At 32.9% G+C, this 57,671-nt stretch carries 51 protein-coding genes and 1 tRNA gene (1 of these 52 running past the window's edge); 24 read left to right on the top strand and 28 right to left on the bottom strand.

Features of this window, described 5'->3' with window-relative positions:
- On the bottom strand, positions 1-465 hold the 5' portion of the coding sequence (locus G3A47_RS18610) for an efflux RND transporter periplasmic adaptor subunit (protein WP_166925109.1). The gene continues 594 nt to the left of window position 1, outside the view; 465 of the gene's 1,059 nt are visible here — the first part of the coding sequence; it begins with the start codon at positions 463-465; its stop codon lies off the left edge, out of view.
- Between the two features lie 608 nt (positions 466-1,073).
- Here G3A47_RS18610 and G3A47_RS18605 point away from each other — a divergent pair.
- The 4 genes from G3A47_RS18605 (at position 1,074) to G3A47_RS18590 (ending at position 4,009) form a co-directional block, all read left to right on the top strand.
- Entirely contained in the window at positions 1,074-1,673 is a 600-nt protein-coding gene (locus G3A47_RS18605; protein WP_166925107.1) for a DUF6436 domain-containing protein, read from the top strand.
- A gap of 31 nt (positions 1,674-1,704) precedes the next feature.
- Complete coding sequence (locus tag G3A47_RS18600) at positions 1,705-2,562, top strand: hypothetical protein (RefSeq protein ID WP_166925105.1); 858 nt, start codon at positions 1,705-1,707, stop codon at positions 2,560-2,562.
- A 225-nt stretch (positions 2,563-2,787) separates the two neighbouring features.
- A complete protein-coding gene (locus G3A47_RS18595; protein ID WP_166925103.1) occupies positions 2,788-3,129 on the top strand; it encodes a hypothetical protein in 342 nt (113 codons plus the stop codon).
- A 277-nt stretch (positions 3,130-3,406) separates the two neighbouring features.
- A complete protein-coding gene (locus tag G3A47_RS18590) occupies positions 3,407-4,009 on the top strand; it encodes a PAS domain-containing protein (protein WP_166925101.1) in 603 nt (200 codons plus the stop codon).
- Positions 4,010-4,245: 236 nt separating this feature from the next.
- Here G3A47_RS18590 and recG read toward each other — a convergent pair whose 3' ends face one another.
- A complete protein-coding gene (recG, locus tag G3A47_RS18585; RefSeq protein ID WP_166925099.1) occupies positions 4,246-6,354 on the bottom strand; it encodes an ATP-dependent DNA helicase RecG in 2,109 nt (702 codons plus the stop codon).
- Positions 6,355-6,764: 410 nt separating this feature from the next.
- Between recG and G3A47_RS18580 the strand changes: the two genes are divergently transcribed.
- Positions 6,765-7,319 carry a DUF1697 domain-containing protein gene (locus G3A47_RS18580; protein WP_166925097.1) on the top strand — a complete coding sequence of 185 codons (555 nt, stop codon included), beginning with the start codon at positions 6,765-6,767 and terminating at the stop codon, positions 7,317-7,319.
- Positions 7,316-7,798, top strand: a complete 483-nt coding sequence (locus G3A47_RS18575; protein ID WP_166925095.1) for a DUF4348 domain-containing protein — start codon at positions 7,316-7,318, stop codon at positions 7,796-7,798. Before G3A47_RS18580 ends, G3A47_RS18575 begins: the two co-directional genes overlap by 4 nt.
- A 10-nt stretch (positions 7,799-7,808) precedes the next feature.
- Here the strand turns inward: G3A47_RS18575 and G3A47_RS18570 are convergent, their stop codons facing one another.
- The 3 genes from G3A47_RS18570 to G3A47_RS18560 all read right to left on the bottom strand — a co-directional run bounded on the left by G3A47_RS18570 (position 7,809) and on the right by G3A47_RS18560 (position 9,942).
- Positions 7,809-8,204, bottom strand: a complete 396-nt coding sequence (locus G3A47_RS18570) for a hypothetical protein (protein ID WP_243860509.1) — start codon at positions 8,202-8,204, stop codon at positions 7,809-7,811.
- A gap of 31 nt (positions 8,205-8,235) precedes the next feature.
- On the bottom strand, positions 8,236-8,934 hold the full coding sequence (locus G3A47_RS18565) for an aspartyl/asparaginyl beta-hydroxylase domain-containing protein (RefSeq protein WP_166925093.1): 699 nt from the start codon (positions 8,932-8,934) through the stop codon (positions 8,236-8,238).
- Positions 8,935-9,171: 237 nt separating this feature from the next.
- Positions 9,172-9,942: a Dph6-related ATP pyrophosphatase gene (locus tag G3A47_RS18560; protein WP_166925091.1), complete on the bottom strand. Its 771-nt coding sequence runs from the start codon at positions 9,940-9,942 to the stop codon at positions 9,172-9,174.
- Positions 9,943-10,054: 112 nt separating this feature from the next.
- Here G3A47_RS18560 and G3A47_RS18555 point away from each other — a divergent pair, with 112 nt between their 5' ends.
- Both G3A47_RS18555 and G3A47_RS18550 read left to right on the top strand, forming a co-directional pair.
- Positions 10,055-12,115: a M1 family metallopeptidase gene (locus tag G3A47_RS18555; RefSeq protein ID WP_166925089.1), complete on the top strand. Its 2,061-nt coding sequence runs from the start codon at positions 10,055-10,057 to the stop codon at positions 12,113-12,115.
- A 110-nt stretch (positions 12,116-12,225) separates the two neighbouring features.
- The gene (locus G3A47_RS18550) at positions 12,226-13,125 is read left to right on the top strand and encodes a patatin-like phospholipase family protein (protein WP_166925087.1); all 900 of its coding nucleotides are present in this window, start codon (positions 12,226-12,228) and stop codon (positions 13,123-13,125) included.
- Between the two features lie 531 nt (positions 13,126-13,656).
- Here the strand turns inward: G3A47_RS18550 and G3A47_RS18545 are convergent.
- From G3A47_RS18545 to G3A47_RS18530, 4 genes are all read right to left on the bottom strand, one after another.
- Complete coding sequence (locus G3A47_RS18545; protein ID WP_166925085.1) at positions 13,657-14,889, bottom strand: lanthionine synthetase LanC family protein; 1,233 nt, start codon at positions 14,887-14,889, stop codon at positions 13,657-13,659.
- Positions 14,890-14,900: 11 nt separating this feature from the next.
- Positions 14,901-15,866 (bottom strand): T3SS effector HopA1 family protein, encoded by a 966-nt coding sequence (locus G3A47_RS18540; protein WP_166925083.1) that lies wholly within the window; start codon positions 15,864-15,866, stop codon positions 14,901-14,903.
- The gene (locus tag G3A47_RS18535; protein WP_166925081.1) at positions 15,853-16,956 is read right to left on the bottom strand and encodes a phosphotransferase; all 1,104 of its coding nucleotides are present in this window, start codon (positions 16,954-16,956) and stop codon (positions 15,853-15,855) included. The genes G3A47_RS18540 and G3A47_RS18535 overlap by 14 nt, the downstream gene beginning before the upstream one ends.
- 71 nt (positions 16,957-17,027) lie before the next feature.
- A complete protein-coding gene (locus G3A47_RS18530; RefSeq protein ID WP_166925079.1) occupies positions 17,028-18,803 on the bottom strand; it encodes a hypothetical protein in 1,776 nt (591 codons plus the stop codon).
- 287 nt (positions 18,804-19,090) lie between these two features.
- Between G3A47_RS18530 and G3A47_RS23960 the strand changes: the two genes are divergently transcribed.
- On the top strand, positions 19,091-19,219 hold the full coding sequence (locus G3A47_RS23960; RefSeq protein WP_256371226.1) for a hypothetical protein: 129 nt from the start codon (positions 19,091-19,093) through the stop codon (positions 19,217-19,219).
- 32 nt (positions 19,220-19,251) lie between these two features.
- Here G3A47_RS23960 and G3A47_RS18525 read toward each other — a convergent pair whose 3' ends face one another.
- Positions 19,252-19,773 carry a DUF7935 family protein gene (locus tag G3A47_RS18525; RefSeq protein ID WP_166925077.1) on the bottom strand — a complete coding sequence of 174 codons (522 nt, stop codon included), beginning with the start codon at positions 19,771-19,773 and terminating at the stop codon, positions 19,252-19,254.
- A 123-nt stretch (positions 19,774-19,896) separates the two neighbouring features.
- Between G3A47_RS18525 and G3A47_RS18520 the strand changes: the two genes are divergently transcribed.
- Positions 19,897-20,664 carry a sulfite exporter TauE/SafE family protein gene (locus G3A47_RS18520; RefSeq protein WP_166925075.1) on the top strand — a complete coding sequence of 256 codons (768 nt, stop codon included), beginning with the start codon at positions 19,897-19,899 and terminating at the stop codon, positions 20,662-20,664.
- Positions 20,665-20,796: 132 nt separating this feature from the next.
- On the opposite strand, the gene G3A47_RS18515 is transcribed toward G3A47_RS18520, so the two are convergent.
- A complete protein-coding gene (locus G3A47_RS18515) occupies positions 20,797-23,505 on the bottom strand; it encodes a T9SS type A sorting domain-containing protein (protein ID WP_166925066.1) in 2,709 nt (902 codons plus the stop codon).
- Positions 23,506-23,866: 361 nt separating this feature from the next.
- Here G3A47_RS18515 and G3A47_RS18510 point away from each other — a divergent pair, with 361 nt between their 5' ends.
- Complete coding sequence (locus G3A47_RS18510) at positions 23,867-26,203, top strand: ATP-dependent helicase (RefSeq protein ID WP_166925057.1); 2,337 nt, start codon at positions 23,867-23,869, stop codon at positions 26,201-26,203.
- Between the two features lie 87 nt (positions 26,204-26,290).
- The gene (locus G3A47_RS18505) at positions 26,291-26,911 is read left to right on the top strand and encodes an L-threonylcarbamoyladenylate synthase (protein WP_131426238.1); all 621 of its coding nucleotides are present in this window, start codon (positions 26,291-26,293) and stop codon (positions 26,909-26,911) included.
- A 388-nt stretch (positions 26,912-27,299) separates the two neighbouring features.
- On the opposite strand, the gene G3A47_RS18500 is transcribed toward G3A47_RS18505, so the two are convergent.
- From G3A47_RS18500 to G3A47_RS18490, 3 genes are read right to left on the bottom strand one after another with little or no spacing between them, the layout of a single operon-like run.
- On the bottom strand, positions 27,300-28,133 hold the full coding sequence (locus G3A47_RS18500) for an OmpA/MotB family protein (protein ID WP_166925055.1): 834 nt from the start codon (positions 28,131-28,133) through the stop codon (positions 27,300-27,302).
- Between the two features lie 32 nt (positions 28,134-28,165).
- Positions 28,166-29,185, bottom strand: coding sequence for a glycosyltransferase family 2 protein (locus tag G3A47_RS18495; protein WP_166925053.1), 1,020 nt, complete (start codon positions 29,183-29,185; stop codon positions 28,166-28,168).
- Positions 29,186-29,205: 20 nt separating this feature from the next.
- Positions 29,206-29,655 (bottom strand): type I restriction enzyme HsdR N-terminal domain-containing protein, encoded by a 450-nt coding sequence (locus G3A47_RS18490; protein WP_166925051.1) that lies wholly within the window; start codon positions 29,653-29,655, stop codon positions 29,206-29,208.
- Between the two features lie 88 nt (positions 29,656-29,743).
- On the opposite strand from G3A47_RS18490, the gene holA reads away from it, so the two are divergent.
- The 3 genes from holA to G3A47_RS18475 all read left to right on the top strand — a co-directional run bounded on the left by holA (position 29,744) and on the right by G3A47_RS18475 (position 32,106).
- The gene (gene holA / locus G3A47_RS18485; protein WP_166925049.1) at positions 29,744-30,748 is read left to right on the top strand and encodes a DNA polymerase III subunit delta; all 1,005 of its coding nucleotides are present in this window, start codon (positions 29,744-29,746) and stop codon (positions 30,746-30,748) included.
- 78 nt (positions 30,749-30,826) lie between these two features.
- Complete coding sequence (locus G3A47_RS18480) at positions 30,827-31,003, top strand: CAL67264 family membrane protein (protein WP_243860511.1); 177 nt, start codon at positions 30,827-30,829, stop codon at positions 31,001-31,003.
- A gap of 413 nt (positions 31,004-31,416) precedes the next feature.
- Entirely contained in the window at positions 31,417-32,106 is a 690-nt protein-coding gene (locus G3A47_RS18475; protein WP_166925045.1) for a hypothetical protein, read from the top strand.
- A gap of 14 nt (positions 32,107-32,120) precedes the next feature.
- Here the strand turns inward: G3A47_RS18475 and G3A47_RS18470 are convergent, their stop codons facing one another.
- Entirely contained in the window at positions 32,121-32,717 is a 597-nt protein-coding gene (locus G3A47_RS18470) for a recombinase family protein (RefSeq protein ID WP_166925043.1), read from the bottom strand.
- A 434-nt stretch (positions 32,718-33,151) separates the two neighbouring features.
- Between G3A47_RS18470 and drt3a the strand changes: the two genes are divergently transcribed.
- Positions 33,152-34,657 (top strand): antiviral reverse transcriptase Drt3a, encoded by a 1,506-nt coding sequence (drt3a, locus tag G3A47_RS18465; protein ID WP_166925041.1) that lies wholly within the window; start codon positions 33,152-33,154, stop codon positions 34,655-34,657.
- A 2-nt stretch (positions 34,658-34,659) separates the two neighbouring features.
- Positions 34,660-36,990: an antiviral reverse transcriptase Drt3b gene (gene drt3b, locus G3A47_RS18460; protein WP_166925039.1), complete on the top strand. Its 2,331-nt coding sequence runs from the start codon at positions 34,660-34,662 to the stop codon at positions 36,988-36,990.
- Between the two features lie 200 nt (positions 36,991-37,190).
- Here drt3b and G3A47_RS18455 read toward each other — a convergent pair whose 3' ends face one another.
- Both G3A47_RS18455 and G3A47_RS18450 read right to left on the bottom strand, forming a co-directional pair.
- Positions 37,191-37,769 (bottom strand): hypothetical protein, encoded by a 579-nt coding sequence (locus G3A47_RS18455; RefSeq protein WP_166925037.1) that lies wholly within the window; start codon positions 37,767-37,769, stop codon positions 37,191-37,193.
- Between the two features lie 142 nt (positions 37,770-37,911).
- Positions 37,912-38,148, bottom strand: coding sequence for a helix-turn-helix domain-containing protein (locus G3A47_RS18450; protein ID WP_243860508.1), 237 nt, complete (start codon positions 38,146-38,148; stop codon positions 37,912-37,914).
- Positions 38,149-38,270: 122 nt separating this feature from the next.
- On the opposite strand from G3A47_RS18450, the gene G3A47_RS18445 reads away from it, so the two are divergent.
- From G3A47_RS18445 to G3A47_RS18430, 4 genes are all read left to right on the top strand, one after another.
- Entirely contained in the window at positions 38,271-39,104 is an 834-nt protein-coding gene (locus G3A47_RS18445) for a hypothetical protein (RefSeq protein WP_166925035.1), read from the top strand.
- A 78-nt stretch (positions 39,105-39,182) separates the two neighbouring features.
- Positions 39,183-39,608 carry a hypothetical protein gene (locus tag G3A47_RS18440; RefSeq protein ID WP_166925033.1) on the top strand — a complete coding sequence of 142 codons (426 nt, stop codon included), beginning with the start codon at positions 39,183-39,185 and terminating at the stop codon, positions 39,606-39,608.
- 77 nt (positions 39,609-39,685) lie between these two features.
- Positions 39,686-39,985, top strand: a complete 300-nt coding sequence (locus G3A47_RS18435) for a hypothetical protein (RefSeq protein ID WP_166925031.1) — start codon at positions 39,686-39,688, stop codon at positions 39,983-39,985.
- Between the two features lie 251 nt (positions 39,986-40,236).
- Positions 40,237-40,791, top strand: coding sequence for a hypothetical protein (locus G3A47_RS18430; protein WP_166925029.1), 555 nt, complete (start codon positions 40,237-40,239; stop codon positions 40,789-40,791).
- A gap of 170 nt (positions 40,792-40,961) precedes the next feature.
- On the opposite strand, the gene G3A47_RS18425 is transcribed toward G3A47_RS18430, so the two are convergent.
- The 4 genes from G3A47_RS18425 to G3A47_RS18410 form a co-directional block, all read right to left on the bottom strand.
- On the bottom strand, positions 40,962-41,447 hold the full coding sequence (locus G3A47_RS18425) for a hypothetical protein (protein WP_166925027.1): 486 nt from the start codon (positions 41,445-41,447) through the stop codon (positions 40,962-40,964).
- 136 nt (positions 41,448-41,583) lie between these two features.
- On the bottom strand, positions 41,584-41,736 hold the full coding sequence (locus G3A47_RS18420) for a hypothetical protein (RefSeq protein WP_166925026.1): 153 nt from the start codon (positions 41,734-41,736) through the stop codon (positions 41,584-41,586).
- 180 nt (positions 41,737-41,916) lie between these two features.
- Positions 41,917-42,198 (bottom strand): hypothetical protein, encoded by a 282-nt coding sequence (locus G3A47_RS18415; RefSeq protein WP_166925024.1) that lies wholly within the window; start codon positions 42,196-42,198, stop codon positions 41,917-41,919.
- 435 nt (positions 42,199-42,633) lie between these two features.
- Positions 42,634-44,217 carry a tyrosine-type recombinase/integrase gene (locus G3A47_RS18410; protein ID WP_166925022.1) on the bottom strand — a complete coding sequence of 528 codons (1,584 nt, stop codon included), beginning with the start codon at positions 44,215-44,217 and terminating at the stop codon, positions 42,634-42,636.
- A gap of 165 nt (positions 44,218-44,382) precedes the next feature.
- On the opposite strand from G3A47_RS18410, the gene ettA reads away from it, so the two are divergent.
- Positions 44,383-46,077, top strand: coding sequence for an energy-dependent translational throttle protein EttA (gene ettA, locus G3A47_RS18405; RefSeq protein WP_166925020.1), 1,695 nt, complete (start codon positions 44,383-44,385; stop codon positions 46,075-46,077).
- Between the two features lie 182 nt (positions 46,078-46,259).
- Here the strand turns inward: ettA and recQ are convergent, their stop codons facing one another.
- The 5 genes from recQ to aroB all read right to left on the bottom strand — a co-directional run bounded on the left by recQ (position 46,260) and on the right by aroB (position 52,760).
- On the bottom strand, positions 46,260-48,374 hold the full coding sequence (gene recQ / locus G3A47_RS18400) for a DNA helicase RecQ (protein WP_166925018.1): 2,115 nt from the start codon (positions 48,372-48,374) through the stop codon (positions 46,260-46,262).
- 126 nt (positions 48,375-48,500) lie between these two features.
- A complete protein-coding gene (locus tag G3A47_RS18395) occupies positions 48,501-48,905 on the bottom strand; it encodes a DNA primase (RefSeq protein WP_166925016.1) in 405 nt (134 codons plus the stop codon).
- Between the two features lie 8 nt (positions 48,906-48,913).
- Positions 48,914-49,882 (bottom strand): deoxyhypusine synthase family protein, encoded by a 969-nt coding sequence (locus G3A47_RS18390; protein WP_068840722.1) that lies wholly within the window; start codon positions 49,880-49,882, stop codon positions 48,914-48,916.
- A 107-nt stretch (positions 49,883-49,989) separates the two neighbouring features.
- A complete protein-coding gene (locus tag G3A47_RS18385; protein WP_166925014.1) occupies positions 49,990-51,393 on the bottom strand; it encodes a type III PLP-dependent enzyme domain-containing protein in 1,404 nt (467 codons plus the stop codon).
- Positions 51,394-51,692: 299 nt separating this feature from the next.
- On the bottom strand, positions 51,693-52,760 hold the full coding sequence (aroB, locus tag G3A47_RS18380; protein WP_166925012.1) for a 3-dehydroquinate synthase: 1,068 nt from the start codon (positions 52,758-52,760) through the stop codon (positions 51,693-51,695).
- A gap of 91 nt (positions 52,761-52,851) precedes the next feature.
- Between aroB and G3A47_RS18375 the strand changes: the two genes are divergently transcribed.
- Positions 52,852-54,021 carry a proline dehydrogenase family protein gene (locus tag G3A47_RS18375; protein ID WP_166925010.1) on the top strand — a complete coding sequence of 390 codons (1,170 nt, stop codon included), beginning with the start codon at positions 52,852-52,854 and terminating at the stop codon, positions 54,019-54,021.
- A gap of 174 nt (positions 54,022-54,195) precedes the next feature.
- Here G3A47_RS18375 and G3A47_RS18370 read toward each other — a convergent pair whose 3' ends face one another.
- Together G3A47_RS18370 and G3A47_RS18365 are read right to left on the bottom strand one after the other, a co-directional pair.
- Positions 54,196-55,509 carry a porin family protein gene (locus tag G3A47_RS18370; protein ID WP_166925008.1) on the bottom strand — a complete coding sequence of 438 codons (1,314 nt, stop codon included), beginning with the start codon at positions 55,507-55,509 and terminating at the stop codon, positions 54,196-54,198.
- Positions 55,510-55,547: 38 nt separating this feature from the next.
- Complete coding sequence (locus tag G3A47_RS18365; protein WP_166925006.1) at positions 55,548-57,332, bottom strand: ABC transporter ATP-binding protein; 1,785 nt, start codon at positions 57,330-57,332, stop codon at positions 55,548-55,550.
- A gap of 263 nt (positions 57,333-57,595) precedes the next feature.
- Between G3A47_RS18365 and G3A47_RS18360 the strand changes: the two genes are divergently transcribed.
- Positions 57,596-57,670, top strand: a tRNA-Val gene (locus tag G3A47_RS18360).
- Position 57,671: the final 1 nt, after the last annotated feature.

Genomic DNA, 57,671 nt, shown 5'->3' with positions numbered 1-57,671 from the left:
GCTTTGCGCTTGTGCTGACGCATAATCGGCATTGGCAACATCAAATTCTTCCTGACTTATGGCTTCTTTCTGAAGCAATAATTTAGCTCTTCTTTCGTTTTCGGCAGCTAATTTTTCTCTGGTAACAGCTTGTCTCAATTGCGCTTTTAACTCAATATCATTTACCTTAAAAAGGATCTGACCTTTATTTACGTACGTACCCTCGTTAAAATAAATATTCTCCACAATTCCTGAAACTTCACTGCGAATTTCTATTTGTTCATTGGCTTCAATAGAGCCAGATAACGATAGATTGTTATCAAAAGTGGTAGTTTTCACCACTATTCCGGCCACCGTTGTCGGATTGTCTTTGTCACCGAACTTTTTAGACTCTTCGTTTTTGTTTTTGTTGGAGACAACTCTGTAGGCAATGAACCCTCCGAGTCCGATAATCAAAAGGGCGTAAACTAGGTTTTTTACTTTCATAAAATTGAGGTAAATGGATTTTTTTGGGTAAGTGATTTTAGTAAGTGTACAAATTTAACATTTGTATGTACAAGTTTTAATATTCAAAATCAAACATTTAAAAATCAACAACTTACTACTTGTTTAATTTCAAAATTAAAATTCTTAAGGCAGTTTTCCGAGATTTTTAGATGATATAACATTAATACAGCTGTTTATAGTTTCAACATTTTAGATGTTGCTTTTGATTATTGGTTTAATCTCTTAACTAAAATAATGTGTTTTTTAACAAAACTTTTAGAAACACCTTAAAACACTCTTGTTTTTGAAGGTTTTTACGCACGTAGTTTTACGCAAAGACAAAAATTAAAGTAAAACAATTCTTACTTAATTTGTGATATTTGCATTTTAACGGATTTTTTTTGTTGTTTATCGATTTTATTCGTAACATTGATAAGCTTAAACAAAATGATGTTTTTTTTGTGACAATATTAATGTTTTTAGGGGTTAAGCGTTAAAATGTGTAGGTTTTTTAGTTGTTATTGCGTTAAAACTAGTGCTTAATAGAATTATTTAATTAACAGTTGTTTATACATTATTAAAGTTTCGTACCCAAAACTACTTTCTTTATGGCAAAAAAAATACTCCTAGGCTTATGGTTTTCTTTATTGCTCTCTGCAATACTTTATTTATTCTGGCAAAACGAGTTCAAATACAGTCTTCCGACTCCTGTTCCTAAAAATTATCATGCCGTTGCTATGGGCTCCCGAATTGATTTGGGAAAATGCTGGGTCACCAATAACAAACCCGTTTTTATTCATTTTTTTAATCCGGATTGTCCTTGTTCCCGTTTCAATATACCACACGTTAGCGGACTAATAAAAGAATATGGAGATCGTATTAATTTTAAAATTGTAGTCTTAAACAAACATAAAAATTTCACAATTGAAGAGATACAGAAAAAATTCGATGCTCAAATTCCGGTCTATTTTGATGAAGCAATGGCTAAAAAATGCGGTGTTTTTTCAACTCCACAGGCCGTTATAATCGATCCTGTACAAAATTTATACTATCGAGGGAATTACAATAAAACCAGGTATTGTACTAATGCCGACAGTAATTATGCACAAATGGCAATAGATGCTTTGCTAAAACAAACCAAGACCCCGGCATTTGATGCTTTAGCCCTGAGAGCTTATGGATGTTCGTTACCAAAATGCACTAAATAAATCTAACCCTCAACCTAAATTACCAAAAATTATGAAAACAAAAGCAAGCTTGAATGAACAAGATTACCTGCACAGTTTTATGTCAACTATGACACAAAAATCAGACACCATTATCAACTATGTACTTGCCATCTATTTTCTTCTTGGAATCGCCCTGGCCTTTAAGTACGATACGTTTGAAATTGGGGTTGGAGTAGGTGTCATTAACCTACTACTGTATTATTCGGCAAAATTCTTCTTTAAAAAATCGAACTTTTATCAGTATGTTTTGTCAATAGTGTTGGCGATTTTTATGGCGCAATATATTTACCAGATGCATGGTTTGTTTGAGATGCATTTTACCGTATTTATAGCCAGTACAATTCTGATTATTTACCAAAACTGGAAACTGCAAATTCCGCTTACGCTTTTGGTGGTAGTGCATCACGGAGTTTTGGCCTATATGCAAAATTTCATCTTCAGCGATCCAAAAGGCTTACAATTGTACTTTTCTCAGGTCAATTTTGATCTGGAGACATTTATTATTCATGTGGTCCTGGCAGCTGTTGTATTTATTATGAATGGATATTGGGCGTACTATTTTAAAGAACACAGTCAAAATCACATTTCTAAAATATCGGACGAGTACGAATTGGAAAACATGAAGTTAGCTTCTGCAAAATACAGCACATTATCGTCTAATAATGAATTTAATGTTTTTGTTTACAGAACAGCACAGGATTTAAAACTTCCGGTAGATTCCGTTTTAAAACTCATTGATGCGTCAAAAGGACATACAGACAATGACCAACTATTGAATTACCTTGAGATGATGCGCGAAAGTGCTAAAAAAATTGATGATCTGGTTAATGATATTCACGGAAAATCAGCTACGAGAGTTTCGAATTAACCTAAAGAAGCGCTATATGATAGCCATTGGACGTGATTTCTTTTACACAACGATAGAGAATTATTAAAATAGAGAAAGATTTTCATTTATCTAAATCCTTGCAGTTTGAGAATATGACAGAGCTGTATTCCTTCTTGCAAGTATAATTGATGTTTTTAATGAATTATATCTAACGGTTTTGATAAAGTCTATTAAATCAATTTGTTCTAATTTAAATTTTATTTTATGTCGAAATATGACTTTGAATCAACAAATGCAATGCTGGATTCTTTAAAAAAATCATTTGACAGTTTTCTTCAGGAGGATGTGGCTGTAAATTCATTTGAGAAAATTACAGAAACTGATTTCGGGAAGGAAGTGGCCCGAATTTTTAGCCATCACAGTGATAATCATAATGCGAAAAATTTAGATTTTCAGTATAAGAAAATAATTCACATTGCAAATGATATTCAACATTTGAAACTGGCCAACGACAATACTTTACCGGATTGGTTAGAGGATGAGCTGGAAACTGTATTTAAGAAAACAAAAGGGCTCTTAATAATTCTAAAAGAAGAACTCAACTAAAAATAACCCGTTACATACAATTAGTAAAAATTATATTTAACACATAGAAACATAGGCTTTACTTATGAAAAAGAGTATAAAAAAGAAACATATTTCTATCACATAGTCAAACTATGAGCATTTAAACAAGTGAAACGCCTTTTTTCGTTTTGAAAACTATGTTTCTATGTGTTAAAAAATACTAACACCCGACAAGTTAAAAATACTATTTTAATACGCAGCGCACTTATTTATGCACAATAACGGAATTGCATACTAATTTTAAAATACGAGATTTATGGATACCAGAATTACCCGCCCAAATCCATCAGACAGAGAAGTTGATTGGAATAAAACCAAAGTATTATTAAGCAAAACAGATACAAAAGGAACTATTTTGTATGCCAATGAAGCTTTTATAGATGTATCGGGCTACGATGAGTTTGAGCTTATCGGACAGCCGCACAACGTTATCCGCCATCCGGATATGCCAAAAGTTATTTTTAAAATTTTATGGGATAGTATCAAAGGGAATCGAAACATACATGCTATTATCAAGAACATGTCTAAAACCGGGAGATACTATTGGGTAATAACAGATTTTAAAATTATTTCGGATTCAGACGGAGAAATTGTTGGCTATTTCGGAACCCGAAAATCTGTTCCGGAGCAGGTTATCGTTAAGTTTATTGAGCCACTTTACAAAAAACTGATACATATAGAAGAGGCGAGTGGTGTTCATGCTTCTGAAGAGTATTTAATTGGTTTTCTGGAAGAACGTAAAAAAACATACACCGAATATGTTGATCATTTGGTAGCCACCGGAAAAGACGACAAAAATAAAGTGAGTAAAGGATTTTTTAACGGTTTTTTTGAAAAGAAAGACGGAACTAAAAAATAGAATACACGTAAACTATATGCTTCATTGTATCAGTTCTAAAATAGGTATGCTTTTTAGCCCCAAATCTATCATGCTTACTAATTTATTTAACTATTTTAGACTTAAATCTCGACCGTTTAAGATGATACTTTGAAGTATATATTAAAAAAAAATCAAAAGGAAAAAATCCCAAATCCCAAGAATTTCGAAATCTTAGAAACTTAGCAACTCAGAACCTTAGGTACTCTAAAAAAAAATCAACTAATATAATTCCAGATATTCTTTTTCTTTGTTAGCTCTATGAAAACCGCTTTCAGAATAGCATGTTCGGGTTTTTGAAGGGCAGAATCTTCTTTAAGGATTTTCATGGCGTAGTTTCTTCCTAAAGACAATATATCACGGTCTCGTACTATATCCGCAATTTGAAGATTTAAAACCCCGCTTTGCTGTGTTCCCATTAAATCCCCGGGGCCTCGAAGTTTAAGATCCACTTCAGCGATTTCAAAACCGTCATTGGTTTGCACCATGGTTTCCATACGGGTTTTACTGTCGGCACTTAGCTTGTGACTTGTCATTAATATACAATAACTTTGCTCTGCACCACGTCCTACACGACCACGGAGCTGATGCAACTGAGACAGCCCGAAACGTTCCGCACTTTCAATAATCATCACACTCGCATTAGGTACATTAACACCTACTTCAATCACAGTAGTCGCCACCATGATATTGGTTTTTCCTTCAGAAAAACGTTTCATTTCGGCGTCTTTATCTGCGGGTTTCATTTTTCCATGTAAAATCGAAATCGAATACTGTGGCAATGGAAAATCACGAGAAATACTCTCATAACCATCCATTAAGTCTTTGTAATCCATCTTTTCAGATTCTTGTATCAACGGATAAACAATATAAATTTGTCTTCCAAGTGCAATTTCGTCCCGAAGAAATTTCCATACCTTCAGACGATTACTGTCAAATCGATGTACCGTTTGAATGGGTTTTCTTCCGGGTGGCAATTCATCAATTACCGATATATCCAGATCCCCGTAAAGACTCATAGCAAGCGTTCTAGGAATAGGAGTGGCGGTCATTACTAAAACATGTGGCGGAATCTCATTCTTCTTCCATAATTTAGAACGTTGCTCTACACCAAAACGATGTTGTTCATCAATTACCGCTAAACCTAAATTTTTAAATTTCACTTTGTCTTCCAACAAAGCGTGTGTACCAATCAAAATATGCAAACTGCCGTTTTCGAGTTCCTCATGAAGAATTCTTCGGGCAGCGGTTTTGGTTGAACCGGTTAATATTTTGATGTTAATATTTAAAGTTTTAGCCAATTCAGATAAGCCAATAAAGTGCTGGTTCGCCAAAATTTCTGTAGGTGCCATTAAACAAGCCTGAAAACCGTTATCCATAGCCAAAAGCATGCTCATAAAAGCCACAATAGTTTTTCCGGATCCCACATCACCCTGTAACAATCGGTTCATTTGAGCATTACTGCCCATGTCGGAACGGATTTCTTTGATAACCCTTTTTTGCGCATTGGTCAAGTCAAAAGGCAGGTGATTTTGGTAGAATTCATTAAAAAATTCGCCGACTTTTGTAAATGGATGCCCCTTTATTTTATGTTTTCGAATTAGGTTTTTGGTAATTAATTGCAGTTGAATAAAAAACAATTCTTCAAACTTCAGTCTAAACTGCGCTTTCGCCAAAGCATCAGCACTTTTAGGAAAATGAATATTGAATAAGGCCGCTTTTTTGGATATCAATTTCAATTCTTCAATTAAATAAGAAGGAAATGTTTCTGTAAACAAAGCTTGTGTTTCTATAAACAACTGCTCCATTAACTTATTGACCGTCCGATTAGAAATACCGCGATTTGTAAGCGTTTCTGTCGAAGGATAAACCGGTTGCATAGCAGAACGAAGACTTTTCTCGTGTTCGTTTAAAGGCTCGATTTCTGGATGCGCCATACTAAACTGACTTCCGTATAGCGAACATTTTCCAAAAATCACACAAACTTCATTCAGTTTTAAGCTTTCGCGAATCCATTTGTGTCCCTGAAACCAATTTAAATCTATTTGCCCTGTATCATCAACGAAGGTAGCAACAAGACGCTTTTTGTTTTTTGCAAATTCAACCGTTTTTATATTGATGATTTTTCCAACAATCTGAACTTCGGAACCGGTATTTTGAAGTTCATTTATTTTATAGTATCGCGTTCTGTCAATATAACGGTTTGGAAAAAAATTAAGTAAATCTCCGTATTTATGAATCCCTAATTCCTTACGAAGCAATTGGCCACGATTGGGACCAACACCTTTTAAATATTCGATAGGAGTTTCAAGGAGATTATTAGACATTTTTAGATTTTTTGGCCTTTAGAGTTACAATAAAGAGGATAGATTTCAAGGAATAGATTTTAGTTTTCTTCTACATTCTATTCCAATTTTTCTTTTCTCTCTTTGAAAACACGAAGATAGATTTTAATTGGGAATTTTGAAAATGTGCTTCTTTTGTTTCCCTATAAATTTTCAGAGCAATCATTATCCGGATGTATAGATTATAAAACAATATGAGTTCATTTTAAAATTGGAGGCAATTCAAATAAAGCACAAGTTGTTTCTATCAAGATTACAGTTAAACAATTCAATCAACTAACAATTAAAATTTATTAGATACTATATTTTTACTTTAAACATAAAATCATATTTGATCAGAGTTTAATCTTTATTAGCAGTGAATTTTTATCTTTGAACAAAATTTTTAAGAAATGACAACACATCTGGTACTTTTACGCGGCATAAATGTTTCGGGACATAATATGATGAAAATGGAAGCATTAAAAACAATGCTTGAAAATTTAGGCTTCCAAAATGTCAGAACTTATCTACAGTCCGGAAATGTCTTTGTCGATACTGAAGAAACAAGTGCATCAGCTGTTGGCTTTATGATTAAACAAGAAATTTTTAAGGTATTCGGACATGATGTCCCTACCGTGGTAATCACGAAAGAAGATCTTAACGCTTGTTTTAAAAACAACCCTTTCCTGAAAGAAAAAGAAGTAGATACTAAAAAACTGTATGTTGCTTTTGTCTCAATTGTTTTAAAAAGCGAAAACATCAATGATCTTAAAATTAGTCAGTTTAAACCTGACGAGGCAAGTATTGATGGAAACAGGATTTTTATAAAATACGCCATTGGAGCAGGAAAAACAAGATTCGACCAAAAATATATTGAGAAAAAACTAAACGTAACCGCCACGATCAGAAACTGGAATACGGTAACTAACCTGTTGAAAATGTACGAAGAAGAACAAAACGCATGAAAATAACTCAACCGTTAACCATTGTAATTCTAGTTCTGTTTTTAGCGAGTTGCAAAAAGAATCCTGAACTGCAAAATGATCTTATTTTAAAACAGGAGACAAAAAATAGGGTTGCAAATCAGGCCACAAAACCAAAAGCTGTAACTAATAAAAACGAACAAGAAGACTTTAACGAGTTCTTTAAATTGTTTAATCAGGACACAATTTTTCAGTTAAGCAGAATTCAATTTCCGTTGACCATAAAGATCAATAATGCCGATTTAGAAGAGGTTGATTATATTATCTACAAAGAAAAATACACAGCCATTAACTTAGATAAAGAGCCGGAAAGCAGAGATTATAAACAACATCTGATTTTAAAAAAGGATCAAGCCATAATCCAGCAACGTGGAACTAACAACGGGATTTTTATTGATTATTTTTTTGAAAAGAAAGAGGGTAAGTGGCAATTAATAACCTGGGTTGATTTGTCAACTTGAAAGGAATAGACTAGGGTATGGGATTGACTGCTTTTTTCAGATAAATAGTATCTGCATGATGAATGGTTCCTTTTCTTAACCCGCCACCGAAAGAATTGTACAACGTTATCGTTTCTTTTTCGTATCCGTCTTTAAAAACAGTCTCATTGACAGCGATTGGTGGTGCTTCATAGCCAAAAAAAGTAAACTGAGAGTATCTTTTTTCTTTTAAATTAAAATACCCCATTTCATTGGTAAGTGCTTCTCCGACTTTACAATTTGTTACTGGACTATTGGTATTTTTATCATAAATATAACCGGTAATCTGCGGTCTTTCACATCTACTTACCAGACAACTTTGGCATAAAAAGGTTGTAAAAATCAAAAGAAACAGTACTCCAATATTTTTAAAATTATTTAGATTCATTTAAGTATATTCTTGAAGCAAATCAACTGATTTATTGCTCTAAATTTTTAATCATTTCATTTGCGACAGCAGTATTCATGAGACGTAACTCGGCAATTACAAGTTGTTTCTTCTCTTCGCTCATCACGGTCTCCGGCTTTGTAAATTGATTTTCGGGTGCTTCTTTATAAAAAAGAGCATCTGTCCAGTCGTTTCGTATTCCGTCTATCACAAGATGTATGCGATCTTGATTTCCACGGTTAGCGACAGAATGCTCAAAGTTAGCATCGATGTACCAGCATTCCCCTTCACCCATGATCAATCGTTGTCCGTCGAGAATAAATTCGACATCAGGATTGGTGATGATTGGGATATGCAATCGAAACGAACCGTCTTCGTACCCCAAACAATGATCAGAATGTGGTTTGATTTCTGCACCAACAGCCAGTTGCAATAGGCGTACAGCAGTTTTTTCAAAATGAAAACCATCTAAAATCTCTTTAAAATAAACACAGGAATCTAGAATTTCAGTAGCTTTAATTGTATCGTTGGCATTAGCATTAGATAATGCAAAAATAGTATCTGATTTCCCATCTATAGACATCAAGGCAACCGAAGTCCATTTTCCGGAATAATCGTTTGTATTGTAATGTGCTACCCACTTTTCGCTCATTATTTTAGAAAGATCACTTTTGAGCTTAGCAACATCAAAAGCAAGTGGAAATTTTATAAAGCGTATTAATGTATCCATAGTTTATTTTTGTTTAATAAAGGGAAAATGATTTTTTTGTAAAGTATAATTACTACGTCAATTCGTTTCACTCGGATCGCAAAATTATATTTAACACATAGAAACATAGGTTTCTGGCTTAAAAAAAGAACTCAAAAGAGAAACACATTTCTACCACATAGTCCAACTATGTTTATTTCAATGACAGAAACGACTTTTACACATTCCTAAAAGCTATGTTTCTATGTGTTAAAAAAATTACCTGGGAATCAAATCACAATACCAAAATCCAAAGTCAAAAGCGTCTGTAGCATTAGTATCACAAGCTGTATTTGATGTGTTTTCGTTTTTAGGCCTTTCATATTTGCGATAAACGATTTCGCCGATTTCAAAATCAATTGGTTCAGAAAAAAGCGGACCATCAAATGTAAAAGTATGAAACTCGCCATTTTCTCCACATAGGTCTACATTCTCCGGCAAATCATCTAAAAAATCCTGATCGATAATGCGTCCTACGAAACTTTTGTCTAAATACTTTTCATTTACACACACTACGATCGTTTTAAATCCCAGTTGCATGAATTCCTGAATTAGTTCGTTTGTCGGAATGTTCCAAAGCGGGAAAATGCCTTTAAAACCAATTTTGGCTAATTGGTCTTCACGATACTTTCTCAAATCCTCCAGAAATATATCTCCAAAAACCGAATGCGTAATGCCCTTATTTTTTAATTCATTTAAAGCTTGGGTCATTACATTTTCATACACTTCCATTGTTGGCATTTCCGGAACCTGTATGACTTTTAGTGGTAAACCTATGCTTTTTGCCTGCGATTGTAGCAGTTCAGTACGCACACCATGCATAGAAATACGCTGGTATTTTTCGTTGACACTCGTTAGCAAACATTCAATCTTGTAATCCGGATTCTGTAAAATTTTGTATAAACTGAGAGCAGAATCTTTTCCGCTACTCCAGTTAAATAAGGCTTTTATGGGTTCTGACACTTTGTTGTAATTTTCTGTAGTAAACATACAAAATTCATTCGATTTGTTGGTGAAAGCTTTGTAACTTTGAGAAAATCTACCATTACATAAAAAACAACCCTAAAAACTGGGATAATGATCCTGTAAATTCAATTTTTAAATGAAATATTTTGCTCTTTTTATTACCAGCTTCGCTTTTGCACAGCAGACTCAATTTGTTGATTTTAAATCTGTTTCAGCACAATTAAAACTAAATGCGAAAGAGAAATCGGTATCCGGTAATGTGAACTACGAATTTGATGTATTGCAACCTACCGATACGATTAAAATTGATGCAAAAAACATGGAATTTACCGACGTTAAACTCAACGGTAACGAAGTTGCTTTTTTAAACACAGGCAAACAATTGCAAATCATTGCTAAATTTATAAAAAGTAAAAATCAACTACACTTTAATTATTTGGTTAAGCCGAAACAGGCATTGTATTTTATCCCTATTGAAAATTCAGAAATACAAATCTGGACGCAGGGCCAGGGTAGATATACCAGTAATTGGTTTCCGAGTTTTGATGATGTAAACGAAAAAGTAATTTTTAATGTGGAAGTTGCTTATGAAAAAGGATATCAGGCAATCTCAAATGGAGTTTTGAAAAGCAAAACGGAGCATAACAACGAAATTCATTGGCAATACCAAATGAAAAAACCAATGAGTTCTTATTTATTAATGCTTGCCATTGGAAAATTTGACAAAAAAGAATTCAAATCAAAATCGAATATCCCTTTAGAATATTATCTGGAAAATAAAGATTTGGCTCGTTTTGAACCTACTTATCGCTATTCGAAACGCATTTTTGATTTTCTCGAAAAAGAAATAGGCGTGGGTTATCCGTGGGGAGTTTATAGAGAAATTCCTGTTCGTGATTTTTTATATGCCGGAATGGAAAATACAACAACCACACTTTTTGCGACGCGATACGTCAATGATTCTATTGGTTTTGAAGATCGCAGTTACACCAATGTTGACGCACATGAGCTTGCACATCATTGGTTTGGTGATTTAATTACTGCCGAAAGCAGTACCCATCATTGGCTTCAGGAAGGTTTTGCAACTTATTATGCGCTACTAGCCGAAAGATCGATTTATGGTGATGATTATTTTTATTCGAAATTATACGAAACCGCACAGCAATTAAAATTTGCATCAAGAACAGATACGATTCCGGTTTTAAATGCCAAGGCAAGTTCTTTGACTTTTTATGAAAAAGGAGCATGGGCTTTGTTTGTCCTGCATGAATCCATTGGTGACAAAGCCTTTAAAAAGGCAATTAAAAGCTACCTGAAAAAGTACACATATCAGAATGTAAATACTCAAAATTTCTTTGATGAAATTAAAAAAGTCTCCAATTTTGATTTAGATAAATTTCAAAAAACATGGCTGGAATCAACTGCTTTTGATACTCCAACCGCCAATGCTTTATTGAGTAAAAACAAAGCCATTCAGGTTCGTTTGGAAGTAGATAAACTAAAGAAAACACCTTTACCGGAAAAGAAAGATTTTTTAATTAAAACTTTAAATTCTACTGTTTATCACACTGTAAAAGAAGCTATTATTAATCAGATTACAAATGAAAAATACGAAGCTAAAAAGGAGTTGTTACAGATTGCTTTGAACTCTAACTATCTCCAGCTACGTCAGGCGGTTGCAGCTAATTTTAATCAAATTCCGGAAGATTTCAGAACAGCATATGAAACTTTACTTGATGATAAATCCTATCAAACTCAGGAAATGGCGCTTTATGTTTTATGGAAGAGCTTTCCGGATCAACAGACTAAATACCTTGATAAATCTAAGAACTGGATAGGTTTTAACGATTATAATCTTCGCACCTTATGGCTTTCATTGGCATTATCTACAACCGATTACACTGCAGAACCACAAGCTTTAATTGAAGAACTGATTGGTTTTTCATCGACAAAATACGAAGCAACAACAAGACAGAATGCATTAGAAAAATTAGTAGCTTTTAAATTGATAAACGATACCGTTTTAGTCAATCTGGTAAGTGCAACAACGCATCATATGTGGCAGTTTTCAAAATTCGGAAGAGATACGATTAGAATTTTATTAAAAAATTCAGAAATCCGTGTCTCGTTTGAAAGAATTTTGCCTAATTTGACACCTGATGAACAGTTTCAGTTGAATCGTTTATTAAAAGAGTAAAAAAATGAAAAATTTGTGTAGAAAATTATCCCGGGAGACCTTGTATCCTCTAGCTTTTTTCTTCCGGTTTTCATTTCCCAAAACTAAAAAATAATACCTAGATTAAATTTATGAAAGCATTGGTTATTTCGGGTGGAGGCAGTAAAGGAGCATTTGCAGGTGGTGTAGCACAATATTTAATAGAAGAAAAAAAGAGGGAATACGACCTGTTTTTGGGCACTTCGACAGGCAGTTTGTTAATTCCACATCTGGCTCTTGGCCATATAAAGAAAATCCACTGGGTTTACACCAATGTTACCATGTCGAAAATTTTTAATATTTGTCCGTTTCTGGTAAAAGTCAAAGACGGAATTGACATAGTAACAATCAATCACTTTAACGTTTTACGCCAGTTTTTTAGAGGAAAAAGAACTTTTGGAGAAAGTAAAGGTTTGCAAAAGTACATCAAAAGCAATTTCTCTATTGCAGACTTCAACAAACTCAAAAAACTCAAAAGCGACGTTGTTGTCACCGTTACAAATTTAACTAAAAATGAAGCTGAGTATAAATCTGTTAAAGATTGTACCTACGAAGAATTTTGCGACTGGACTTGGATTTCGAGCAATTATATTCCGTTTATGAGCTTAGTTACTAAGAACAATTACGAGTATGGAGACGGAGGCTTTTCGAGTTTAGTACCTATTCGGGAAGCCATAAATCGTGGCGCAACCGAAATTGATGTAATTGTTCTTGAAACCGAAGTCAACATGAGCAAAATGGTTATTGGCAAAAATCCGTTTTCACTGATGATTGATTTATTTCGAATCGCTTTAGATCAGGTAGAAAAACACGATATTACCATCGGGAAGTTGATGGCCACTAATAAAAATGTAAAACTGAATTTATACTACACACCAACAAAACTGACAAATAACGCTTTGATTTTCAATAAAGAAGTCATGAAAGTATGGTGGGAGCAAGGGTATGAGTACGCTCAGAATAAATCTGAAATTATGAGCGATAATAAGTAATTAGCTAAATTGGTGGTAAAAAGCCTTGCCACAACCCGAGCGATAGCGAACAGGCGAAGCAATTGCACGAATTTTCAAGAATTAAATTTTAAAACCTATAAATAATCAGTTTAATCGAATTAATCTGTGGCAAAAAAAGCCACAGATTTTACTGATTAGAGGGATTTTTATCTAGTTTATACGTACTTCCTAGTTATCGAGTTTAGGTTTAGAATAATTGATTAACTCAAGTTACTACTTGATTACTTTGTTTAATAGTAATCCGAATACAAGAAATATAATTTTTTTTTGAATTGCCTCCAGTTTTAACTGGAGGTCATTAAGAAAGACACAAAGGCTTTAGCCTAACCTTCAAACAGTTCGGCTAAAGCCTATTTATTATTAATCAAGCCTTTACCTCCAGTTAAAACTGGAGGCAACTAATATCGATCGGTAAAAAAACTCGCAATTTTCAAATCAAAAAAAAGATCGAAAATCAATTGAATTTCGATCTCTTCAGGTTAGTTTTAGTTGATTTTTTTTTTTAATTTTCTATGCAAGTCCAAGTTGTGGTACCAATACGCTTTTATGTTTGTCTTTATTCAGCAAGCGTAGATAAAAATATCCGGTACCCGCAACTCCCATCATAAGACCAGGTGTATATTGTCCCGTACTTAATCCTGTTGGCCATTGTATGGTATTGTTTTGATATTTGTGAATACCGGCGTTTCCAACTGCTTCTGCCAGCTCTTGATATTCTTTTCCACCGCAATCCATAATAATATCCGCATTTCCGGCTATACCATGACAGATAGAGTAGTTCGTATTTGTTAAGTTTTCCATTAAACTTTGATAGACAGAATTGGTGGTAGTCGTGAGCGCAATACCCATTTCACTTACAAAAACAGGATCCGGATGCAGTTGATTGGCCTTTAATCGGGATATCGTAATACCCGGAGCACCGTGGCACCAGGCCAATCCGCATACATTTGTTGCTGTACTGGCAACCACATCATCTCTAAAATCCGGCCAGTTTTGCTGGGTATTATCAAAGGACTGACGTTCGTAATTAAAACCTCCTTCAGCAGCTTCCAGAAACATAGAATCTCCTGTTTCCTGATACAATTGTAATAATGCTAAAGCGATTCCGGATGAACCATGAGAGAAACCGGTTAGATTTTTCTGCGAAGGAACCGTTGCCCACGACCAAACTTTCTCGTTTTTAACGGCAGCACCACACAATAAGCGCCCTAACGCAATAGCTTTGGTAAGGAGCTCCGGTTTTTTAAACGTGTTGTGAACATCTAATAGTACAGGTATCGTTCCGGCAGCACCGCTTATAATATCAATTTCATAAGATTGAAGTGACTCAGAAGGAATGCTGTCAAGCAGATCAAGTCCAGCTTGTATCCAATTCGGTCGGTTTAATTCTTTTCCGATTTTGATTAATGTTGCTGCTATTCCGGGCTTACCAGCATAAAATCCGTGGTTAATCGCATCGTACATCGTGCTTTTCATCTGCTCAACACTTCCTTCGATCGTTTTTAGAAGAATCGGATCTTCTCTTTCAGAATATAGCGCAGTCAAAAACAAGGCAATACCTGCAGTACCGGAATATACATCAGGACCAAAGCTTCGAATAACAGGCTGGTACGTACCATTTAAAGGTTCAAATGAATATCCCTGCCAAGTACAGGATTTATCATGCCAAATGCTACTTTTCAATAAACTTGTTCCGATATTCCATGCGGTTTCGAGGAAAATATTTTTATTGGTCTGATCCATAATGTCTTTTTTTAATTGAATAGTATTTTTGTTCCTTTATTAAGGAAAGTTGTTTTGGGGTCTATTCCTCTTTGTGCAAAAGCTCCGGCAATTTCATTTACAACATCAGTTGCAACTAGCTTATTATATGTGGCTTGAAATAGTGTTTGAGCTAAAATTGTTACTCTGTTCATTCCAAAACTTTCATGTCCATTTGGGCTTTCAGCTATACCAACTCCTTTTGCATAGGCAAACGCAAAAAGTGGAACATCTTCTTCTAGGTATTCTTCCATTTCATTGCAAATATCAGGAAGTAACATTTTGATTATAGGAATCATAGTGTCTTCTATATAAAGTACTGCTGCATCTCTTCTGAAATATAAATCAGGATGATTAAGGCATTTAAAAATAAAAGGAACCTTGTAATAATTCAGTTTCTCTGTAATGATTTTGATAAGTTTTGGAGCACCTTCACTAGTGCAATTCCAATATATTCGGGTGAAATTTTGAAACGAATTTATAGATTGATCGCTAAACACATAATAAAAAGTAGGCTGCCTGTGTTTGTCTTCTTTCGCAAATAAAACAGAGACAATTTGTCCAACTTCCGCAACTGATCCTGACGGAATATCCAATAAGTTGGAAACATGTACAACCTGAAGTTGCGTTTGTTTTGTTATTTCTACATACCCGTTCGAATGAACGGTTTTTACAATCCAGTCATTTTCTGTTTTGGTTTTACTTAAATTATTTTCAGACAGTAATTCCAAAAAGGATTCATTAGAACTCGTAAAGTCAAGAGCCCTTTCTTTCTGACCCGACTGATAGCTTTCTTTTAAAGCATAACATTCTGAATACAATATAGCAACAAGGCTGCTCATTGCATTTTCGGGAGTAATCGCGTACTGTTTCTCTCTAAATACCAAATGGGAGTCAGAAATATGAAGCTGGCTGATTAGCCGCGTAAGCTCTTTAACTATGGTTTTATCCTGGAACATACTCTTGTTGTAGTTTTATATTAAACAAATCGTGTAATGCCGTAAAAGGGTCATTCATGATATTGAACGCCAATTGAATGCAGCGCATACTATTGGCTTCTATTTTTGAATTATAGGTTATTCCTTCTAAGCTTGTTTGAATAATTCTGGCAGCTGTTAGTTGTATAATTTTCACTAAAATAGCACTGTACAATGATTTGGGATAATTCTGTATGGACATATATTCGTTAAGAAAAGCCATTGCAGAAGATTGCGTATTTTTGATATCATAAGGCTGCATGTATTCCGGTAATTGGTAGCCGGCAGGATCATTGTTGTCAAACCCCAGTAGCCACACACTGATATACGATTGCAATAATCCGGCAACATCCCACATCGGATCTCCAATATCAGCGAGTTCCCAATCGATAAGTTTTTGTGTAAAACCTTTTTCATTTTGGGTAGCCATAAAGTTTATCCATTTAATATCACCATGTATCAAATGGGTGTAATTCCACGATACAGCCAGGTTAATTAAAGTGTTTTGCAATACCTGATTCTCTTTTATCAAGCTTATGATCGAGGTACTTGCCTCATTGTTTACAAAAAATTGATCTGCATTGTATTTATCCAATTGTAATACCCACGGTAGTGCTTTTGGAAACATTGAAGTATCTGTTTTCGCATCAGGTACAACATGGCATGCAGCTAATATAGCGGCTTGCTCGCGAGCAAGATTTAAGTCGAAGTTTTTGGTAAGCATATAGTGCTCGTATAAGTTTTTTGCATCATATAAGAGTTCTGTTACCATTATATTAGCAGTATCATCATAATCCAAAAGTTTAGGAACAAGAGCTGCAATTGATGAAAACTCACTATTGTTCTTAAACAAAGTATATGCCTTTATTTCTCTCTGAAACAAACCGTCACTAACCGGATCTTTCCCCATTTGTTTTACAAATAGAGAATTCTCTGGACGGACTATTATTTTCAGGATCGTATTTCTGGTTTTTACGGGGTGTACCATAAAATTGCCTTTAATCACTGCCTCTTCATCAATAAGTTGACGTTTGTGTAAGTATTGATAGACGGTTTCTGGAGTTAATTGCATGGCGTAAGATTTAAGGATTAAAAACAATCGCAGGATTTTTTAGATCCTGCGATTGTTAAAATTAAACAGTATTAACAAATAAACGGTATTCCGGTACACGATGCCGTTGGTATACAAGACAACGTCGGTACACAAGATACAGTAGGAACACATTGATTAACTGGCAATGTTGGCACTCCGGTTACCGGTGGTAATGTAGGCAGTACAGTATTTACCTGATTGGCAGCTCCCAAATGTCTACAAAATGAAGGATTAGTCGGCGCACAAAACATTGTTGGAAATCCCTGTTGTGCATGCACAGGATTTCCTGCTTGAGCAGCCACACCATTACAAATAAATGGTATTCCGGTACAAGATGCCGTCGGTATACAAGACAACGTTGGCACGCAAGATACAGTAGGAACACATTGATTTACCGGCAATGTTGGTATTGCTGCTGCATTAGCATCACTGGCAACTCCGCTTGGTCTGCATAGCTGTGGCAATGTTGGAAAACACAATACAGTATGTGGAGGTCCGGCATTTAAATTTCCGGTACTTTGAACCGCATCATTGCATATAAAAGGTATTCCTGTACAAGATGCTGTTGGTATACAAGACAATGTTGGCACACATGATACAGTAGGAACACATTGATTTACAGGCAGCGTAGGTATTGCTGCGGCATTTGCAGTACTCGGTCCTTGCAACGCAGCACTACTACAAACAATTGGTATTCCGGTACAAGACGCCGTTGGTATACAAGACAACGTTGGCACGCAAGACACAGTAGGAATACATTGATTTACAGGCAATGTTGGTATTGCTGCAGCATTCGCAGTATTTGCTCCTTGTAACGCTGCACTATTGCAAACAAATGGTATTCCTGTACACGATACAGTCGGAATACAAGATACTGTAGGAATGCAAGACACAGTAGGAACACATTGATTTACCGGTAATGTTGGTATAGCAGCCGCATTAGCACTTGCATCAGCACTACTTAACGATCTGCATACCGGAGGAAATGTTGGAAAACAAACTAATGTTCGTGCCTCCACATTTGCACCAACTCCCGATTGAAGTGCCGCACTATTACAAACAAACGGTATTCCCGTACATGATACAGTAGGAATACAAGATACCGTAGGAATGCATGACACTGTAGGCACACATTGATTTACCGGTAATGTTGGTATAGCTGCATTTGGATTTGCTTCCGCATCTTGTTGTGTCAGACAAATAGGAGATATACCTGTTACACAAGAAGTAACAGTCGGAATACATTGTACAGTTGGTATCGGAATACATTTCGTAACCGGTACAGTTGGAAATGCAGCCTGACTACTTAGATAGTTGTTGTAAATATCCCCTTTTAGTAAAGGAGTAGCGGTATCATCACACTGACATCCTTCATGCAAAGCACCGCTCGCATGCAAAGTTAACAAACTTGTAAAATGGGTATCGTCAATTTCACTTTGAATACCTGCAACTAATACCGGTACAGTGAAGGTGTGACTGAAGTTAAAGCATTTCCATCCAATAAAAGGAACTTGGATGCAAGGATTCAGACCCAGATCAAAACTAAAAACACCGCCGTCTTCATTGAAGTTAGCGATGCTTACTGTAACTTTGAACTTACTAAAAGGCTGCCAGGTAAAACTTGTATTGGTATTAAAACTAAAGCTTTTGGATACATTTCCGAAAGGAGTTCGTAATTCTATAGTGATCGTAACCTGACCCTTTATAGCACTGGCTGAGACGCAAGCGCTACAACCCAGAAATGATGGGGTGCACCACTGCGAGGCAGCAAGACTGTCGTACCCTTCGTACACAGCCCCGTTTTCTACGTTAGAAATTTTAGTCATAACTCATTGGTTGATTTGTTTGCCTACTCTTTTTTAGGGTTTTTCGGCTTTCTTCCCTGTTCTTTGGTTGATTTGCTTATTGTCTGAAATAGATATGGACGATAACTTTCTTCGATTGCATGTAAACACATGTTGGTTTTTATTGCCATATAACATTCTGGTAATAAGATAAATAACATTTGACGCATGCTTTTCATCTGCTATTAAGGAATAAAATTACCAAGCTTATAAACCTGCTGTAGAACAAATGACATGAGTAGGAGAATTTATGTCATGAAAGAAGAAAAATGAAGCACAAAAAAACTCCTTCAGGTCGTGAAGGAGTTTATGTAGGTTTAAAACCAGAAAAACAACGTAAGTTGTTGTATGTAAAACAATTAACTTATTCAAAATTAAGCCATTTTGTTTCCAATTAGATTAGAAAAAAGAAAATTCAACCCTTAGGATTCTACCAAAGTTCGGCAACCTCACTTTTTATATAGCTTAAAGCTGCATTACTAGGAGATTGTTTTTCCAATAAGTCATTTAAAATGACTTCACGCAATTTATCAGCGTTCTCAACACGATCACTCATGGCAGCCTTACGGATAATTTGTATGGTTGAATTTTTGGCAGTTGTTATAATCGTCCAACATTCATCAGACATATAAATTTGCTGCGTTAGATTGTGTTCAAATTCCTGTTCGATCTGATCGATTATAAAATTCTCATAATCGTGCTTTTCATTAGAAATTGGAGCAATTCGAATCAATAATTTAGTGAGATTAATGCGTTCTAAGTATAAGGTCATACGTTCGTAAGCCTGCAAACGAATTGGCAATGATTCTTTATGCGCCTGTTTGTTTAACAAAAAAGCACGTTTTCTATCGTTGTTTTTAATATGTAATTCAAAAAAGCTGTAGGCCACAAATCCGGTCACAATAGCCGGTAAAGTATAACTTGCCAATTCTATAATTCGGGTAAAATCCATTTTTGTAATTTTTCAACAAAAATATACTTTTTGAGGAGAAATCCACTTTAAAATTATTGTAATAAACAAAATGGAAGTCTACTTTTGTGCCTCATTTGCTAAACCTCCTGATACCCAACAGAAATGGAATCTTACATCATTATTTTACTTTGTTTAGCCGCTTTTGCCGCGGGATTTATCGACGCCATTGTTGGAGGAGGAGGGCTGATTCAGACTCCGATGGGTTTAATTTTATTGCCTAATTTATCGGTATCTACTGTAATCGGAACTTTAAAGATTCCGGCTTTTAGCGGAACAGCTGTTGCTGCTTTTCAATATTTAAAAAACGTTGTCATTCAGTGGCGTTTATTAATAATCATGATGTGTTTGGCAGTTCCGTCAGCATTTTTGGGTTCAACTATTCTGACTCTTGTGAGTAATGATTTTATGAAACCGCTTTTACTGATCGTATTATCGTTATTGTTTATTTATACCTATGTAAAGAAAAATTTTGGTCAGCACGTTGCCAAAGACCATTCTCCGGTAACTCAAATCATGTATGCTGTTGGAATAAGTATAATTATTGGTTTCTATGACGGATTTATCGGCCCCGGGACAGGGAGCTTTCTGGTAGTGGCTTTTATAGCGCTTTTAGGCTTTGATTTTCTTCACGCTTCCGCGAATGCCAAAATGGTAAATCTGGCCACAAATTTTGGTTCAATTTGCCTGTTTATGATAAAAGGAAAAATCATTTGGACCATTGCAATTCCAATGGCAATTTGCAATGGAATAGGGGGTTGGGCCGGTGCTAAACTGGCTATCAATAAAGGAAACGGATTTATTAGAATCTTTTTCCTCGTTGTGGTTATCGGAACGCTGATCCGATTTGCTTACGATGTATTTTATAAGTAAAGATGCTAAGATAAATAAGGCTCTGAGTTTCTAAGTTTTTAATCTTAGTTACTCAGAGCCTTTCAAAATCTCCTATCCAAAACTATAATTTCAGTAAATTACTCCGAAACCTTTTTGTTTTAAGGTTAAGTTTTAGTTTTTGATGACTTTAGTGGTTCCCTTTTTGTTTCCGGAATAAACGCTAACAAAATACAAACCTGCTTTTAAACTTGTGAAATCTATCTTAACATTGTTTTCGTTAAATGTCTTGCTAAACTGAAGTTGTCCCAAAATATTATAAACCTGTACTTCTTTAATTTCTTCTGTATTTGAAATCGTATAAAAATCTTTTACAGGATTCGGATAGGTTACCAAATTAGGAAGTTCATTCTCTTTTAACCCAAGAGTAGCGGAATATACCGTTATAGGTAGCCTGTAGCTGCTTTCTGCACCATTAATACTTTGCGAAGCATAATAAGTCGTTCCGTTTACAAGAAGGGTTGTTGAAGGTAAAATGGTCTCAGAATCAACATTCCCTTTGTTCGTCATTTTGTTATTAATACCGCAATTACTTTGAGCTGTATACCATTTTATATCAGTTCCGGCAACTTTAAGATCTGCCAAAGTTTGTCCCTTTGTAAAAGGTTGGTAGATTTCGCCCGCAGGATTTGAGCCAGAAGCACTACTTGATGTTTTATAGCGAACCAAACCTCCTTTAGCTGCACCTTCGATTTCTTCAAAATATCCATAAAATATCAGATCTTCGCAATTTTGAATGTCAAAGTTATAGGCACATTTATATACAGTTGTATTCAGTAATGTTCCTTCTGAACTAAGAGTTAATTTTGAAGTAGTACTTGTCGAATAAGTAGAGAAAAACAGATTAATTTGCCCATTTTGATAATAGTTAAAACGATCATACTTATTATCATACGTTTTAGCTATTGAATACGGAGCAAAGGATGTATCCGTAGAACCATCCAGATTTATTCTCGTGATTTTTTGATCGATAATAGCCAGCAATTTACCATCCTTCAACTCCTTAACATTGTAATAAGGTATAAATCCGGATTTAAAAGTAGCGTCTTTTGTCCCATCTGCGTTAAATCTTATAGCTGCCTCATAACCGTAGACATTATTTTCTCTGTAAAAAGAGATTAGGATTTTTTTATTCGATAGCTCCGTAACACTTACAGGTTTTTGATTGAATGCTCCATTAAAACCAGTGTCAATAGATCCATCCGAATTAAGTCGAAGAATTGAATTTACATTGGTTTTATACTCTCCGGCTTTAACAAAAATACCGCTGCTTCCCATCAATAAAATTTTCCCGTTTTCTAAAAGTTTAACATCCGTAATTCTGCTGCTGTAATCCTGAAAATTAAAACCGGTATCTAAACTACCATCACTATTCAATCGAATTAAACTTTTAAAGTTACCATTTATTGCGATGGCATTATTATGAACTAACAGAATCTTCCCATCAAGTTGCGGTACTACGATATAGCCGTTTTGAGAGCTTTGGGCATATATTTTAACTGTTGGATCTAACTTAAAAGTGGAGTCAAATTCACCATTTTGATCGATACGGCACATATTACTGACCGGCTTATCGCTGTAGGTCGTAAAATCTCCAACTAGAAGCACTTTTTGATCCAATAGCACTTTTGATGCAAATTCATACCCAATATTAGAATCCCATTCGTCAAAATACAAATTTGGACCTGCATGCGGATTAAAAGTCATATCAAGGCTTCCATCTGTATTAATTCTATGAATTTCAGATCTTGTAATTCCCTGACTGTCTTTAAAATCAGCACTAATAATCATTTTATCCCCTTGAAAGTAAAACCTTCCCTTATTAAGCAAAGATACTTTATTCTCGTATTTAAAAGTAGGATCTATAGCTCCATCAGTGTTCAAACGAATAAACTTACTGCTATTTAGGTTCAGTATAATTTTGTTATCTTTCTGCAAATAAACTTTATCGACATTTTCACTTCGACTGTCTAATGATTTAAATGTAGTATCTCTAGTACCGTCGGCATTCAATCTCACAATATAGTACGCAACGGTTTTACCGTTTTCTACATAATTGCATCCCACGACAATTACTTTTCCGTCAGGTTGTACCGCAATGTCATTAATTGAACTGTTATTTGCAGTCTCGAAACCATTGGTTACAAAATATTGCTTAGGATCTACTGTGGCAATTACCTTAAAACTAGTATCCAATTTTCCGTCAGCAAGATATCTTGTTGGAGTTGATCTGCTTACTGCAACATATTTTCCATCATTTTGTATCACAATTTTTTTACCCGCAGATTTCCATTTAAAAGTTCGGTCAACACTTCCATCCGCATTTAAGCGCACAAAACCTACTGCGTAGACATCATTAAAAGTATCAAATGCACCATAAATAATAACTTTACCGTCATCTTGGTAAATTATATCATTTACCCGATAAGTATCAGGATTAGTATTTTTTATAGTTGTAATTGTAAAAGCAGAATTAAGCGTTCCATCCGGATGAAATGCCTTTAATTTCCCATCGTAAGTAAGCGTTAAAAAACCACCATCCGATTTCGCAAATATTCGAGTTTCGGTTCCTGAGAAAGAATCTTTAGTATTAAAAGCTCTGTCCGGGCTTCCGTCTGCATTTAAAAGTAATACATTATATTCAACAACCCCTTTTTTGTAACACGTTAGTATTTTATTGTTTGGAAGTACAACTCCGCCCATTCCAATATTTTGCTGAAAAACCCCATTGTCTTTTACATTAAAAGTAGGATCCGGCTCCGGGTTTTGAGCCAATAATTTTAAACTTAAGAATAATAGTAATAATAAGTAGAATTTCTTCATAGACATGTTTTTTTATTTGCGATAAAATTAGAGTTTTATTCCAATTTATCTGATTATTTTTTCTAAAGTTTTAACATTTTTTCAACCCTTTTCAGAAACACTGGCCACCAATTGCACGAATTATCACGAATTATTTTTTTAGACCAAGAAATAATCGATTTGATTCTTTTAATCTGTGACAAACTAAAAAGAAGCGGACACAGATTTCACTGATTCAATGATTTTTTTTCGAATTCAATAATCAAATTCAATTTATAAGAAATAAAGTTTTTTCTTCACTTAGTCACTCAATATCTTAGAAACTTAGTTCCTTTCTTTTTCCATCTTTAATTCTTATTTTTGCATAAACAGAAAAAAATTCATGCAAAATTATATTGACCAGCTAAACGAAGCGCAACGACAACCCGTTCTACAAAAAGACGGGCCAATGATCATTATTGCTGGTGCAGGTTCAGGAAAAACCCGTGTTCTAACGATCAGGATTGCTTATCTGATGCATCAGGGGATTGATGCTTTTAATATTTTGTCTTTGACTTTTACGAACAAAGCAGCTCGTGAAATGAAACACAGAATCTCTGATATTGTAGGATCTTCCGAAGCAAAAAATCTTTGGATGGGAACATTTCACTCTATTTTTGCGCGTATTCTTCGTGCCGAATCAGATCATTTGGGATACCCTTCAAATTTTACGATCTATGACTCGCAGGACTCTGCAAGGCTGATTTCATCGATCATTAAGGAGATGCAATTGGATCGTGATGTCTATAAACCAAAGCAAGTTTTAGGTAGAATTTCAAACTATAAAAACAGTTTGATTACGGTAAAAGCATATTTTAATGATCCGGAATTGCAAGAAGCCGATGCCATGGCTAAAAGACCAAGACTAGGAGAAATTTACCAGCAATATGTAGAAAGGTGTTTCAAAGCAGGAGCAATGGATTTTGATGATTTGTTATTGAAAACTAATGAGCTATTAACTCGTTTTCCTGAAGTTCTGGCGAAATATCAAAACCGTTTTCGATACATTTTGGTTGATGAGTACCAGGATACCAATCACTCTCAATATCTTATTGTTAGGGCATTATCAGACAAGTTTCAGAATATTTGTGTGGTTGGAGATGATGCGCAGAGTATATATGCTTTCCGTGGAGCAAACATCAATAACATTCTGAATTTCCAAAAGGATTACGAAGGTGTAAAAATGTTCCGTTTGGAACAAAATTATCGTTCCACCCGAAATATTGTGGAAGCGGCAAATACCATCATTGACAAAAATAAAACCAAACTGGATAAAATTGTTTGGACGGCAAATGATTTTGGACCAAAGATAAAAGTACACCGAAGTTTAACAGATGCCGAAGAAGGTCGTTTTGTTGCCAGTACGATTTTCGAACAAAAAATGCAGAATCAGTTGCACAATGGTTCGTTCGCGATTCTATATCGTACCAATGCCCAATCACGTGCTATGGAGGATGCTTTAAGAAAGCGAGATATTCCATACAGAATTTATGGCGGTTTGTCTTTCTACCAACGCAAAGAAATCAAGGATGTTTTGTGTTATTTGAGATTGGTTATTAATCCTAAAGATGAAGAGGCATTGATTCGTGTGATCAATTACCCGGCTCGTGGAATTGGAGACACTACAGTTGAAAAATTAACCATTGCAGCCAATCATTACAAAAGATCGATTTGGGAAGTAATGGTCAATATCGATAAAATCGATTTGAAACTGAATGCCGGTACAAAAAACAAACTGAAAGATTTTGTGACCATGATTCAGAGTTTTCAGGTGATTGATCAAAATCAGGATGCTTTTTATATCACAGATCACGTAGCCAAAAAAACAGGTTTGGTTCAGGAGCTTAAAAAAGATGCTACTCCGGAAGGAATGGCGAAAATTCAAAATATAGAAGAACTTTTAAATGGTATAAAAGACTTCACAGAAGGCCAAAGAGAGATTGACGGTGCAAGAGGAGCCTTGTCAGAATTTATGCAGGATGTTGCTCTTGCTACAGATCTGGATAACGATACAACCGATGAAGATCGTGTAGCTTTAATGACCATTCACTTAGCAAAAGGACTGGAATTCCCTCATGTTTTTGCGGTAGGAATGGAAGAAGATTTGTTCCCGAGTGCGATGAGTATGAGTACCAGAAGTGAACTCGAAGAAGAACGACGTTTGTTTTATGTAGCCTTAACGCGTGCTGAGCACCAAGCTTACTTGACTTACGCACAATCGCGTTACCGTTGGGGAAAACTTACCGATAGCGAACCTTCGAGATTCATTGAAGAAATTGATCCGCAATACCTGGAGTATTTAACACCTGCAGAAACCAGTTACCGCTACAAACCGGCGATTGACAGTGATATTTTCGGAGATATTGACAAGTCGAAATTGCGATTAGCAAAACCCATTGGCAGTGCGCCACCTAAACAGCATACGAATAATGATCCCAGAATGGATTCAAATATTCGCAAATTAAAACCGGTCGCAGGAACAAATCCAAATAATAGTGCTCCGAATCTGTTTGATAATAAGCTAACAATCGGAAATGTCGTAATGCACGAGCGTTTCGGAAAAGGAGAAGTAATCAATTTGGAAGGAGTAGGGCCGGATAAAAAAGCCGAAATCAAGTTTGAAGTAGGCGGAATCAAGAAATTGTTATTAAGATTTGCTAAATTAGATGTTGTAGGGTAACAAAAAAATGTTTCAAGTTTCAGGTTTCAGGTTTTTCGCAACGAAACTCAAACTTGAAACTTGAAACAAAAAAAAACAAAAATTAAGATGGCAGAATTTATAAAAATATACCCAGATAAACCAAGTGAAGCTGCAATTGCCAAAGTGGTAAAAGTGCTTCAGAATGGTGGTTTGGTCATTTATCCAACTGATACTGTTTATGGATTAGGTTGTGATATTACCAATTCCCGTGCATTAGAAAAGATAGCGAAAATAAAAGGAGTAAAACTCGAGAAAGCAAATTTCTCATTTATTTGCCACGATTTAAGCAATCTTTCAGACTACGTGAGACAGATTGATACCTCGACATTTAAAATCCTGAAACGTGCCTTGCCGGGGCCTTATACTTTTATCTTACCCGGAAATAATAATTTACCAAAAGAGTTTAAAAAGAAAACCACGGTAGGTATTCGTGTACCGGATAACAATATTGTATTAGAAATTGTAAGGCAGTTAGGCAACCCAATTGTTTCTACTTCTATCCGTGATGAAGACGATGTAATTGAATACACCACAGACCCTGAACTTATTTTTGAGAAATGGCAAAATCTGGTAGACCTTGTTATCGATGGCGGATATGGTGACAATGTTGGCTCAACTATTATCGATTTATCTGAACACGAACCTGTTATTGTTAGGGAAGGAAAAGGAGATATAGATATTTTATAAAACAATTGTTTTACGGTGCAAAAAAGAAGTATCTAATTCCTTTTTACTGAATTTAACATCCGTTTCTGTTTTTAACTGTTTTTTTCACAAAGCCAATTGCTATAGCAGCGTCCAAAAAACAACGCTAAAACAATTAAATACAGAAATAAAAAAATCATATACAGTTATAAATTACATCCCCACAGGTGCTTTTGTAAAAAAAAACTTAAAACGCATCGTATTTTAAAAATAATAACTAACTTTAATATCAGTTAAAATTTAGTTAGTTAATTAAAAATAATGCTATTCTTGATTTATATTTAATTGGTTATTAAACAAAGTTAAGAATACATAAAAGCAGGTCGTCAGACCTGCTTTTTCTGTTTTAAAACGATATGGAAACAAAGAATTATTTCTGTTGTTTTTTCATTTCTTTTTCAATCATATCATAGAATTGATCGATTTTTGGCATCACCACAATACGAGTTCTTCTGTTACGAGATTTGTTCTCAGGGCTGTCATTTGCTACCAATGGCACATATGAACTTCTACCTGCAGCAATTAATTTCGCCGGATTCACACCTAAATCATTTGTTAATACACGTACGATAGAAGTAGAACGTTTCACACTTAAATCCCAGTTGTCTAAGATAATTCCGTTGCTTTTGTAAGGAACATCATCTGTGTGACCTTCAACCATACATTCAAAGTCCGGTTTGTCATTTACAACTTTAGCCACTTTAGCTAAAACTGATTTTGCTTTATCACTTACGTCATAACTACCGCTTTTGAATAATAATTTATCTGCAATAGAGATAAATACAACTCCTTTTTCAACATTGATTTCGATATCCGGATCGTTGATTCCAACCGCTCCTTTTAAGCTTGTTACTAAAGCCAACGTTACACTGTCTTTTTTAGTTAATGCATCTTGAAGTCTTGATATTTTTAAATCTTTCTCTTTTAAACTTTCTAATGATTTTTCAAGATTTTCAGCTCCTTTTGTCGTTAATACAGTCAAATCTTTTGAACTGTTAATTAAATCCTGATTATGTGCTTTATAACTTTCAGCTGTAGCAGCCAAGCCTGCTTTTTCTTCCAAACACGAATTAAGTTTTACAGTACAAGAATTTAATAAGTCCTGAATCTCCTTGTTTTTAGCCTCCAAAGCAGCATATTGTTTCTTTGAAACGCACGATGTTAAAGCCATTAGTACCGATAGTGCAATTACTATTTTTCTCATAATTTTAATTTAATTAGACGTTATTTACAAATTTAGTTTTTAATATATTGATTTCTGTTAAAGATTTCTTTAAATAATGTCAATTTTTCTACGTAATACAAGTAAACGATACTTTTAATGTTATAGTATTGTTGTAGTCGAAAATCTTTTCTTTTTCTTTTATACTCAAAAAACAGGCCATAAAAAGAAAAATGTGCTTTTAAAATAGCAGCTGTATGCCCAAACTTTCCTTGAAGAAAAAAACGAACTCCTGCAATTCCGTCCAAAACCATTCGAATGAAAAGAATTGACAACAAACCTTTCTTTGGCAGGTTTTTCACAAGCATTAGCAATGAATTTCTAAAATTCAGATACGTTTTTCTTGGATTGCCCTGTTGTAAAGTCGCACCTCCCACATGATACACTATTGATTGCGAATTGTACTTAATAACATGCCCTTCATTTAAAGCACGCCAGCACAAATCTATTTCTTCCTGATGCGCAAAAAAAGTTTCATCAAAACCTTCTAATTCATGATAAACACTGCTTCTTATAAAAAAACAAGCCCCGGAAGCCCACGATAATTCGCAATTGTCATCATACTGACCATTGTCTTTTTCAATGGTTTCAAAAATACGTCCACGACAGTACGGATATCCGTATTTATCAATAAAACCACCTGCTGCACCGGCATACTCGAAGTACTCCTTATTTTTAAAATCAAGAATTTTAGGTTGAATTATGGCTGTCTCCTTTTCTGTGTCAAATGTTTCAATAATAGGTTTTAGCCAGTTTTCCGTTACTTCGATATCAGAATTAACTAAAGCGTATAATTCCGCATCAATATGTTGTAAAGCATCATTATATCCTTTTGCAAAACCATGATTGCCATTATTTTGGACAATCTTTATGGTTGGGAAATTTTCTTTGATGAAATTTATTGAATGGTCCGTTGAAGCATTATCCGCAACATAAATAGTGGCTCCTGCCGAAAATTGAACTACAGAGGGTAAAAATTGCTCTAACAATTTTACTCCATTCCAATTTAAAATGACGACTGCTATTTTATCCAAAGGTATTTTTTTATAGTTTATTAAATTTGTTTGTAATCCGGGAGCGATGGTAAAAACGTATATTTTTCGTTTTCAAAGTCCATTTGACAATAATAATGATTCAGACCGTTCGTAACATTCAAAAACCGTGCCTCCATTGTCATATTGTAACGAGCAATCTGGTCAAAAGTTGCTTGCGAAATTTTTACTTCCGGTGCTTTGCACTCTACTAATATATGTATAGAACCATCAGAATTAAAGACAACAACATCATAACGCTTTCGCAATCCATTCACCATCAATACCTTTTCTACATTTATAAGTGATTTAGGGTATTTTTTTTCATTGATCAGAAAATGAACCACATGCTGACGCACCCATTCTTCGGGAGTAAGAATGATGAATTTTTTCCTGATTTCATCAAAAATAGACACTTTATTTTCGCTATTTTTGAATCGGAAAGTATAAGTAGGGAAATTTAATCTTTGCATAAAACAAAAATATAAAATAGTTTCAGGTTTCAGGTTTAAAGTTGCAATAACTTGAAAGCTGAAACCTGAAACTTGTAGCAGAAAACATATGGATGAAGTTGTAAAAATTGTAAATGATATAAAAGCCGGAAATATTAAGCCAATTTATTTTTTAATGGGGGAAGAGCCTTATTATATTGATAAGTTAGCCGAGTACATGGAACAAAATTTACTTGCAGAAGAGGAGAAGGGATTCAACCAGACTGTTTTATACGGAAGAGATGTTTCTGTAGAAGATATTGTTTCAACCGCTAAACGATACCCAATGATGGCAGATCGTCAGGTTGTTATCGTAAAGGAAGCACAGGATTTATCCAGAAATATTGACAAAATAGAATCTTACGTAGGTAATCCGATGGAATCAACGGTATTGGTTTTTTGCTATAAATACAAAACACTTGATAAACGTAAAAAAGTAACCAAATTATTAGCGCAAAAAGGAGTTGTTTTCGAAAGCAAAAAATTATACGAAAACCAGGTTGGTGACTGGATCAAAAGGGTTTTAGCAGGAAAAAAATATACAATTGATCCTAAAGCCAATGCTATGCTGGTCGAATTTTTAGGTACCGATTTGAGCAAAATCAATAATGAATTAGAGAAATTACAAATCATTTTACCGCAAGGTACCGTAATTACACCACAACATATTGAAGAAAATATTGGTTTTAGTAAAGATTACAATGTTTTCGAATTAAGAAAGGCAATCGGAGAACGCAATCAGATTAAAGCTTATAAGATCGCAGAAAATTTTGCTCACAACCCCAAAGAATACCCACTGGTGATGACAACCGGATTGGTTTTTGGCTTTTTTATACAGCTTTTAAAATATCACGGACTTAAGGATAAAAACCCTAAAAATGTAGCTACCGCTATTGGAGTAAATCCTTATTTCTTAAAGGAATACGATCTTGCAATAAAAAATTACCCGATGCGAAAAGTGAGTCAGATAGTAGGAGCATTGCGCGATATTGATGTAAAAAGCAAAGGTGTTGGAGCCAATGCGCTTTCCCAATCGGATTTGTTAAAAGAAATGCTTTACAAAATATTTAATTAAGCCGTGAAAATTCACGATATTTGCATTTCCAAAAATATAATATATAATCTAGATTAAAAAATATTCACAATTATGGGAATGAATAAAAATACTGTTTTAGGATGGGCAACTTTTATAATGGTACTTATGGGATTGCTACTAATAGGTCTTGGCGCTTTTAGATATAGTGATGTTTCAGGCTGGGGATTTGGCGCCGTAGGTGTTGGTTTCTTTGCTAATGCATGGGTTTTTAACGCTTTAAAAGGAAGGGTTTAAACTTGTCCTATGGCAATGGCAAAATTCAATTCAACCGCAAAAATCAATTGTGATAAATAGTTTATACAAATAGAATAATTCAAATAAAACATAATAGAGATGTCAGACGATAAGAAAGTAATTTGTATTTTTTAATATATTGTTTTTCATATGATTATGTTTTTATTGATTAAAAAGTGGGAACATTGATTGAAAAAGTGGGAATATTTTTTTTGAATAAAATAAAAGCCATTACAAAACTGTAATGGCTTTTATTTTACAATTATTGAAACTAATAATCTACTCTTGATTCGATTTATTTGGTATCTTTTTAAAATTTCGTGGCAAGAAAAAAAGACTTGACAAATATTAAACATACATTTATTAATTATTTGACGCATATTGTAATTAGTTAAAACTAAACCAAATTATTTATGAATGATTATTTAGCAGATATTTCTTCAGTGGGTTCTTCTATTGTTTCAGGAATCGTTTCTGGTTTAATAGCCTCATTTATATTCTATTTATATCAAAAGAAGAAGGAGAAGGAAGAAAAGTTAATAGTTGATATTTCTCCGAACTTAAAATCAGTTCCAAATAATATATTAGATTACGTTAGACCTGGACTCTCAATTGAAAAAATGAGGGAAATATTAGGTGTTCCTAACTATATTTATGATAAGGAATATTATGAAGAAAATTTAATATTGATAAACAAATATGAATATCGATTTAAAAATTTATTCATAACTATTGTATCTGAAGATGGTATATCAATTGATTCGGTTGATGCATTTACTCGGGAATATATGGACTTTAATGTTGAATTTAGTATTAATCCGTCAGATAAGGAAGGTAGAGGAATCATAGGGAAGGAGCTGATCAAGTCTGAATTAATAGGAGGTACTTTTAAAATCGAAAGCGCTTCTGTAGATAGAGTGCCTATGCATAAAATTATTACATATCATGGACGATATGGGCATTTTAATCAATATTCATTTTTTTGTTATTCTGTGATTAATCTGGAGGAAGATATTTTGAAAAACATAGACAATCCAGATGAATTGATAGGAAAAACAATTCTTGGTTTTCGGATGAGTAGAAATGAAGATTTCATTTTTTAAAAGTTAGTGATATTTTATATTTCAGTTAATGTTTTTCTAATCTTTACAACTGTGTTATTTGATAAGTTGGTTATTGAGGCGAGTTTTCTAATTGAATAGTTTTCATCTTTTATTAATTCTAAATGTGATTGATTGTACTTAGATAAAAATTGTTCAGTTGTTTCATTTGTATTCATTTGGCGCCCTTTGTAAGTTCCTTTTGCTTTCGCTATTAAAATTCCTTCTCTTTGTCTTTCCAACAAAGAACTTCTTTCCATTTCAGCTACATTACTCAATACATCCGTAATCATTTTGAATATGCTATTAGGTTTGTTTTCAATCATAGAGTATAAACCAATATTTTCTACATAGACATTTATGTTAAGGTTATTTAGTGTGTTTAAGGTTGTTTGAATATCATAAGCATTACGTCCTAATCTATCAATAGAATGAACGTGTAAAGTTTCGACTTTTTTGGCTGATATATCGTTCAATAATTTAATTGCGCTTGGACGCTCGTTAAATGGAATAGAACCGGAACATTTATCAATATAAGTTTTGTGTGTAGTGTTTTCTTGTCTTAAAGTTGATTGGTCGTTTGTGCTAGCTCTAATATATTTTGCGATTTTCATTATTCTTTGCTTTTTGATTAAAACAAAGATAAGGAACCTTTTTAGTTGTACCTAATTTAGGGTTGTTATTTTTGATACTATAAAAAGTCAATAAAACCGAATAAAGTTCCGTGTTAATGGTAACCTGATATAAGTATAGTTTAATTTTGATACAAGTTTGAATGATATATATATTATTGGTTTTAGAATTATGTTTTTAAATTAAATATATTTTAAGAAGTTATAATTTTTTGCATCGATTTTCTGCTTAGACACCCTTAAGTTTTATTATAAAAGCCATAGGAATTTATTTATATTAAAAAAGTATATTTGTTAAAAGTAAAAAACTACAAATAAGTTAAAGGACACTTTTTTACAAAAGAGAAAGCAAGAATAAAGCATCACAAAAGTTTCTCTTTGAAATATTTTTTTAAGATTTTTTAAATATTTTAACTATGCTTGACCAATCTTTCTCTTATGAGAATTTCCGTATTATACTTGATGTTGAAAACAGAAAAGGCAGATATTTAGAGGATGAAAAATTCTTTAAAACGGATGATATATTTCAAGATTCTAGACTAATAACTGATAAAATTATAGATATTAACAAAGTAATCAATGAAGAATATGAGCGACTTAAAAAGATTAGTTCAAAAACTTCAGAAGACTTTGAAAAATATGATGAATTATTAAGTCAAAAAGAAAAACTTAAAGATGAAAGAGAAGAATTAAGACTTGGGATATTATCTTTATTAAGCGAGAAAACGAATAGTGATGATTATAGAATTCAAATAACTAAAGGTCAAATAAAGTTTGAAAGCCAATTATACGTTGTCGAAGATAAGCCAGAACATTATTTTGTTCTTAAACAATTACAAAGAAATATTTATAAAACATTTAAAGTTAAACAAGCTGATAGAAAAAGTATTATCTCTCAATTAAAAATACTTTTTGACGATGGGTTTCCTAAAGTAATTATTCGAACAGATATTAAAAGTTTTTATGAAACCATACCTCATAAACAACTTTTGTCCAAAATAGAGGAAAATAGTTTACTTAGTTATCCATCCAAACGAATAATTAGGGATATTTTAAACCAGTATTGGAAAATATTAATTACTGATGGAGTAAAAAAAGTTACAGATGAAAGAGTTGGCATCCCAAGAGGAATTGGAATAAGCGCATATCTTTCTGAGCTTTATATGAGAGATTTTGACAGAAAAATATCTACCTATGATGATGTAACATATTTTTCCAGATATGTTGATGATATAATTATAATAATTACTCCAAAAATAAGAAACGAAAATATTTCAACTTCAAAATATAGAAATGAAATAAAATCTATTTTATTTAAGACTTTAAGTTTAAATCTGAACTTAGAGAAAACATTTTCAATTGATTTAAGAAAAGAAAAAAAAGAAAGAAAGAGTTCTATCAAATACATTTTGACTTACTTGGGATATCAATTTATTATTGGTTATGAAAAAAAGAATGAAACAAGAGAGGGTAAAAAAAAGGAATGGGTAGAGAAACTACCTCTTAAGATTTTAATGTCTGAAAACAAACTAGAAAGGTATACGAATAAAATTACTACTGCTTTTGAAAGTTTTGAATTAGAAAAAATTAAATATGCTGGCAGAGAAAATAGTATAAACAGACTTTTGCTTTTAAGAATAAAATTTTTAACTAATAATTTTCAATTGTTTAGGAGAAAGAAAAATGTTTTTGTAGGAATCTATTTTTCAAACGAGTTTCTAAATGCAAATGAGGATTTAAAAAGTTTAGATAAAATATTAAGAGAAGAAATTAGGAAAATTGACACTCCAAATAATGCTAAATTAGTTGAAAAATTAAGAAAATTATCATTCGAAAAAGGTTTTACCGAAAAACGTTTTCTAAATTTCAACTTTAAATCTTTTCAGAATAGTAAAGTATTAGGGATTTGGAAAAAATTATAACTATGAGGAAAAAGATACCTATAATAGATTGTAAGGAACGAGTTGTTCTGTCTGATGTTTTGCCATATGAAACTCCACTTTTGTTTTCAAATAGATACTTTTATAAATATTTATTGAAACGACAAAGAAGTATTAAAAATCCTGATTATAAAAGTAAACAAAACAAAGCTTTTACAGAGATTGAAGGGATTTTGTTTCGTCCTGAAGAAGCAACACGACCTTTTATATTTAATATAAGTCATAAAATAAATGACTTTAGAAAGTTAAGTCTAATTCATCCCAATAACCAAGTTAAAGTTTTAGAGTTTTATGATAAATATAGAAGTCTAATGCTCTACTATTGTTCAATTAGTCCATTTTCGATTAGAAAGCCTGCTCGTATTGCCAAATTTACATTTTATAATGATTTGCTACACAAAAAAAATAAAGATGGTGATTTAGAACATTCTCAAATTGAACAGGATGAAAGTGAATATGAAAATTTAAAATCATATTTTACTTATCAGAAATATAGCAATATTCATAAATTTTTCGAATCATATCAGTTTCATAGATGCGAAAAAAAGTATAAAAAACTTTTGAAAATTGATATATCTAAATGTTTTGATAGTGTTTATACACATACTATTTCTTGGGCAATCTTTAATAAATCAATTGTTAAAGATAATGTTCAACATTCACTAGATACTTTTCCTGGTGAGTTTGATAATTTAATGCAGAAATTAAATGCAAATGAAACTAACGGTATTGTAATTGGGCCCGAATTATCTCGAATTTTCGCAGAATTAATCCTTCAACAAATCGATAAAAACATATATGACAAACTAAAGATTGAGGATGAAAATTGTAAAAATCTAATTCATAAAATCGATTATGAAATCTTTAGATATGTAGATGATTACTTTATCTTCTATAATGATGATACAGATTCGAAAAGAATATTAAAGGAATTCAAACTCTCTCTTGGTGAATATAAAATGTATATAAATGAAAATAAGTCAGTTGTTTACGAGAAACCCATAATAACAGAGATAAGTTTAGCGAAACAAAAGATTAGCGATTTGTTTAATGAGCATTTGAAGTTAAAAGAGAATAAGAAAACAGATGAAAATGAAGAAAAAAGTTCCGAAATATACTTTTCATCAAATAATGTAATTACAAGGTTTAAGTCGATTATAAAAGAAACTGGAGTAGAATATAAAGACATAATGAATTATAGTCTTGCAGTGTTAGATAAAAAAACTGCAAAACTTATAAATAAATTCAAAAAAGAGAAAAATGACAATCTAGAACTAAGCGAGAAGGAATTCGAGAAAGGATTTTTAGAAATTTTAGATGTTGCATTTTTCTTATATTCAGTATCACCACGGGTTAATTCAACAATTAAACTATGTCTAATAGTTGATAAAATAATATGTTTTTTAAAGAGAAATAAAACTAATGAATATATCGAACCTTTTTCATCTAATTACAAACACAACATTTTTAAAAAAATTTCTGATGAAATCTTTTTAATACTTCAAAAAAATAAAACAAGTAAAGAAACCCAAGTTGAAACATTATATCTATTAATTGCATTAAGTCAACTTGGTAGAGAATACAGATTAAATGTAAAAGTTCTATGTTCATATTTCAATATAAAAATTCATTCAGACAACACTTTTGAAATCGTTCATCCACTTAATTATTTTTCTATAACAGTTCTTTTGTTTTATATTAAAAATGTTCATGAGTATAATCAAATTAAATTGATACTCAAACAATATATTTTAGGAAAATTCAGGAATGCTATTATCGATAAAAAATGGAAAAATGACACAGAGTTGATATTGCTATTAATGGATGTTTTGAGCTGTCCTTATTTGAATAATACGATAGAACGAATTGAGAAAGAAAATTTATTTCTAGAAATTGAAGAGTTAGAAAAAGCAGTATTAAAAACGACAACTAACGCAGGTTTGATTAAACATATGTCAAATATTGATAAAACACTAAAAAGAATTAACTCACTCAATTCGATGAAATATTTGGAAAGAAAAATATTAAAAAAACTTTCATCATTGGTAGAAAATTATCTTACAGAATTGCAAAAAAACTGTCCATCTGATGTTTACATTTTAGAAGATAAATTAATTAAATTTATTATATATTTGAAAAATAATTTTAGTGTTCATATTGATAAATATAAGTTCAAAAAAGAATTATTGACTTTAGTAGGTATTGATTCAAATCAAGAAAATCTAATTAAACAAGAAAAATTTTGGTTTATCAAGTGGACTGAATTTGATTTTAGAATGGAATTGCAAGCGAAAAGAAGTCAAGAAGTTTATTGAAAATATTGCTACCACCGACAGCCAGTAATGGCACCACACACAAGTAGCGTCTACTAAACTCTAAAGTTGAGTTTTGTAGAGTTAAATAAGTAGTCTATGTCGGGGACTACTTTTTTAGATTATTTTTTTGCTTTTTATACGAGTTTCATAATTGAATTAAATATTGTTAGATTAAATTAATTTTTTATTTATAGTCTTTATTATTTACTTTTTAAGTATTCTATAAATCCACAATCTTCAAGAATAGCGTCAATTTCAGATTTAGATAATTTTCGATTTTCTTTCTCAAATAATGCTTCAGCTAAAATAGTAGTAGCATTCCATATAGTTTCATCTGCAAATAATGTCATTGTTGTATGCATCATTTTCGGTATAAAGTTCGCTTTATGATTTCGATCAATTTGAGAAAGTAAAAAATCAATATTTTCAATTCGAACCAAATCAGGACCAGCAATTTCTACGTCCATTTCGTCTCCAGAAATTCCGTTATTTAAATAAATTGATTCTGCAATTGAACCAGCTACCAATACTAAGCTAGACTTGAATGCAACTTCCGGACAATTTAGCTTTACACTTTGTGGTAAATCATTAAATATTTCTGGATCATTTTTACAATTTGTTATTGCTGCAATCGTCAATAAATCATTCCCATAATTAAATCTAGTTTTTCCATCCCCATTTGATAGTATTTCTGTTTCTTCACAAGAGTAATCATTAAGAAATCCCATGATAATATGACCACTTTCGTGATGGGCAGTTTTTTTATAAATTTCTGTCATTTTTAGATGTTGATTTGAGATTATAGTTATGTGCTGTAGCTTTTAATAGTTGTACCTCTTATTCAGTTCACTTTATTTATTTAGTTCAGTTGTATTTAAATTTTTATCAAAGTGCATTTGAATAATTTTTTTTGCCAAACATTCAAATGTCATTTTCAAATCCAAACATTAAAGATGTTTCTATTCCTAAGCCAATTGCCAAGGATTTAATAGTGCATATAGTTGGATTTATCACACCTCTCTCAATTCTAGTAATCTGAGGCAATGAAACTTCTGCCAAGTTAGCAAGTTCTTCTTGGGACATACCTTTTTCTTCTCGCATCTTTTTTAGATGTTTCCCAAATTTAGTTAAATACTCTTGGTCTTTAGTGTAAATCAATTATAAGGAATTTTTTATATGTAAAATTCCTCTAATCATTTATGATTTAACTAATCATACATGATTAGTTAAATGTTTTTTTATATTTTTACAGCAGTGAAGTTATATAAATTATTAACTCGATGGAGTCCAGAAACCATATAAACGGAGCGTATCCGAAAAGCTTTAGAGTAGGAAAAATTAATCATCAAAACGGAATGAAAAAAAACAATTTAATGCTAATTATAATTAGTGGAATATTACTAATTTCTTGTGGAGGAAAAAATGACAATAACGAATCAAAGGAAAAAACGGAACAAGTAGCAATAACTGAAACAGTAACTAATCCTGAATGTCAATGTTCAGATTTAAATTTGGAAAATAATTTACTTAATGGAATTCCTCGAAAATTAAAAGACATTCGAAAAAAAGGGGCAAATGAATTATATACAGGAACTTGTATTGAAAAAGACCAATACGATTCTATTATTAGAAAAGTAGATGTTAAAAATGGCTGGGTAAATAGAGAGATTTTAAGAAAGAAATTAGAAAAGAGTAAATCTTACATTATAATGAGTGATTTTACATTTGAAGATGCCATAAAAAATAGTGGATGGACTATTAGTATTAGTCAATTATCTGAAAAAGACGAAAGTATTAGCTGTAATTATGTGAGTAAATATGAGGAAATGAAAAGTGGAAAAATAATCAATAATTGGGCAATAGATATAAAAAATTTCGACTTTGATTATAATGTAAACGATGTTGTTTATGGTATTTATTCAATAAAATTCGAGCCTTCTCGTAAAGATGGTTTAGATGACAAAAACTGGAAACCTAAATCAATGTCGAATGCTGAATCTGACAGACCAAATGATGGTGGACCTTGGATAATGAAAAATGTCTCGTCAACCCAATATTCGCAAACATTAGAAGGATTAAAAAAAGAAATTTCTCATTTTAATTATTGGAAATAATTTATCAATTAAAACAAAAAGAGAGTTAAGAAACTTTCAAAACTGGTTAGAACTAAAAGTCAAATAATTTAAAAAAAAATGAAAAAAATATTTATATCAATTTTAATATTAGTTTTTAATTTCGGTTATTCACAATTAAACGGTGTTTATAAAAGTAAAGATGGTTTATACAAACTTAAAATTTCAAATTATTCAAAACAAAAACAGTCATTTAATTTCGTTTGGGAGGGAATGGATCCGGATGATTTATGTAGTTGTGGAGGTCAAGGAATTGCCAAAGAAGATAATGAAGATCCGAAAAATGGAGAATTCTTTCTAACGGAAGATGACCCTCAAGGTGGATATAATTATATACTACAGTTTAATGTTAAACCTAATAATATTTTAAACGTTAAAGTTGTTGGTAATATTGATATGTTATGGGGTTGTGGTAACGGATGTCATATTGGAAATGAAATTTTTTATAAAATAGTTCCAAAAAAGTCCGTTTCAAAAAAGAAATGATTAAGCAGTTTGAACTTTAAATAACGAAATGCAAAAACTTGTCTTAGGGCAAGTTTTTAAGTTTTATATATATCATAATGAAACTAAAACAATACAAAATTCAAGACAATGATATAGTAATTATTGGCAGAGGTAAAACGATAAAACCTCAACAACTAAACAAAATATTATTTTGTTTTGATACTCAAAAAATTACTAAAGATTTTGAAACCAATAAAATTGAAAATTACTTATTGAATAATTGGGAGGTTGTGTATTATTTTGTAGTTTTTAACTCAGTCCTTACGTTTTCTATTGATGAATATGTAACAGTGTTCAATTTGCTAAAATCTATCGTTAGGGACGATAAAATTAAAAAAGTTCTTCAAACCCAGTAAAACCGTTTTTCTTTATTAAAATTAAAAATAACTTTTTTTTATTTCAGTATTCATCAAGGGTCAAAATTTTCCAAATTTTTTTTCATTTTTTATTTATTTTTTTCGTTTTACTTTTGTAGAAGAAAATAAAAACATATTTCTGATTTTTAGTTTTTGTGTCTAATGTCAGTATTTTACCTGTTTTAATGTTTGGAAGCTTGCTTTTATAAGAGTGAACTTTGTTGTTTAGAAATTACTAATTATAAAATATAATGAAACAAATAAAAATACATAATGAAGTTTACAGTTTAAGCGATGATGTATCAGATGGAGAGATAAAATTAATGGTTGGAGAAGTTTTGCTTTTCAAAAAATATAAAGGGTATAATCTAATTGATGTATTCGAGAGTATTGATTTGTCCCCTGAAATGATTGGATTAGATGGTAATGAGATTTATGAATCTCTTGATAGCGAGTATGTTGGGGATGATGGAGAACCGTTGACTTACGAAGAGTTTTTAGAAGCAGAACTGAGAGATACTTCTTTAAACTTTTTAGAAGAAATTTTAATTCAAGCAAATAAAAGTAGAGATTCTCTTGGTGATTCCGAAAATAGAGTTATAGAAGGAGAAGTTTCGATGTATATGCTTGTCAGATTTTACACTATTGATGAATATGACGAATATGATGACGAAATTATAGAGAATATTAAAATGATAAAATCTATTGTTAATGATGAAGAATCTTTAAGATATCTTGATTTGATAGATCTTGAAAATACTTACGAAGGTGTTTTTTATGTAATGCAGTTATCTACATATTATTAAAAAAAAATAAACACTACCATTTAATATCAAACTGACAAAATAGATAATTAAACTAAATTATGGAAGCTTTGCCTTACTTCATTTTTGTGTTTTTAATTTATTTTACTGTTTTTGTTTATTAGTAGTGTTTGTTAATCATTTTTTTTTTTGATTAATAATAAATGTTTTTGTTATATCGATATTTTATAGTTGTAATTATTGTTAGTGAGTAAATCTTTTTGTTTAATTATATAATTAACATAGTTGTTTTTGTCATCTCTCTTAGTAATATCCTCAATATGGATATTTGGATTTTTAAATGTTGTTTGAATGTAGTGATCCAAATGTTGAAGTGAAATAGTGGTTTCTAAAACTATATGAGTATGAACTTCGCAGTTGTCAGGAATTTGATTTCCCATTGAAACCTTAGTTGGATATTCTATAACAAAAAGATAATTTAATTTTTCAAATGAATTCTTATAATCTTTGTTGATTTGATTGAAAAGTTTATTGGTTAGAAAAAACCTTAGTTCTTCAGTTGTTTTACAACCTGTATTAGTTATTGTTATAGAATAAATAGGATTGTTTTGAGAGATTATTTTATTAAAACTATATCTTATATCATCGACAATCATTTGGGGTGTTTTGAAAGTGTTTTTCTTTTTTAGTATAGTCATTCTTAATTTTAATTTTTTTATATAATTCAACCAAGTACAGATAAAAGATTTTATCCGTACCGGTTAATTTATTATGGTTTGCTTTTTATTGCTGTCTATTCAATTTTATTCCAGAGTGTGAGAACTCATTAATATTTTAATTTAATCTTTCTATTTTTATTCTTAATTCTTCAATTTGGATTTTAATCCTTAATCTCTCTCTTTTTTTAGGATCTTTTTCAAATTTTAGTTTAAAATTTCCAATTTCAATATTTGTTTGGCATTTTTTAATTTTATCATTATCAATCATATAGATTTATTTATTTTTTCTATAAGAATAATTTCCATCAATTCGAATACTGTTTCTTCTGGATATAAATACAAGTTCTTATATTTAATAATTTCGGTTTGTTGTTTTTTCATTTCCCTTTGTACTTTTGAACGCGGAACATTTAATATGTGTTTAATAGTTTCTATATCATATAGTATTTTATCGTCTTTTATAAATTTTATCATTTCTCTTTCTCCAGTAATTTTTTTCTACCTCTCTATACTCTTTCAAAAGGTCGTCAACGTTTTCATCGTCATCTAGTTCGTTATCATCTTGTGCTTCAATTTCATCCTCATAGTTTAAAATGTCGTCAATATTGTCAATCACTTTTTTATTAGGTTTTTTTGTTTCTTCTGCTTCTGGAAGTTTTTGAATTTCTTTATCGTATTTTTCTACAATGAATTTTAAAAACTGAGTATGAAGGTGTTTTTTGATTTTCATATTATAATTATTTTTTTTTCTTTGAATAAAAACAAAACGTTTCAATCCATATACTATATATGAAAAAAATGGACGATGTTTTTTTAAAGATGGATTTTTTAAAGATAGAATGATACAAAACAGAGAAAGAAAAACATTGTATATAATTGTATATACAATTTAAACAGATTAGAAAACGAATGATAAGTAATAACTGTTTACCTCTAAGGAGTATGAAATGATAGGAACAGAAAAATAATTATATAATATTATAAATTTTATAATTTTTGCAGTACTATTCAATTAAATTGTTTAGCAAAGATTTTTTTTTGAGTTGATTCAATAAGAATTATATATAAAATGGAAATTCCATTCTTAAAAAGAATGGAATTTTTTATAGGCACTTTTTGCCAATATTGCTTATGCTTGTTATGTGTCTTCAGGGCTGTTGAAGTGTTAAATAATCTTTTGAATTACCAATCCAGCCGCATCGCTAGCATCCCTATCAACACCTCGTTTAATGTAATTTTGAGTAGTTTTTAACTCGGTGTGAGCAAGTGCGTTACTAATTTTATAGACATCAACATTTTCTTTCAAAAGAATTGAAACGAAAGTATTTCTAGCAACGTGTGAACTTAATTTAATAACATATTTCCATCTGTCTTTTGTTTTGATTGAAATATGATTGTTATAAATTTCTGTTATTTTATAAAGACTTAAATTATAAGTATTTCTAATCACTCTATATTTTTGAAATTGCGCATATGTTAAAACATCACCTTTCTTGTAATCTTTAAAAAAAGGGACAGATTTTTTATGTAACTGGTTTAAAAATACAAATTCATTATCATCTTGCTTATTAATAACTTCCTGCATATATTCTAAAAAAATATTATTAATATCTTCGATTGTTTCGATCCTTAAATCAATGATTTGTTTTATATTAAAATCTCCTATTTTAATAGTATAACCTTTGTATCCTTCATATATAGTACTATTAGAAGGAAAACCAATTTGAGGACAACTTTCAATTATTTTTTCTTCTAATTGTTGTACAGTAAATTGACCTTGGCCTAAAATACTTCTTTCTGAAACTTTTATTGTCTCTATCATTTCGTTGTATTTGCCAATCTCACCTAATATTTCAGCAAGTATCAACATTATTTTCAGACCTATGGCAATCTTTAAATGAGTATTAGTCTTCATCATTTTATAAGATAGTCTTCCATTTTTAAAATCACCATATCTAATAAAAACAACATCAGAACATCGCATCCCATTACCCAAAATTTGAAAATAGAATATATTTCTTGCTATTCTCAATTTATTATCTAATTCTAACTCCATTAATGCTTGAACTTGGTTTATTGTTAATGGATTTTTTTCGATTTTATCACCTGATTCATTTTTGATTAATGAGAAAGGATTTCGAGAAAAAATAAAATATCCTGTATTATAAGCATCATGATAGACAGATTTAATAACTTTAAAATAGTTTCTTACTCCATTTTCTGTAAGTTTTCTTGGATCAGAAACAGACAAGCAGTAATTTTTAAACTTTACAAAAAACTCAGGAGTTAATTCATCAAAATATAAATCATCCTTTCCCAATTTGGTTAGGTACTTTTTTAATTTTCTCAACACATTTAATACTGAATATCTATGTCCTTCTGTTTTTTTGAGAGCCATTCTTTCCTCAAAATATGAAATAAAAGATAATCTTTCACTTGTATTTTTTTCAGTTTTTAATATTTCGGGTAATGGAACAAGAAGTTTGTCTTTTTGTTTTGTTTTCTCAATAGGAATATTATTTATAAACTTATAAACTCCATCTTTGATTTGGGTATTTATACTGTTATAATCAAATTCTTTATTAGGTTCGAAAAGCTGAAACTTACTATTAAAGTAATCTTTAAAATGTTCAACTTTAACTTTGATCCCTAAACTCTTTTTTTTCTTCCCACCGTCAAAAGATTGTATGCTAATTATTCCAAATTCATCATTTGAATTCTTTTTATTTAAAACTATCTTTGTTGCCATATATTTAAACTTTTATCGGGTATAAACATACAACTATTATATTGGTTTAATTGTAAAAGTGGGAATAAAAAGTGGGAAGTTTTAGTGTTTATAGTAGAATAATCGCATAATGAATAATTTATAAAATATTAAAAATCAATTAATTAACAAAAATAAAAAAATTATATGTCAGACGATAAGAAAGTAATTTTCTCCATGTCAAAGTTGAGTAAAACCTACTCAAGCAGCGACAAACAAGTACTAAAAAATATTTATTTAAGCTTTTTCTACGGAGCAAAAATTGGTATTTTAGGTTTAAACGGTTCCGGAAAATCTTCACTTTTGAAGATTATCGCAGGAGTTGACAAAAATTATCAGGGAGATGTAGTTTTTGCTCCCGGGTATACGGTTGGTTATTTAGAGCAAGAACCGCAATTAGATGATACTAAAACTGTTATTGATATTGTTCGTGAAGGAGTTGCCGAAACTATGGCCGTTTTAGAAGAATACAATAGCATCAACGATTTATTTGCTCTTCCGGAAAATTATGAAGATGCAGATAAGATGGACAAATTAATGGACCGTCAAGCGGCTTTACAAGATAGAATTGATGCCCTTGGAGCTTGGGAAATTGATACCAAATTAGAAATCGCAATGGATGCTTTACGTACTCCGGACGGAGATACGCCAATTAAAAACCTTTCTGGAGGTGAGCGTCGTCGTGTAGCTTTATGTCGTTTGTTATTGCAACAACCTGACGTATTGTTATTAGATGAGCCTACCAACCACTTAGATGCAGAAAGTGTACTTTGGTTAGAGCAACATTTAGCTCAATATGCCGGAACTGTTATTGCGGTAACGCACGATAGATACTTCCTGGATAACGTTGCGGGCTGGATTCTGGAATTAGACAGAGGAGAAGGAATTCCGTGGAAAGGAAACTATTCTTCTTGGTTGGATCAGAAATCTAGCAGAATGGCATTAGAAGAAAAAGTAGCTTCTAAACGTCGTAAAAACTTAGAGCGTGAGTTGGACTGGGTTCGTCAAGGAGCAAAAGGACGTCAGACTAAACAAAAAGCACGTTTACAGAATTACGACAAATTATTAAACGAAGATCAAAAACAACTGGATGAAAATCTGGAAATTTATATCCCAAATGGCCCACGTTTAGGAACAAATGTTATTGAAGCTAAAAATGTAGCCAAAGCTTTTGGAGATAAATTATTGTATGACAATCTAAACTTTACCCTGCCACAAGCCGGAATCGTTGGAATTATCGGACCAAATGGTGCCGGTAAATCTACTATTTTCAGAATGATTATGGGCGAGCAGGAAACAGACAGTGGTGAATTCTCTGTTGGAGAAACTGTAAAAATCGCTTATGTAGATCAATCACACTCTAACATTGATCCAAACAAAACAATCTGGGAAAATTTCTGCGATGGTCAGGAATTAATCATGATGGGCGGACGTCAGGTAAACTCACGTGCTTACCTTAGCCGTTTTAACTTTGGAGGAAGCGATCAGAACAAAAAAGTATCTATGCTATCGGGTGGTGAACGTAACCGTCTACACTTAGCCATGACACTAAAAGAAGAAGGAAACGTACTTTTATTAGATGAGCCTACGAATGATTTAGATGTAAATACACTTCGTGCACTTGAAGAAGGTCTTGAAAACTTTGCTGGTTGTGCGGTAGTAATCTCCCACGACAGATGGTTCTTAGACAGAATTTGTACACACATTCTTGCTTTTGAAGGAGAGTCTGAAGTGTACTATTTTGAAGGAGGTTTCTCTGAATACGAAGAAAACAAAAAGAAACGTTTAGGTGGTGATTTAACTCCAAAACGTTTGAAATACAAAAAATTAATCAGAAACTAATTCTGAGGAGTTTAAATTTCAAAAAATATAAATCCCAAATTCCAATCTTTGTTGATTTGAGTTTGGGATTTTTTTTGATCTTAACATTCAAAAGAAATCCGGCTAAAGCCTTTTTTATTATGAATCAATTCTTATCCTCCAGCTTAAGCTGGAGGCAATTAATATAAGTCCGGATACAAAATTTATTTCTTATTATTTTTCTCAATAACAGCAAGACCCAATCTGATTTTGTCATACGAAAATTCCCCTTCAAAATAATCAAAATAAGGTTTTAGCGCATTTGGATTCATTAATACTGTTTGTGCTTTTTGCAATCGCGCTACTTCTTTAGCAGAAACAAACTGACTTAAATTGACATTGTGTCCATCCACATATAACTTAGCCAAATGTGATACCACTGTAGAAAGTCCTAATTTTCTTTTTGAAGCAATTTCTTGCACAGAAGCTCCATTTTGAAACAATTCTAATGTTACTTTATAGGTATTACTTTCTTTTGTAGTTTTTGTACTTGACTTTTTACTTTTATAAAATTCAATAATGGCATTTATGAACTCCGATCCATACTTTTCAAGTTTCACTTTTCCAACACCATCAATCAGCAGAAACTCTTCATCACTCATCGGACGAACAATTTCCATTTGACGTAAAGCTGCATCACTAAAAATCACGTAAGCCGGAACTTCTTCTTCCTGCGCAATTTCGTAACGCAATCTTCTAAGTTTTTCAAAAAGAGAATTTTTGACAACTGTTGCTTTTTCTTCTTTTACCGCATTTTTGTCGATCACTTTTTTAACAACGGTTGTCAGTTTTACTTTTTCGCCTTCAAACAAAACTTTCTTTGCAAAAGGAGTTAATAAAATTTTATTGTGTTGATGAAATGCTATTTCGCAATATCCCAAATTAATTAGCTGTATTAAATATTGATTCCAATCGTACCACGAAATATCAGCACCGATTCCGTAGGTTTTTAGCATTTGATAATTTTTTTCGTAGATATAGGCATTTTTTGAGCCTCTTAAAAAATCAACTATTACAGCCAAAGGCTCCGATTGCTGTAAGCGAATAATGGCCGACAACGCTTTCTGTGCTAAAATAGTTCCGTCGAAAAAAATGGGAGGTTTTTTACAGATATCACAATTGCCACAATTTTCAGTAACCAATTCTCCAAAGTAAGAAAGCAGAATTTTACGTCTGCAGCTTAATGCATCAGCATATTGTTTCATTCTTTCTAATTTCGCCAATTGCACATCAGCGTTTAGACCTTCGGAAGCAAACTTCTGTAACTGAATTACATCGGCATAACTTTCAAATAAAATAGTTTCAGACGGTAAACCGTCACGCCCGGCACGTCCGATCTCCTGATAATAGCCTTCTATGTTTTTTGGAAGATTATAGTGTACAACCCAACGCACATTTGATTTGTCAATCCCCATTCCGAATGCGATTGTAGCACAAACGACCTGACAATCATCGTTTATAAACTCATCTTGTGTTTTAGCTCGTACTTTATTGTCTAAACCGGCATGGTAGGCTTTAGCTAAAATTCCTTTTTTGCGAAGTTTATCCGCTAACTCTTCAGTTGTTTTTCGACTGAGACAATATACGATCCCGGATTCATTAGGTCGCTTTTCTATGAAATCTGTAATTTGTTTTATACGGTCTAAGGCTGGACGAACTTCAAGACTTAAATTTTTCCTGTCAAAAGAAGCTACAAAGGTTTTTGGATTATTTAATTTTAGTTGTTTTATAATATCCGTACGGGTAGCTTTGTCTGCCGTCGCAGTCAACGCCAAGACTGGAGTAGAAGGGAAGCGGCTCTTCAGATATCCCAGATTAGTATAAGCCGGACGAAAATCATGACCCCAGGAAGAAATACAATGCGCCTCGTCTATGGCGATCAAACTGATGGTGAGTTCATTAAAAACCACATCCAAATAAGACAAACTTTCTGGGGCTATATACACCAGTTTAAATCGGTTTGATTTTAAATTATCGATATAAAACTGCTGTTCTTCAGATGATTGACTACTATTAATATAACAAGCAAAAATACCATTGGCTTTTAAACTGTCAACCTGATCTTTCATCAGAGCAATTAGTGGCGAAATTACAATTGTTATTCCCGGAAGAACTAGCGCCGGCAACTGAAAACAGATTGATTTTCCACCTCCGGTAGGCATGATAGCAAGAGTATCCTGACCGGAAAGCACTGTATTTATAATGGTTTCCTGATTGGGTCTGAATTTTTCAAATCCAAAATTTTCTTTTAGTTTGGCATGTAGTATCTGTGAATTCATCTGGCGCTAGTACTTTAGAATGTTGTAAATATAGTATTTTTCTTTCAAAAATAAATAATTTTAAAAGAGTTTAATAAAAAAAGGAACCCGAATAGAGTTCCTTTAGTTTATTAAGAAAGAGATAAATTAATCCTCATCGTCTTCATCATCGTCATCAGCGATGTCATCTTTATCTTCGTCGTCATCATCGTCATCTCCACCGTCAACATCCGGTTTGTCTTGCGTATCATCGTCGTCGTCGTCATCGATATCATCATCAAGATCAAGACCTTTTACCGGCTCGATTGTGTCAACATCAACATCGATATCATCATCTTCGTCGTAGTTTTCAATTCTATCTGCAAGTTTAGTACTAATTTTAACTAAATAAATAGTGTCTTCTGTACGAACTTCAACTGCTTCGACTAATTCATTTTTAGCATTTCTAAAACGGATAACATCCGAATCATCATAACCATCAGGAAATTTCTCTACCAAAAGGTTTAAAATTTCGTTGGTAAGTTTAGCGTAGTCTACTATAACTCTTTTCATAAATTATCCTATAAATCTAATAAATATGCAAAAATTAACGGAGCAACAATTGTAGCATCCGATTCAATAATAAATTTAGGGGTTTTGATGTCTAACTTACCCCAAGTGATTTTCTCGTTTGGAACAGCTCCAGAATACGAACCATAACTGGTTGTTGAATCTGAAATCTGGCAGAAATAACTCCAAAACGGAACATCGTGCATTTCCATATCCTGGTACAACATTGGCACAACACAGATAGGAAAATCTCCTGCAATACCACCACCAATTTGGAAAAATCCAATTCCGTTAGCGCTATTTTTCGGATACCAGTCAGCAAGGAATGTCATGTATTCAATTCCAGATTTCATGGTAGAAGCCTTTAGGTCACCTTTGATTACATAAGAAGCAAAAATGTTACCCATTGTACTATCTTCCCAACCCGGAACAATGATAGGTAAATTTTTCTCAGCAGCTGCATACATCCAGCTATCTTTTAAATCTATTTCGTAGTATTCTTCTAATACACCTGACAATAACATTTTATACATGAATTCATGCGGAAAATAACGTTCTCCTTTGTCATCTGCATCTTTCCAGATTTTGTAAATGTGTTTTTGCAAACGACGAAATGCTTCGTGTTCAGGAATACAAGTATCAGTAACACGGTTTAATCCTCTTTCCAGCAATGCCCATTCGTCTTCCGGTGTTAAATCACGGTAATTAGGTACTCTTTCGTAATGCGAATGAGCCACTAAATTCATGATGTCTTCTTCCAGATTGGCTCCGGTACATGAAATAATTTGTACTTTATCTTGTCTGATTATTTCGGCAAAAATTTTACCAATTTCTGCTGTACTCATAGCGCCAGCCATACTCACCATCATCTTAGCTCCATTTGCTAATTGTTGTTCGTATGCTTTTGCAGCATCAACTAAAGAAGCAGAATTAAAGTGCAAATAATGTTTTTCAATAAACTGACTGATTGGTCCTTTCATTTTCTTGTTTTTTTTATTTTTTTGTTTTGAATTAAAAGTTTAACCTTTTAGATGATACTGCAAATTAATAATTTTAAAGATATTAAATCATCAATTTGCAGCTTTTTTTATATTTTTTTAGAATACCCCAGTATCTTCAATACATCATCAGAAGTTTGTTGTTCTGAGAAAACTTCAGTAGCCAAAATTCCGTTTTCATCCCGATCAATAAGGATATGTTTTGGCTGTGGAATAAGGCAGTGGTGCAAACCTCCATAACCTCCAATAGTTTCCTGATACGCACCAGTATTAAAGAAACCGATATACAATGGTTTTTCTTTGTTGTATTTAGGTAAATAAATAGCATTCATATTTTGCTCAGAGTTGTAATAATCATCGCTATCACAAGTTAAACCTCCTAACAGTACCCGCTCATAAGTATCATTCCAACGGTTTACTGCCAGCATAATAAAACGTTTGTTTATCGCCCAGGTATCCGGCAAAGTGGTAATGAATGAAGAATCAATCATATTCCATTTTTCCCTGTCATTTTGTTGCTTTTGATATAGAATCTGATAGATAGCGCCACCGCTTTCTCCCACTGTAAATGATCCAAATTCAGTAAAAATATTAGGTACATCTACTTCAGCTTCGTCACAGGCAATTTTAATCTGATTGATAATTTCATCAATCATATATTGATAATCGTATTCAAAGGCAAGTGAATTTTTAATAGGGAATCCACCACCAATGTTCAGGCCATCAAGGCTAGGACACTCTCTTTTTAGTGCAATGTATACTTTGATACATTTTACTAACTCATTCCAGTAATAAGCAGTATCGTTTATTCCTGTATTAATGAAAAAGTGAAGCATTTTCAGCTCTAATTTATCATTCTCCTGAATTTGCTTCTTATAAAAAGAAACAATGTTTTTATATCCGATCCCTAATCTTGAAGTATAAAACTCAAATTTAGGCTCTTCTTCGGCAGCAATACGGATTCCGATTTTGAATTTTCCTTTTATTTCACCCTGAAGCAAATCAAGTTCTTCATAATTGTCAATAATTGGAATCGTGTTTTTATGCCCGTTATTGATTAGTCTCGCAATGTTGGTAATGTATTCGTCTCTTTTAAATCCGTTACAGATAACATAGGTACTTTTGTTGATTTTACCATTCTCCAACAAATTCTCCACAATATTCACGTCAAAAGCAGATGATGTTTCGATATGGATATTGTTCTTGAAAGCCTCATTCATGATATACTCAAAATGAGAACTCTTTGTACAATAGCAATAGTAATACTTGGCTTCGTACTTGTTTTTCTCCATCGATTTTCTGAACCAGGACTTAGCCTTATTAATGTTGTTCGAAATCTGTGGCAGATAAGTAAATTTTAATGGAGTACCGTACTGTTCTACCAATTTCATCAAATCGATATTGTGAAATTGTAGGTTGTCTTTGTTTAATTTAAATTCTTCTTGCGGGAAGTAATACGTTTGATTTATTAAGTCCGAATATTTTGTATTCATTTATTTTTTCAATATTTAAGATTGTTTTTTTTTAATTTAGGAAACGATGCTAAATCTAAAATTCAAACTCTAATATTGGCGAATATAATCGGCAGTTTTTCGTGCTCTGCCTTAGAACATAAAAAAACATCAAAACAAAACGGACTCTTGCTATTATAAAAACGATTCAACATCCTTAGCAAGGAACTGTTGAGGCGGTTTCTATAAGAACTAAATTGTCTTTGTTTATTGTTTGTTTTCATCGTGGCAAATGTAAAAAATAAAATACACCTAATGCAATGCTTTTACTTAAAAAAAGTTTAAGATTTATAATCCTGAAACGCGTCTAGAATCAATTTATTTTCAACGGATTGGTTAATTTTTATTTTTCCGATTCCTTCGATTAAGGCAAATTGAATTGTACCGTACTCATTTTTTTTGTCGTGAATAAGCAATTCAAGGATCGGTTCGATGTCATTATCGTCAAACTTTACATCGTCATAAATGCTTTGGATAGCCGTTTTAATTTCGGCATATTCCTGCGCAGTGATTAAGTTTTTTTGCAATGAAATATAACTTTCCAAGATCATTCCTACCGCAATTGCTTCACCGTGCAGTAACGTTTTCTTTGTTTCGCTTTCTAAAAAGTAACTTTCAATAGCGTGACCTAAAGTATGACCAAAGTTTAACGCTTTACGAATGTTTTTTTCCGTTGGGTCTTGTATTACGATTTCATTTTTAATTTCGACAGAACGATAAATCAATTCATCAAAATCAGCATAGTCAATTGATTTCAGATCCAAAAATTGTCTCCAATACGGCGCATCGTAAATCAAGCCGTGTTTTAGCATTTCAGCCAGACCGGAACGCATTTCGCTTTGCGGTAAAGTTTCCAGATACTGCGTATCAATCAATACCATCTGAGGCACGTTAATAACACCTATCTGATTTTTTAAATTCCCTAAATCAACTCCGGTTTTTCCTCCAACAGAAGCATCAACCATAGATAATAAGGTAGTCGGTATATTAATAAAGTCAACTCCACGTTTGAAAGTTGAAGCCACAAAACCTCCCAAATCGGTTACAACACCACCACCCAAATTAATTACAAGTGATTTTCTATCTGCACCAAGCTCAGTTAAAACATTCCAGATTTCGATGCAGGTTTCAATATTTTTATTGATCTCACCGGCTTCAAATTCAATAATTTCTATTGTCAGATCCGTCTCAAGTAATGGCAAAAATTTAGATAAACAATGCTCATTTGTTTGATTATCGACTACAATAAACAGGTTTGAATATTTATTTTCTCTTAAATGTGCATTTAGAGCTTCGTATGCATTTTGGTTAAAATGTACCAGATAATTATTGGCTTGAATGGATTGCATAATTCTTTAGTTAATTGAAAGCGCAAAATAAGGCATTTTTAAGTAAATAATATTGAAACTCTGTCTATATTTGCACAAATAAATAACCTAAATGGAAAAAATATTCGATAACACTCAGGTTGCATTTTCGTTAAAAAGCGATACTGAACTTGACAGAGCTTATTTTCTTTTTAAAATGATCGACAGTGAACCCTTGGTGAGGATAGGAACTGCTGTTACTAATTTTGCTATTAAAGCACATTTGCCAGTAGAAGGACTAATCCGTGCAACTGTTTTTGACCATTTTTGCGGTGGTATAAACGAAGACGACTGCATTACTGTAGTAGACAAAATGTTTACCAAAGGCGTTTCATCTGTTTTAGATTATTCAGTTGAAGGAAAAGAAGAAGAAGAGCAGTTTGATGCTGCTTTAGAAATGACTTTAAAAACGATTGAATTTGCTAAAGAACGTTTAGCAATTCCGTTTGCTGTTTTTAAACCTACCGGTTTAGGTCGTTTTGAACTTTATGAAAAACTAGGAGAACAACAGACTTTGTCTCCTGCAGAACAAGCAGAATGGGATAGAGTAGTAGCCCGTTTTGATAAGGTTTGCAGTGAAGCACATAAAAAAGATGTTGCCTTATTAATTGACGGTGAAGAAAGCTGGATGCAGGATGCTGCAGACGAGCTGGTAACCGACATGATGCGTAAGTACAACAAAGACAAAGCAATTGTTTTCAACACCTTACAGATGTACCGTTGGGATCGTTTGGACTATTTGAAAAAATTGCATGATATTGCCAAAAAAGAAGGTTTCTATATCGGAATGAAACTGGTTCGTGGCGCTTATATGGAAAAAGAAAATAAGAGAGCCGAAGAAAAAAATTACGTTTCTCCAATTTGCGTTTCTAAAGAAGCAACAGATGTTAACTATGATGCAGCAGTGCATTATATGTTAGAACATTTAGATACAATGTCCATCTTTGCAGGAACTCACAACGAATTGAGTTCTTATAAATTAATGGAAATGATGCAGGGCAAAGGAATCGCCAAAAACGATAACAGAATCTGGTTCGGACAGTTATACGGAATGAGCGATAATATTAGCTACAACTTAGCCGAAAACGGTTATAATGTTGCTAAATATTTGCCTTTTGGGCCTGTAAAAGATGTTATGCCATACTTGATTCGTCGTGCCGAAGAGAATACTTCTGTAGCAGGACAAACAAGTCGTGAATTATCTATGATTAAAGCAGAACGCAAGAGAAGAAAAGGGAAATAGTTTTATCTCAGATTTTAGATTATATAGAAAAAGCTCTAGTTTACACTAGAGCTTTTTTATTGGTTTCTATTTCTCGCGAAGTCGCAAAAGCGCAAAGTTTTCTTTTTTTTTTCTAAAGTTTTAAAACCTCTTTTGCTTTGCGCTTTTGCGTCTTTGCGTGAAAATTTAACCTTTTTAAAAAGAGACCTGACATTGCAGTACTACTGTTCCTAAACGATCGCTTTGAGTATATTTTCCCAGTAAGGTTTTATCATAAACCGCTCTGTTTTGGTAATTTAAACTAAATTTTGGACCAAAAGTACCTGTGGTATAGTAATTAGCTCCAATTTCATACATCGTCATTGGCGTGTCTAAAGCTTCTAAAGCAGCAATCTGTGTGGCAAGATAAGGCTGAAAACGGCCTTTTTTAGACTCGTTAGAAGATTTAGCAAACAAATATCCTAGTTGCGCATAATAAATATTCCCTGTTCCAACACCAATAAAACCGGCGCCTGAGCCATTTATAAGCGTGTTATCTCCTACAGCAGGATTAGGAACTGAAACAGCCTGAATGTAATTTTTACCATAATTATTGTTGTTGTATGACGCATAAGCCGTAATAGCTGCTCCTTTGTCATTAATCGGGCTGTCATGAAAGACATCAAAACCTAAGATTCTCATATCATCGTAAGCAACTTTAGCATCCGGTGTCAAGTGCCACATGGCTTTGGCCTGCGTCATATAACCCAATGCTATATTGAATACTTTTTTAGTCCCCAGGTAGGTTCCTTTGTGATAAGGATCTTCCAGAGATTCTTTCTCTAAAAAGGAATAGGTTAAAATACCGGCATACTGTGCACGTGGTGTTTCAGTGCTTAATGTAGAATTTAGACCTATAGCATTATTTGTATTTCGATACGGATTTGTAATCGCTACTCTATAATTAAAGTCGCCTAAATCTCCTTTAGCATAAATACTTAGATTTCTGTTTCCGAAAGTAGAGGAAGTATTAGCAAACTGTTGGTACATTGGCGTATCCAATGTCAACTGCGCTGCCGAACTATTGGCAGAATACCTTGTCGTTCCTGCTCCCCAGGCGGTTAAACCACCTCCAATATGAAGTTTATCATTAAAATGATATTCTCCAACTGCATCCATAATAGAAAGCGGCGCATTTGAAGGGCCTGAATTTTGCTGAAAATTGATATTATTTTGTCCTAATTGCAAATGAAAGAAAATATTCTCGGTCAACATTCCCATTGCTTGTAAACGCAAACGTCTAATTACAACATCATAAGCTTCATCTACTTCATTTGTTCCTATTTTACTGCCGGGATTGAGTTCAGAATAGCGCCCCCAGACCTGGAGATTCATTCCGAATTTGATGTATTGCGAACCATCCGGTTTCAAATTAATCACATTAAAAGGCTTTTCTTGTCCGATAGCACTAAATAGGTTTAGCAATAGTAGTGCTGCCACTACAATGCTTTTCTGCATAGAATTTTTCATTACAAAAGGCGTTTAAATTATTTAAAGTTTTACATTAATTAAGAGTTACTAAATTGTAGATTGCTAAGATTTTTATAAATTCCGTTCTCAAGATTTATCAGTTCCTGATGTGTTCCTTCTTCCGTTATCTTTCCATTGTCTAAAACCAAGATTTTATCAGCGCTTCTAATTGTAGAAAGACGATGTGCAATAATAATACTGGTTCTTCCTTCCATCAGAATTTCTAATGCTTCCTGGACTAATTTTTCGCTTTCACTATCTAAAGAAGAGGTAGCTTCATCTAAAATCAGAATACTTGGATTTTTAAGCAAAGCTCTCGCAATTGCAATACGCTGGCGCTGACCTCCTGACAATTTCACTCCACGTTCTCCCACCAAAGTTTCGAATTTCTCCGGAAAACCATTCACAAAGTTGAATGCGTTTGCCTGTTTGGCTGCTTCAATAATTTCTTCCTCTGTCGCATCGGGCTTTCCGTAGGCGATATTTTCTTTGATTGTTCCACCAAACAGAATTACATCCTGAGGAACAATACTCATGTTACCACGAAGATTATCGAGATCATACTCATAGATGCTTTTTCCGTCAACCGTAATTTCTCCCGAAGTAATATCGTAAAAGCGCAATAACAGAGACGAAATAGTCGATTTTCCGGCACCACTAGGTCCCACAATTGCAATTTTTTGACCAAATTCGGCTGTGAAATTTACATTTTTAAGAACTTCAATTTCTTTACGGGAAGGATAGCTAAAGGCAACATTAGTAAAGGCTACATTCCCTTTTATTTTTTCATGCGCATTGCTAGCTTCAAGGTTAATTTCCTCCGGAGTTTCCTCCAACAATTCAAAAACCCTTTCGGTAGCACCAATTGCTTTTTGAATCTGAGCATATAATTCGGCTATTCCTCCAAAAGAGGCGCCCACAAAAGTCGAATACAATACAAATGAAATCAATTGCCCAACACTCATTTCTCCGGCAATACTCAAACGTACCCCGTACCAAACGACCGCCACGATAGCACCAAACAAACAGAAAATGATAAAAGAAGCAAAATAACCACGGTATTTACCGCCTTTAATCGCCAGTTTAACCACTTCGTTTATTTTGCCTTTGTATCTTGCAATTTCATACCATTCGTTGGCAAAAGCTTTTACAATACTAATTCCCTGCATGGTTTCTTCGACAATCACCTGACTCTCTGCCACCTGATCTTGTACTTGCTTGGAATATCTTCTAATAAATCTTCCGAAGATTACTGCAGCAGTAGCCACCAAGGGCACAACAGAAAGCATTAGTAAAGTAAGTTTAAAACTTTCTGTAGCCAATAAAATCACACCTCCAATAATTAAAATAAACTGGCGTAAAAATTCCGCTATGGTACTCGTTAAAGTATCCTGAATCTGCGTAATATCAGCACTAATACGGCTGTTTAATTCTCCAACTCTTTTTTGAGAAAAGAAGCTCATAGGCAGCTTAACTAAATTGGTGTATAAAGCCAAACGTAGCGTTGCCAACGTATTTTCAGTAAAATTGATAAATAAGGACAATCTGAAAAAGGAGAAAAAGGCCTGAAGGAACAAAATCGCGATCAATGCCATGGCAATTTTATTGGTTTCGCTGTTGTCTTTGTTTTTAACACAGTCTACTAACATCCCCATTAACTTAGGAAAGGCGAGGGCAGTAGCTCCTGTAAGCAACAGGAAGAACAAACCAACGTAAAATTTCCATTGGTGTTTTCCGGCGTATTTGAATATTAGTTTTGCTTTATTGAGAGAAGTAGCGGTAATTTTTGATTTTGGCAAATCATTTTCTTTATATCTGGCCATTTTAGTATACAATTAAGATATACAAAGGTATGATTATAGCGACCGAAAGCAAAGTTATATTCTAAACTTGGCTATTTTGTGATTTTTTTAACGAAACCTAAAAAACACACAGTTCTTCACTTCAAACTAAATTACTGTGAAAGAGCAGGCTAAAGAAAAGAATCAAAAAATATTTCATTTTTTTTACAAATACGCTTGCAAATACAAAATCTAGCTGTATATTTGCACTCGCAATCACAATACGGTTGCAACCTAGTAAAATAGGGCGATTAGCTCAGCTGGTTCAGAGCACCTCGTTTACACCGAGGGGGTCGGGGGTTCGAACCCCTCATCGCCCAC

The organism is Flavobacterium poyangense (assembly GCF_011751075.1).
Taxonomy (GTDB): Bacteria; Bacteroidota; Bacteroidia; order Flavobacteriales; family Flavobacteriaceae; genus Flavobacterium; species Flavobacterium poyangense.
This window is presented reverse-complemented; position numbering and strand designations above follow the sequence as displayed.

Excerpts from the sequence above, each read along its gene's own strand:
- G3A47_RS18490 (WP_166925051.1), bottom strand. The coding sequence starts at position 29,655 with ATGCAAAGATTAAATTTCCCTACTTATACTTTCCGATTCAAAAATAGC.
- G3A47_RS18385 (WP_166925014.1), bottom strand. The coding sequence starts at position 51,393 with ATGAATACAAAATATTCGGACTTAATAAATCAAACGTATTACTTCCCG.
- G3A47_RS18500 (WP_166925055.1), bottom strand. The coding sequence starts at position 28,133 with ATGAGAAAAATAGTAATTGCACTATCGGTACTAATGGCTTTAACATCG.
- G3A47_RS18595 (WP_166925103.1), top strand. The coding sequence starts at position 2,788 with ATGTCGAAATATGACTTTGAATCAACAAATGCAATGCTGGATTCTTTA.
- G3A47_RS18600 (WP_166925105.1), top strand. The coding sequence starts at position 1,705 with ATGAAAACAAAAGCAAGCTTGAATGAACAAGATTACCTGCACAGTTTT.
- G3A47_RS18390 (WP_068840722.1), bottom strand. The coding sequence starts at position 49,882 with ATGAAAGGACCAATCAGTCAGTTTATTGAAAAACATTATTTGCACTTT.
- G3A47_RS18590 (WP_166925101.1), top strand. The coding sequence starts at position 3,407 with ATGGATACCAGAATTACCCGCCCAAATCCATCAGACAGAGAAGTTGAT.
- G3A47_RS18430 (WP_166925029.1), top strand. The coding sequence starts at position 40,237 with ATGAAACAAATAAAAATACATAATGAAGTTTACAGTTTAAGCGATGAT.
- drt3a (WP_166925041.1), top strand. The coding sequence starts at position 33,152 with ATGCTTGACCAATCTTTCTCTTATGAGAATTTCCGTATTATACTTGAT.
- G3A47_RS18480 (WP_243860511.1), top strand. The coding sequence starts at position 30,827 with ATGAATAAAAATACTGTTTTAGGATGGGCAACTTTTATAATGGTACTT.
- ettA (WP_166925020.1), top strand. The coding sequence starts at position 44,383 with ATGTCAGACGATAAGAAAGTAATTTTCTCCATGTCAAAGTTGAGTAAA.
- G3A47_RS18445 (WP_166925035.1), top strand. The coding sequence starts at position 38,271 with ATGGAGTCCAGAAACCATATAAACGGAGCGTATCCGAAAAGCTTTAGA.
- recG (WP_166925099.1), bottom strand. The coding sequence starts at position 6,354 with ATGTCTAATAATCTCCTTGAAACTCCTATCGAATATTTAAAAGGTGTT.
- G3A47_RS18535 (WP_166925081.1), bottom strand. The coding sequence starts at position 16,956 with ATGCAATTAACTCCAGAAACCGTCTATCAATACTTACACAAACGTCAA.
- G3A47_RS18455 (WP_166925037.1), bottom strand. The coding sequence starts at position 37,769 with ATGACAGAAATTTATAAAAAAACTGCCCATCACGAAAGTGGTCATATT.
- G3A47_RS18410 (WP_166925022.1), bottom strand. The coding sequence starts at position 44,217 with ATGGCAACAAAGATAGTTTTAAATAAAAAGAATTCAAATGATGAATTT.
- recQ (WP_166925018.1), bottom strand. The coding sequence starts at position 48,374 with ATGAATTCACAGATACTACATGCCAAACTAAAAGAAAATTTTGGATTT.
- G3A47_RS18545 (WP_166925085.1), bottom strand. The coding sequence starts at position 14,889 with ATGGATCAGACCAATAAAAATATTTTCCTCGAAACCGCATGGAATATC.
- G3A47_RS18510 (WP_166925057.1), top strand. The coding sequence starts at position 23,867 with ATGCAAAATTATATTGACCAGCTAAACGAAGCGCAACGACAACCCGTT.
- G3A47_RS18525 (WP_166925077.1), bottom strand. The coding sequence starts at position 19,773 with ATGGATTTTACCCGAATTATAGAATTGGCAAGTTATACTTTACCGGCT.
- G3A47_RS18570 (WP_243860509.1), bottom strand. The coding sequence starts at position 8,204 with ATGAATCTAAATAATTTTAAAAATATTGGAGTACTGTTTCTTTTGATT.
- G3A47_RS18395 (WP_166925016.1), bottom strand. The coding sequence starts at position 48,905 with ATGAAAAGAGTTATAGTAGACTACGCTAAACTTACCAACGAAATTTTA.
- G3A47_RS18435 (WP_166925031.1), top strand. The coding sequence starts at position 39,686 with ATGAAACTAAAACAATACAAAATTCAAGACAATGATATAGTAATTATT.
- G3A47_RS18420 (WP_166925026.1), bottom strand. The coding sequence starts at position 41,736 with ATGATTGATAATGATAAAATTAAAAAATGCCAAACAAATATTGAAATT.
- G3A47_RS18475 (WP_166925045.1), top strand. The coding sequence starts at position 31,417 with ATGAATGATTATTTAGCAGATATTTCTTCAGTGGGTTCTTCTATTGTT.
- G3A47_RS18550 (WP_166925087.1), top strand. The coding sequence starts at position 12,226 with ATGAAAGCATTGGTTATTTCGGGTGGAGGCAGTAAAGGAGCATTTGCA.
- G3A47_RS18515 (WP_166925066.1), bottom strand. The coding sequence starts at position 23,505 with ATGAAGAAATTCTACTTATTATTACTATTATTCTTAAGTTTAAAATTA.
- G3A47_RS18575 (WP_166925095.1), top strand. The coding sequence starts at position 7,316 with ATGAAAATAACTCAACCGTTAACCATTGTAATTCTAGTTCTGTTTTTA.
- drt3b (WP_166925039.1), top strand. The coding sequence starts at position 34,660 with ATGAGGAAAAAGATACCTATAATAGATTGTAAGGAACGAGTTGTTCTG.
- G3A47_RS18530 (WP_166925079.1), bottom strand. The coding sequence starts at position 18,803 with ATGACTAAAATTTCTAACGTAGAAAACGGGGCTGTGTACGAAGGGTAC.
- G3A47_RS18605 (WP_166925107.1), top strand. The coding sequence starts at position 1,074 with ATGGCAAAAAAAATACTCCTAGGCTTATGGTTTTCTTTATTGCTCTCT.
- aroB (WP_166925012.1), bottom strand. The coding sequence starts at position 52,760 with ATGCAATCCATTCAAGCCAATAATTATCTGGTACATTTTAACCAAAAT.
- G3A47_RS18580 (WP_166925097.1), top strand. The coding sequence starts at position 6,765 with ATGACAACACATCTGGTACTTTTACGCGGCATAAATGTTTCGGGACAT.
- G3A47_RS18540 (WP_166925083.1), bottom strand. The coding sequence starts at position 15,866 with ATGTTCCAGGATAAAACCATAGTTAAAGAGCTTACGCGGCTAATCAGC.
- G3A47_RS18555 (WP_166925089.1), top strand. The coding sequence starts at position 10,055 with ATGAAATATTTTGCTCTTTTTATTACCAGCTTCGCTTTTGCACAGCAG.
- G3A47_RS18470 (WP_166925043.1), bottom strand. The coding sequence starts at position 32,717 with ATGAAAATCGCAAAATATATTAGAGCTAGCACAAACGACCAATCAACT.
- G3A47_RS23960 (WP_256371226.1), top strand. The coding sequence starts at position 19,091 with ATGAAGCACAAAAAAACTCCTTCAGGTCGTGAAGGAGTTTATGTAGGT.
- G3A47_RS18440 (WP_166925033.1), top strand. The coding sequence starts at position 39,183 with ATGAAAAAAATATTTATATCAATTTTAATATTAGTTTTTAATTTCGGT.
- G3A47_RS18565 (WP_166925093.1), bottom strand. The coding sequence starts at position 8,934 with ATGGATACATTAATACGCTTTATAAAATTTCCACTTGCTTTTGATGTT.
- G3A47_RS18370 (WP_166925008.1), bottom strand. The coding sequence starts at position 55,509 with ATGAAAAATTCTATGCAGAAAAGCATTGTAGTGGCAGCACTACTATTG.
- G3A47_RS18505 (WP_131426238.1), top strand. The coding sequence starts at position 26,291 with ATGGCAGAATTTATAAAAATATACCCAGATAAACCAAGTGAAGCTGCA.
- G3A47_RS18375 (WP_166925010.1), top strand. The coding sequence starts at position 52,852 with ATGGAAAAAATATTCGATAACACTCAGGTTGCATTTTCGTTAAAAAGC.
- holA (WP_166925049.1), top strand. The coding sequence starts at position 29,744 with ATGGATGAAGTTGTAAAAATTGTAAATGATATAAAAGCCGGAAATATT.
- G3A47_RS18520 (WP_166925075.1), top strand. The coding sequence starts at position 19,897 with ATGGAATCTTACATCATTATTTTACTTTGTTTAGCCGCTTTTGCCGCG.
- G3A47_RS18365 (WP_166925006.1), bottom strand. The coding sequence starts at position 57,332 with ATGGCCAGATATAAAGAAAATGATTTGCCAAAATCAAAAATTACCGCT.
- G3A47_RS18560 (WP_166925091.1), bottom strand. The coding sequence starts at position 9,942 with ATGTTTACTACAGAAAATTACAACAAAGTGTCAGAACCCATAAAAGCC.
- G3A47_RS18425 (WP_166925027.1), bottom strand. The coding sequence starts at position 41,447 with ATGACTATACTAAAAAAGAAAAACACTTTCAAAACACCCCAAATGATT.
- G3A47_RS18415 (WP_166925024.1), bottom strand. The coding sequence starts at position 42,198 with ATGAAAATCAAAAAACACCTTCATACTCAGTTTTTAAAATTCATTGTA.